This is a genomic window from Flagellimonas sp., from assembly GCF_965222555.1.
Taxonomy (GTDB): domain Bacteria; phylum Bacteroidota; class Bacteroidia; order Flavobacteriales; family Flavobacteriaceae; genus Flagellimonas.
This window is the reverse complement of record NZ_CBDCUG010000003.1, coordinates 1-57,671: the sequence shown is the minus strand read 5'-3', so window position 1 is coordinate 57,671 and position 57,671 is coordinate 1. Positions and strand designations below refer to the sequence as shown.

Below are 57,671 nucleotides of genomic sequence, written 5' to 3'. Positions count from 1 at the left end.
TATGCATACTCCAACACCAATTATATTTTATTGGGTATGATCCTTGAAAAAGTTGATAAAAAATCAATAGCAGATGTTATTTCCGATAGAATTATCAAACCATTAAATTTAAAGAACACCTCGCTAAATCCCTCCAATGACGTCCTTCCAAAAATGTTCAAGGGTTATTATACAGATTGGGATCTAACATCGTTCACGCTTCATTTCAATAAAATGAATCCAGCGGGAGGTTTGCTTACCACTGCGGATGATCTTTTAGTTTTTGGCAGAAATCTGTTCCAGGGCAGATTGTTCAAATCAAAGAGCACCTTGGAAAAAATGTTGGATTTTGACAAAGGGTATGGTCTTGGCGTAATGCAGTTCGACAAATCAAGAAAAACGGGGAGAATTATGGGCCATAGTGGATTTGATCCAGGGTACACAACTTATCTTGCTCATATTGAAGCATTGAATACCACGGTAGTCACAGTAATCAACCAATCTGAACTGCGAGTAAAAATGCCGGCCTTTTTAGTTGTTAAGACAGTGGAATCCATAAAAAAAACCTTATGATTCGTTCAATCTAGCACAAAATCTACCCGTGTTTTAGGTACGCTCAAAACTTTTTGTTTCTTTGCTAAAATTAAATAACCATCCATTTATGGAAATTCTCGGTATTGATATCGGTGGATCGGGCATTAAAGGTGCCTTGGTAAATGCCGAAACCGGAGAGATGTTGACAAAGAGACATCGTATTCCCACTCCAAGTTCTAGAAAGCCTGAAGATATGGCCCAAGTGGTCAAGCAAATTGTTGATCATTTTGATTATGAAGGACCTGTGGGCTGCGGTTTCCCCACCATTGTAAAAAATGGGATCTGCCAGTCTGCTGGAAATCTTCACTCCAGCTGGGTGGGAATAAATATCGATGAGCTTTTTACCCAGGCTACTGGTCATGAATTTACCGTATTGAACGATGCCGACGCTGCTGGCTATGCTTCCATGAACTACGGAGTTGGTAAAGGAAGGTCTGGGTTGGTGATTATGGTCACCATAGGTACCGGATTGGGAAGCGGAGCATTTTACAATGGTATATTGCTGCCCAATTTTGAGCTTGGCCAGATTCCCTATAAAAAATATCAAAAAATTGAGCAATGGGCTGCGGCATCCGCTAAGGAACGAGAGGAACTCTCCTATGAAAAATGGGGTAAGCGCTTTAACAAGTTCCTAAAATATGTTGAGTTAATTATCTCCCCCGATCTAATAATTGTTGGAGGAGGCACCTCAAAAAAGTGGAAGGAGTTCAGCCATTTGATCACCATTGAAACCGAAGTTGTAAAAGCTGAATTGATGAACAACGCAGGGATAATAGGTCCCGCAGTGGCCTGTTTACGCGAACAACATCACGGTCATTTGACCAAATAAAGGCTAGTCTATCTTATTTCTTTTTCTATCTACTTCCTTTAGGTAGATTTTGCGAAGTCGAAGGTGATTTGGGGTCACCTCAACATACTCATCCTTTTGGATGTACTCCAAAGCTTCTTCCAAGGAGAACTTGATGGCAGGTACAATTTTTGCTTTATCATCAGCGCCAGCCGATCTTACATTGGATAGTTTTTTGGTCTTGGTCACGTTGATGGTCATATCATCCCCGCGAGAATTTTCACCAATAACCTGTCCCTCATAAATATCTTCTCCCGGATCGATGAAAAATTTACCCCTTTCCTGCAGTTTGTCAATAGAATATGGAATTGCGGTTCCGTTTTCCATAGAGACCAATGAGCCATTGATACGTTGGGCAATATCTCCCTTTAAAGGTTGATATTCCAAAAATCTATGTGCCATTATGGCCTCACCAGCTGTTGCCGTGAGCAATTGGTTTCGTAACCCTATAATCCCTCTTGATGGAATCACAAATTCGCAAAGCATTCGGGAACCTTTAGCTTCCATACTGGTCATCTCTCCTTTTCTAATGGATACCATTTCCACAGCTTTTCCTGAAACTTCTTCCGGCAAATCAATGGTCAAATGCTCAACGGGCTCGCATTTTACACCGTCAATCTCTTTGATGATAACCTGTGGTTGGCCAATTTGAAGCTCATAACCTTCCCTACGCATGGTCTCAATCAACACGGAAAGGTGCAAAACTCCACGCCCAAATACCATAAACTTATCCGCACTATCGGTTTCCTCAACACGAAGGGCCAAATTCTTCTCCAATTCCTTTTCCAAACGCTCTTTGATGTGTCTTGAGGTCACAAATTTTCCATCCTTGCCAAAAAATGGACTATCGTTAATAGTGAAGAGCATGCTCATTGTAGGCTCATCAATGGCAATGGTTTTTAATTTCTCAGGATTTTCAAAATCGGCAACGGTATCACCAATTTCAAAACCTTCAACCCCAACAATGGCACAAATATCTCCTGCCTTTACCTCTTCTACCTTCTTACGCCCCAATCCTTCAAACGTAAAAAGCTCCTTCACCTTAGTTTTCACAATTGAACCATCCCTTTTTACCAAAGAAATCTGTTGTCCTTCCTTTAAAGTGCCTCGCTGCAGCCTTCCAATGGCAATACGACCCGTAAAAGATGAAAAATCCAAGGAAGTGATAAGCATTTGTGTTGAACCCTCCTCAGGCTTGAATTCTGGAACGTGGTCAATGACCATATCCAACAAAGGTTCAATATTTTCAGTTGGTTTTTGCCAATCTTCGCTCATCCAATTCTGCTTGGCAGAGCCATAAACGGTTGGAAAATCAAGTTGCCATTCCTCTGCACCCAATTCAAACATCAAATCGAACACTTTTTCGTGCACCTCTTCCGGGGTACAGTTCTCCTTATCAACTTTGTTGATGACAACACAAGGTTTCAGTCCTAAATCAATAGCCTTTTGCAATACAAAACGGGTCTGCGGCATGGGTCCTTCAAAGGCATCCACCAACAACAAAACACCATCGGCCATATTAAGAACGCGTTCCACTTCACCACCAAAATCGGCGTGACCAGGAGTGTCAATAATATTTATCTTAGTGTCTTTGTATACAACGGAAACATTTTTGGAAACGATGGTTATTCCTCGCTCCCGCTCTAGGTCATTGTTATCCAAAATAAGGTCACCCTTGTTTTCATTATCGCGGAATAAACGGCAATGGTACATGATCTTATCAACCAAAGTGGTCTTACCGTGGTCAACATGGGCAATGATGGCAATATTCTTGATTTTGGACATAACCTAATTTTTAAGCCCGCAAAGATACTGCTATTTTCTGCTTGTCAATACAATGATCTGCTATTTTTATCTTATTGATTTTGAGAAGGTTCACTCTTACTTACCCACACACCATCGTTTCTCACTAATTATCCATCCCAAACTTAGGTTAACAACAGGGTAAACGCCTCCCTTAAAAGGTCCTACATAATACCCTGCTCCGGCATCAATGGAAAAACTCAGACCCGAATTATAGCTTCGTTGCACTCCATAAACCAGTCCTCCGTAACCATGAATACCATCGACAACAGTATTTTCCACAGTACGCTCCTCTGGAGAAAACATAGCAATTGTTGGAGCAATGTAGTTTCCCGAATTGCCATAGATAGACCTTCCCCTTCGATCTCTTCCATTAAAGTTGTGATAGTATCGGTTTTGAACCGTTATGGCCGGGAAGAAATCATAATTCTCCAAAGGTGCTTCGCTTGCAGGTTCCAGTGCCATTTGCCATGCCACCCTAAAATCGAGCGTACTGTTAACGCCCAATCCCATTTCATATTCGAGCCCCGGGTTAAATAGATTGATTTTAATCTGTCTTACCTCGCAATTTCTTCCAAATTGGGCATTCATGAAGACACTGCAAAACAACAATGCGAAAAAAAAGATTCTGTCCATCGTAGGTTAATTTGGTACTAGTAGAACATATACTTTTTAAAAAAAGTATTTTTGCTCAAAATTTACATCAGATGCAATTAGACGCAATTCCTAGGTTAAAACATACAAATAGTGATAATTTTTTCTTGTTGGCAGGCCCATGCGCCATTGAAGGTGAGGAAATGGCGCTAAAAATTGCTGAAAAAGCTGTTTCCGTTACCAGTAAATTGAAGATTCCCTATGTGTTCAAGGGGAGTTTTAAAAAAGCAAACCGAAGTAGAATCGATTCATTCACTGGAATTGGAGATGAAAAAGCATTGAAAATCTTAAGAAAAGTTTCCGAAACCTTTGATGTTCCCACGGTTACCGATATCCATGAAATTTCAGATGCTGAAAAAGCTGCAGAATATGTGGATGTCTTGCAAATACCCGCTTTTTTGGTTCGCCAAACGGATTTAGTGGTAGCCGCCGCCAAAACAGGAAAGGTCGTGAATCTGAAAAAAGGACAGTTCATGAGTCCTGAAAGTATGCAGCATGCAGTAAAAAAAGTAACAGATTCAGGTAATGAACAAGCATGGATCACCGATCGGGGTACCATGTTCGGTTACCAGGATATGATTGTTGATTTTCGTGGAATACCCACCATGAAACAATATGCCCCGGTTGTTTTGGATGTGACACATTCTTTACAACAACCCAATCAATCCTCTGGAGTTACCGGGGGAAGGCCAGCACTTATAGGAACCATGGCACGCGCAGGAATTGCCGCAGGTGTAGACGGTCTTTTTATGGAAACACACTTTGATCCAAAAAATGCCAAAAGTGATGGTGCAAACATGCTTGATCTAAGTTTATTGGAGAAGTTACTTACGGACCTGACGTCCATCAGAAAGGTTGTTACACAATTATAATCCTCGAAATTCATTGGAATGAAAAAGTATATCTGCCTTTGGCTGATTGTGAGCTCTTTCTATGCAACTGCCCAGGTTGAATTTGGAAGAATAAGACAATCAGATTTTGAATTAAAACCTACGAGAAAGATACCACAGCCAATGCCGTTGTTCTTTTTGAAAAAGGAAACTACTATTTTGATGTAATCCAAAAGAAGATTCAGTTGGTAAAGGAATACCATGTTCGCATCAAAATTCTGAATGAAAAAGGATTGGATGAAGCCAATATTTCCATTCCCTATTATCGAAATGAACAGTCAAAGGAGTATATCCAGAAAATTGACGCCATAAATCATAATGGCCATACCAAAACTGTAGTTCCAAAGGAAAAGATATACGATATAGATATTAACGAACGGTGGTCTGAAAAGCGTTTTACATTTTCAGATGTCAAAGAACATTCCATAATTGAATATAAATACAAACTAATTTCTCCTTTTCTATTTAACCTTGACGGATGGACATTTCAATCAGACATACCAAAAATTTCCAGTGAATTCAAGGCCAAGATTCCTGGGAATTATGTATACAACCGTTCTCTATATGGTTCTTTAAAACTTACATTGGAAGAAGCTGAAGTGGAAAAGAATTGTTTTTATGTGCCAGGTTATTCACAGGCTGCTGCCTGTGAAGTCATTACCTATGTAATGAAAGATATTCCAGCTATAGAAAAAGACGAGCAATTCATGCTTGCAGAATCAAATTATATTTCCCGTATTGAGTTTGAACTCTCGGAAATGCATAGGTTGGATGGCTCTAAAAAAAGGTTTTCAAAAACTTGGAAAGATGTCGACCGTGAATTTAAATCAGATCGTGATATAGGTAGACAACTCAGAAAAAAGGACTTTTTCGAGAAAAATGTTCCTTCAGATATTTTTATGGAAAAGGATCCTCTGCTACGCGCAAAAAAAATCTATGATTTTGTGAAAAACCACTTTACGTGGAACGAAAAATATGGAATTTATAGAGATGTAAGAGTCAAAGAAGCCTTTCAAAACAAATTGGGTAATATAGGTGAAATTAATATTTCATTGATCAATCTACTTAATGCCGGAGGAATAGATACCGATCTTATGCTACTCTCCACACGGGATAATGGACTTCCAAAAAAAATATATCCGGTAATTACTGATTTCAACTACGTGGTTGCCAAAACCAATATCAATGGTAAAGATTATCTTTTGGATGCAACCTCCAAGCTCAATCCTTTTGGAATGCTTCCGTATCGATGCCTAAATCTTTATGGTAGGGTAATGGATTTTGATAAGGAAAGCTACTGGTTCGATATTGAACCGGAAAAGACAAACAGGGTTCGAATTATGGGTACTGCGGCATTTGATCTTGAAGAAGGCGTTATCAAAGGAAAGTTAAGGGAAACGAATCAAGGCTATAATGCCGTTTCAAAATATAATAAGATCAACTCCAACTCAGAAGAAGATTATCTTAATGGGATAGAGGAAAAATCATCACTTGATTTTTATATTGATGACTATACCTTTCAAGCGGATAAGAGCAACGAAAAATTGACAACGGAAATTTTTGAATTCACTACCGAAGGCATTAATAAAAATGATGTTATTTATTTTAATCCCTTTCTTGTGAGATTCTTTGAACGGAACCCTTTTTTAAAAGATGTACGTTACTTTCCGGTTGATTTTGGTTATCCCAGAAAATACGAGTATAATATTACATACACCATACCGGACGACTATGAAGTACAATCACTACCCGAAGAAAAAATCATTGCCTTACCCAATGGTACCGGCTCAATAAAATTTTCTTGTGCTGCTCAAGGTAAATTTGTGACTTCGAGATACCTTTTAAATATTAATCATTCCCATTTTGATTCAGAATCTTATCCCTATTTAAAGAGGTTTTTTGAAATCGCCGTGAATATTGAGGAAAATTCAATTATTAAAATGGAGAAAAAATAAAATATTCTACCAACGAAAACCCATAATAATCCAAAAACGCCAAAAGTGATGGTGCAAACATGCTTGATCTAAGTTTATTGGAAAAATTACTTTCGGATTTAATCGCTATTCGAAAAACAGTAAACGGTTTAGGATAGGTTTATTTTCTGCTAAAAACCCAAGGCCTTTCCATAAATGGCTAAATTAACGGCATCAAATAAAGGCCAATGTATTGGATGCGATTTTTTTTAGCACTCTCCCTTTTATGCTTTTGCTCGTGTAAGCAATCTCTTAAACCTGATAATTCCAGTCATCAAAAACCCAACATTATTCTCATAATGGCCGATGACTTGGGGTATGAGACTTTAGAAGCTTATGGTGGCACCAGCAATAAAACACCCCATCTAAATGAACTTGCCAAAAATGGAATGCTTTTTAAGCATTGCTATTCCACCCCCCTCTGCACTCCTTCTCGCGTACAAATCATGACGGGAAAGTATAATTTCAGAAACTATATTGGATTTGGATTGTTGGATGCTTCAGAGAAGACTTTTGGCCATTACATGAAGGAGGTGGGGTATGCAACCTTTATTGCCGGAAAATGGCAGCTTCTTGGCAACCAGCACCAGCAAGAATTGGCTGGTGGCAAAAAAGGCACTACCCCAGAAAAAGCCGGTTTTGATGATTACTGCCTATGGCAAATTGATGAGAGGGGTTCTCGTTACAAAAATCCTCTTTTAACGGACAAAAATGGTTCTACGGAATACCCAGATCGTTTTGGACCGGACATTTTTGTAGAACGTATTGAATCTTTTATGGATCAAAACAAGGAAACTCCTATGTTTATATACTATCCCATGGTATTAACCCATGATCCTTTTGTTCCCACGCCTTCCAATGCCAATTTCAAGGAATTCGACCCCAAATCAAAAGTGAACGACACCTTATATTTTGGTGAAATGGTAAGTTATATGGACAAGCTTGTAGGCCAGATTGTAAAAAAGACAGAGGCGATTGGAATTCAAAACAATACCCTGATACTCTTTGTAGGTGATAATGGAACCGATCGCGATGTTACTTCACATATAGGTGGTACAACCTTAAAAGGCCATAAGGGCTATACCACCAATGCAGGCACGCATGTCCCTTTAATCGCTTATTGGAACGGGAGAATTCAAAAAGGAAGCGTCAACGAGAGTTTGATTGATTTCACTGATTTTTTGCCAACCATGATTGAGGCAGCCACCCAAAAAAAACTTGACCCCTCTTTGACTGATGGTATCAGTTTTTATCCTCAACTTTTTGGAAACAACGATACAGCACGAGAATGGATTTTTTGCCATTATGACCCAAATTGGGGAAACTTCACCCCAAGAAGATATGTACAAAACCAGAAATGGAAACTGTATGAAAATGGTGAATGTTATGATTTAGAAAACGATGACCTGGAAAAACATCCTTTGGATTTGGCCCAAATTCCAGATTCAATCCAGCCTTATATAGCTGAATTTAAAGAAATCCTCTTGAGATATAAAAAATAGCTTTTTCACTTCCAAAAACCTTTATGATTTACATTTTGGGCATCTAAAAGTATGGCAGTCAACACCTCGGCATCAATATCATCCAAAGTATTATAACGTAAAGATTTCATCACTTTGCGTCCTTCGGTGACCATTTTATCCAGATGCACCGATAAATGGGCAGAACTCCAAAAACCTACATCCACATAGGCTTTCTTTTTGGGAACGTTTAAATAGCAAAAAGGTTTCCCTTCCAAATAATAAAATGGTATTCGGTACTTGTATTTCAATTCAAGATTAGGGATCGTAGATTCAATAAGCACCTGTAACTGAAGTAAAATACTTTTGAAGGGTTCAGGTTGGTCCAAAATATAGCTTTCTGCAGGATTCATATCTTTATAAGATGCATTCCATGTCCAAAATAGCATTTTTCTTTTTTATATTTTTTTCGGCCCTTGCCATGGCCCAGGAATATGACCATGTGGATGAGAATGTTAGGAATTATCCCAATTTTGAGAGCATTGAGGATTTAGCCGTTCAAATACAAAGCGATTTTGATTCAGATATTGAGCGTGTTAGAGCGGCATTTGTTTGGCTGACCCATAACATTACCTACGGAAAAACTTTGGATCAGTTTTTTAAATCCAGAACACGGATTATCTACTACTCAGAAAGGGGCAAGGAACAACAATTGAAAAAAGTACTTGATGAGAGGTTAAAAAACACTTTTAAATCTAAAAGAGGGGTTTGCTACGACTATTCGATCATGTTGAAAAACTTATGTGATGCCTTTAAGGTAGAATCGGAAATTGTACATGGGGTAATCAAAGAAGATGTTAGAGCATTGAATGGTGAAAAAATATATAAAAACCATGTATGGAACGTTGTTAAACTGGATGCTGAATGGAAATTAATAGATCCTACATGGGCATCCGGATACTGGGATTCATCTACCGATAGATTTGTCCGGGAATTTTGTGACCATTACTTTGCAACAAACCCCAAGGAATTTATCAAAAATCATTTCCCTGCGGAAACAAAATGGCAGCTAATAGATAATCCTGTCACCTTAAATTCCTTTTTTACCGCTCCACTTTTTTTTAGCAAATATTTTGAAAATGAAATTAAGCTCTCACCCCAGATAAGCGGATTACTTACCCAATCAGAAAACTTGGAATTAGTGCTGGCTTTTGAAAAAATCCCATTTAGAAGCCAGTTGAAATACAGCATAGATTCAAACAATCAGACAGGAAAATTAAGGGTTATGCCTATTAAAAAAAGGCATAGTAGTTTATTTATTTCAAAATTGAAACTCAAAAAACTATTGAGACCTGATGATCTACTTACCATATACATTGATAAAAGACCGGTTTTGAAATTCGCGGTAAATCAGTAAGCATCGAACATCATAAAAATTGCTAAAAATATTTGTTGGTTTAGAAAATATGTTAACTTTGAATTTCAAAGTACTTTAAAATGGAATCAAAAAAATATTTGGAAGATATTTCCCAAATCAAAGATTTGATGAGCCGTTCATCACGTTTTATCTCCCTCAGCGGACTTTCAGGCATTCTTGCCGGTATTTATGCTATTACGGGAGCTGTCATTGCCTATATCTTTTTGCTACCAGACACCTATAGCGAAGTCGTATTGCACAGTTGGAATTTTAGAATGATTGTTGGAATATTGATTGCAGTAGCAGTTCTAAGCTTTGTTACGGCATATTTATTGACCTCAAGAAAAGCCAAAAAGAACAACGAAAAAGTATGGGACGATACCACCAAAAGGCTACTTATCAATTTTTTGATTCCCTTGGTTACCGGAGGTATTTATATTCTCATCAAACTAAATAGCCAGCATTATGGACTCACTGGATCATTAATGCTCATTTTTTATGGTCTTGCCCTGGTGAACGCATCAAAATACACCATTGGCAATATCAAATATTTAGGCTATGCTGAGATTGTCATTGGGTTGATCTGTGCAGCTTTCCCTGGCTATGGATTTTGGTTTTGGGTCATAGGTTTTGGTCTATTGCACATAATCTATGGTAGTTTGATGTACTTTACGGAACAAAAAGGGTAGGATGGGGCTTATTGACAACATCAACAAATTATTTGACCATCGCATTCGGCTGGGCATCATGTCCATTCTTATGGTAAACGAGGAGGTTGACTTCAACAGATTGAAGGAATTACTTGATGTTACCGATGGTAATTTGGCAAGCCATACCAAAACCCTTGAAAAAGCAGAATATATCAAGATTGAAAAATCATTCATTGGTAAAAAGCCCAACACCCGTTATTCAGCTACCAAATTGGGAAAATTATCTTTCAAAAAACATATTGAGGCATTGGAACATATCATTAAAAATCAAACATAATTTTTTTTATCAATTCACTTTGAATTACAAAGTACTTTAAACAATATATTATGACATCACAAAAACAAAAAATTGGAAACTGGTTCAGAAATTCAATCTCGGCCAAAATGCTCAGTGTAGGGTTCTTGATTCTAATTCTTCTTATTCCCCTTGGTTTTGTAAAAGACCTGATCAGGGAAAGAGGATTCAGGCAAACCGAGGTCATTCAGGAAATAAACACCAAATGGGGTAACCAAGTAGTGCTCAATGGACCAATTCTTAAAGTTCCCTATACCATTTACATTGAGGAAAAGGTGTTTGACGAAAAAACAAAGACCTTTTTAACCTCCCAAAAACCAGAAAGACATTATGCCTATTTCTTTCCGCGGAAACTTGACATCAACTCCCAAGTGCAGACCAAACCTTTGGAACGCGGTATTTATGAATCCGTGGTATTTTCTTCCGAAAACCAAATCAAAGGGGAATTTGCCCAGCTTGACTTCTCCATAAAGGAAATTGAAGATGAAAACATACTTTGGGACAAGGCCACCCTTTTGTTCAAGACCAGTAACCTAAAAGGAATCCGAAATACGGTCAAGGTAACATTAGGGGAAAAAGACTATGATCTTAAGCCCAAATTCGACAATACCTACATGAACACATTGGAATCTGGCTATCTCTCTGATTTACAAGATATACAGGAGCACCCCATGTCATTTGAATCCAAAATAGCCATAAATGGAAGCAGTACTTTGCAATTTATTCCTATTGGTAAGGAGACCAATGTTGCCATGAAATCCAACTGGCACTCACCAAGTTTCAATGGTAACTTCCTACCTGACACAGAAGGCAAAAAGATTTCCAACAAAGGTTTTGAGGCCCAATGGAAGGTTTTGGAAACCAATAGAAGATTTGGGCAGTACTTTTTTGACAACCTCCCCGATTTATCCGACTTTTCCTTTGGAACCGAATTCATGGTTCCCATTGACGATTACCAAAAAACTGAGCGCACGAGCAAATATGGGTTAATGATCATTGGACTCACCCTTTTGGTCTTCCTTTTGATTCAAATCAGTAGTAAAATTGCCATCCATCCTTTCCAACATCTCATGATCGGATTGGCCTTGGTGATGTTCTACACACTTTTGATCTCCATTTCTGAGCACCAAAACTTTCTGATTGCCTATTTAATATCAGGAATCTCGGTGGTAGGGTTGATTACCGTTTATTCCCGTTCCATTTTAAAAAATTCGAAATTCACTCTTTTGATTCTGGGATCCATGTTTAGTTTGTATGCCTTCATTTTTGTTATTATTCAGCTGGAAGACTATGCTTTGTTGGTAGGTAGTATAGGGTTATTCATAATCCTGGGCATTATTATGTTCACCTCCCGAAGAATAGATTGGTCTGGTGGACAGGAATAACACCACAAACAGAAAAGCCATCCCGAAACTCTGGGATGGTTTTTTGGATTTTTAACATTTCATTGTTTTAATATTAAAACAATGTTTTCGTTAACAATCAAGCGGTTTGTTTCCTATTTTTGATAAAACCGTAGTCATGAAAATTCCAACCATCCTCTTAGCTCTTCTTTTTTCCGTAGCTTTTTATGCACAGGAGCATTCGCATCATAGTACAAAAGCCCTATCGTTTCCAGATGTACCGGGTTATAAAACCTTGAAAACCGACTTTCACCAACATACTGTTTTCTCGGATGGGAGTGTTTGGCCCAATATTAGGATTATGGAAGCCTTGCGTGACAATTTGGATGCTGTTTCGCTAACCGAGCATTTGGAATATCAACCACACTCTAAAGATATTCCACATCCAGACCGAAACCGAGCTTATGAAATTGCCATGAACGAGGCAAAAAATCATGATCTTTTGGTCATTGCAGGTTCAGAAATCACAAGAGATGCACCTGCTGGGCATAGTAATGCCATTTTTATTACCGATGCCAATCCATTATTGCAAGATAAAGCCGAAGATGCCTTTGCTGCTGCAAAAAAACAGAAAGCCTTTGTTTTTTGGAACCATCCTGCATGGCATCCACAAAATCCTACGGGAAATCCAAATTTGAGTGATTTTCAGAAAGCACGTATAAAAAATGGAGAACTGCACGGAATTGAAGTCATTAATGATGGGGATTATGCGGAGGAATCACTTGCCCTGGCCTTGGAACAAAACCTGACCATTATGGGAACCAGTGATATTCATGGGCTCATTGATTGGCATTTTAAAGAAAAAGGACATTCCAGACCTATTACCTTGGTTTTTGCCAAAGAACGAACAAAAGAAAGTTTAAAAGAAGCCTTGTTTGCAGGAAGAACCGTTGCCGTTTTTGATGATCTAATGGTCGGGAAGCAAGAGAACCTGCTGCCCTTACTCAATGCCTGTATCCAAGTTAAAGGAGCAAAGTACATTGGTAAAACTTCCGTTTTGAGAGTAACTCTTGAGAATGTATCAAGTACCGATCTATTGTTTGAAAATTTGATGCCTTATACGTTTTATTCAAATCCGGCGGTTTTTACCGTTCCGGCTAAAGGTACCAAAACGCTTCAAATCAAAACCTTGGAACGCATGGATAGCATTGAATTGAAATTAAGCGCTATTAGAACTTATATAGCACCAAGGGAGCATGCTGTATTGAGCAGAAACATTACTGTTGAGGAATAACAAACCCGTTGTTTATTTGGAAAGTAAAAATTGATAGTCCGTCAATTCGAGTTTTTTTCAAGGGAAAAAGTATCGAGAATGCGGGGCTAGCCCAATAGAATTCTTGTTTTCGATACTATTTTTTGACTTCGACTCCGCTCAGCCAACAAAAAATCACTCAAACTGACGAATTTCTTTCAAAATGTGGGATAGGTAAGAATAAATGTTTCCTGAAATTTATTTGGATTCCCGCCACTGCGAGAATGATATTTTACCATTATGCAACAGAAAAGAGGTGCGAGCCATTAATTTCCCTGTCAAAATCGACCTTGATCTTTTCAATAATGTCATAAGGTGTTTTTTCTGAAATCCAGATCCACTGATTTTTGATATCTACATCAAAATAAAAGTTGGAAAAATTGATGGGATGGTCACCATCAAACTGTGATAGCAGGAATTTGGTGATTCTAGGCCTTAACCGATATTCTAAATCGATACGGGCCTTCTTTAATGAAGGATTGTCATCACCGGAAATTATCCAATTGAATGTCACGCTTTTACTATAAGGACAAACAATATAGCAAAAAATAATGCTCTACCGACAAACCTGCGCCCTACTCCTAGACCAAGAGCGGTTATTCCCGTCCATCCACATAATCCTGAAGGTAGCTGTACCGTTCGGTGAGTTTTCCGTTTTGGGTCATTCGGGCGCGCTCCAAAATGCCATCTTCGTCATTATTGAAAAAGGCCGGTATCACATATTTTGAAAACGCTCCGCCAAAACCATTACTGGCGTCCCTTGGCAGTTCGCATGGGAGATTGTCCACTGCCATTACAGCAACTGCGTTTGGGTCTTTAAAATCCACTTCTTTTTCAGATTCTGGATCATAACCATAAATAGGGTCTGCAATGGTGCTTGGCTTAATGGTTGTGGCCACAGGGCCATCAATATCGCAGCTTACATCGGCCACCACCTTGATCTTAAAATCAGGATGTTTGGCATCTTCACGAGTGTACAAATAGGGTGCGCCATCTCCGTAGAAATGACCTGCAATGTAGAAATCCGTTACTTTGGCAAAACGGAAGAAATTGGATCTGTACTCTTCTGGATTTGCAAAGAAATCAGCCTTGTTTCCACGAACTCCATCTTTACGCTTGTTGTATTCCGAAGCATCTATTTGGCAATACACCGGCTCGTTGAACGATTCATTCAGGAATTCGGCCACAGTTACTTTTTTGAGCTCCATAGCATCCAACATTTCCCGGGAACCGTTACCTACCCTTCCCCTACCCGTAAGCAAGATCTTGATGTTGGGTAGTTTTACTTTTCGCAGTTCCGAAATCAATGCATCTTGATCTCTGAGTGTTTCCGCTTTGGGTAAATTGAACATATCGAATTTTAATCCGTACGCCCGGACTCCATTGTAAGCTCCAACAATTCCTGCATAGCGTCCGAAGGCTACCAAACGTTGTCCTTTAGTGTTGGTAATCACTTCGTGATCATACAGCTCAATGTTTTTGTCCAAAATAGCTTGAAGCAGTTTACGATTATAGGGCTGTTTTTTTATGGTATGGGAAAAGAAGAAATATTTTTTGTTCGGAATTAAAGCTTCAATAGGTACTTCTTTTACGCCCAGCATAACATCGCAGTCTTCTACATTTTGTGCCACGGAAATTCCCATATCCTTATATTCTTGGTCCTTGAACACACGAATAGGTGAAGATTCTACACTTATTTGTGCCTCTGGAAAGTTGGAAAGGACATTTTGACACTCTGTTGGGGACAGTACCACCCTGCGGTCTGGTGGGTTCTTTCGTTCTCTTATGATTCCGAATTTCATTAATTATATAACTTTTTGGTTAGTTATTGTTACAAACATAACTTTTAAGGTTTGGTCCTCAAAACTTTTTTTTTGGAATAGTTTTTGGAATACCTTTGCAAGCTTGCCTACCGAAACAATTGTAGGTAGGCCGCGTTAGGGATAGAGGCAAATACCCCGCCTTGGCACTGCTTTAGCAGGGCAAGCTTGTATAGCCGATAGCCCGGTGCTCCGAAACCCAAGGTCTTTGAAACCATTTGGTGAAAAAGACTGGTGAAGGAGCAAACGCCCACAAAAATAACATTGTTCTTTGATAAAAAAATGAGAAAGATTCCCGCCTTCGCGGGAATGACAGTTCTCATTATGGGGCCGACTGGTTTTGACAGCGAGACCAATTGGATTGTAAGCATGCCGAGCGCTGGGATATAGCTCGTTAATATCATTTTCCAAACTTTTAATTGGCGATAATAATTACGCTCTTGCCGCTTAATCTGAATTATAGTAAGATTAGCCTCGTCCTTACTAGGTAGGGAAGCGAGATGTTCCTGGATAGCCCTTGTTGACGGCGATCTGTTTAGGAGCACCAAAAAAGTCAACATAAGGGTGCCATGGCTTTGATGGTATCACCAAAATCTTAAGAAGCTAAGTGTACAATAGGCGGTCTTTGGTCGGTTGTGCATCGAAAATTGAACAGGGACTAAGCATGTAGAAAGCAGTGCGATTGCTTGTTTGGACGAGGGTTCGAATCCCTCCGGCTCCACTTTTAGAATACTAAATTAGAACAAAATCCTGTAAATCAATGATTTACAGGATTTTTTAATTTTATTCAATTTCATTTATACCTAAATAATATCAAATTTTAGGTGAGTTATTCGGTGAGTAATCAAAGTGAATTAATTACTCACCGATTTCCTTGTAATTTACTGATTTAATGCTAATTATGAAAATTATATTTTTATTTTTCGTATCTTCAATCCTGTTAAAAAAGGACTGAAAAATGAAAGATTCATTCTCACAGTTATTTTACCTAAAGGGCAAACACTTTGAAAAACACGTGAAAGTCCCAATATACTTGCGATTAACTGTAACTGGCAAGCGTTGCGAACTAAGTATTTCTCGCAAAGTTGATCCCGAAAAGTGGAATGCCAAGACTGGAAGAATGCGAGGTTCCGGGATGGAGGCTGTTCAACTAAACCAGTACCTGGACATGGTTCGGGCCAAAGTAAATAAAATTCATTTCCAGTTGGTTGAGGAAGGAAATCCATTCTCGGCATTGGATATCAAGAATATTTACAAAGGTAAGGATAGAGAGGTTAAAATGCTTTTGACAGTGTTTGACGAACATAACCGCCAAATGAAAAAACTGGTTGATAAAGAATTTGCCAGGGGTACCTGGAAACGCTATTTCACCACCAGAAATCATATTGCAGAATTCATTCGCCATGAATACAAACGGGAAGATTTGCCTGTCAAGGATGTTGATTTAAAGTTTATCACCCGATTTGAGTATTTCATGAAGTCGGTCAAAGACTGTAACCACAATAGTGCTTTGAAATATATCAACAATTTCAAAAAGATAATCCGCATGGCTGTGGCCAATGGGTGGCTAACAAAAGACCCGTTTTACAACTATAAGGTAAAATTCAAATGGGTTAATCGAGAATTCCTCTCTTCTGAAGAGTTACAAAACTTGGTTGATTTAGAAATCAAGTGGCCTCGAATCGATATTGTAAGAGACATGTTTGTATTCTGCTGTTATACGGGACTAGCCTATGTTGATGTTCAGAAATTGAATCAAGATAATCTTGTAAAAAACATAGATGGCAACTTATGGATTGAAGCCAAACGCACTAAAACAGATGCAAAGTTCAGTATACCCCTTCTTCCTACTGCTCTTGCCATCATTGAAAAATATCAAAACCACCCCAAAGTGGTCAATGGAGAATGCATCCTTCCTGTTTTAAGCAATCAAAAGTCAAATGCCTATTTAAAAGAGATAGCAGATCTCTGTGGAATTAAAAAGAATCTCACCACCCATTTAGCCAGACACACTTTTGCAACTACTGTAACACTTTCCAACGGTGTACCTATTGAAACAGTTGGAAAGATGTTGGGACATAAAAATCTAAGGGCTACTCAGCACTATGCAAAAATTGTCAATAAGAAGGTGGGTGATGATATGGCAATTTTGAAAGAGAAGTTGGTAGGTATGGAAAATAACAAGCAGACTAGAGAAGTTTAAAATAAATATATGTCAAAAGGCAAATCTTGGTTAAGAACCCTTATAGATCTCGTTGAAGTCTTTTTTAATAGCGCTCAGCGCGGTAAACGAGGCCGAACCTGGCACCAACATGTAGTACCCTACAAGGAAGGTTGGGCAGTACGTCGCGAAGGGAACCAACGTATTACCAGTAAACATCGAAAACAGAGCACGGCACTGCGTAAAGCCAAAAGTTTAGCTCGTAAATACAAAGCGGATGTCATTATTCACCGCGAAAGTGGCGGTATTCGAGACCGGATTAGTTATAGGGAGTAAACACAAAAGCGCCCGACATAAACAATTTAGAATAGTAATTGAATTTAGATTTTTCTTTACAAACTCTAATTTATATTTAGCCTAGCAACCATAGGCCCGATTGTTACTTTGAGTAATCAGATACAACAAACTCTTTACGAAAGGTGCAATTTGGAAAGAGTTAACTTTCATGAATATCAAATTCTAATTATACATAAGAAAAATTATAGTACAAATGTATTATTTAGTTAATAAGAGTGGTTTATCCATTTGATAGCTATAATGTAGTATTATATAAAATATCCCAGAAGCATTCGTTTTCATAAGAGTAATTGGAACTTGGGTCACTAAACTAATTAAGCAGTTTGCTTCGTAGAGTTTAAAAACATTTGTATCTATAATTAGCCGTTATGTAGAATAGCCACTCGGCCAACAACACATTGCTTTCATAAAAAATAAATGCTCTTGCATTTATTTTTATACGCAATTCTCAGCCGCTTGGCCAGCGCCATTAAAAGCTCAGCTTTTCGTTCTTATTGAATCGTTTAGTTTACTTGAAAATTTGGAGAAGAAAAATTTCAGGGGCTTTTCGTCAACTTGCCGCAAAAGCTTAAAATTTCTCTGCGAGTAAATTTCTAAGCACTTGCTCACATCCTCCTCCGAACCAGCCTCTTTTAAGAGCAATCTTAACATTATGTCAAATAGAATTGAAACTCTTTGTTGTTCTCTCCTTTCTTTTTTCTTGATAAAAAAGAAATAAAAAATCAAGAAGAAAATATGCTTCCGCCTGCCCTTTGTGTCTTAATCACTTCGCTATTTGGGCGTTTTACGCTCTAACACAAAGCCGTGGGCAATCGTTCTTTGTGTTAGCCACAAATTCACTCCCCTACCGGCCCGCATTTTCTTCCTTCCTATTATTTATTTCAAATATTTGAAGTTGTTTTTGCTTTAATTACTTCAAAGTACATTGTAACATAAAAGCTTTTCGATTTCATTTTCAATTTTTTAAATCTTTAATTTGATTTGTATAATATGTTTATGAATAATTTAAGTTTTGAGGATTTAAAACTATTGGTGATTGGGGATTTAATTTTAGATGAATACTTCTCAGGAAGTTCTTTGGATACAACCATCGAACTAACATCCCCAATAATCAAGGTAAAAGAAGTTAAGCAGATTATGGGTGGTGCTGCTAACGTTGCAAATAATATTAAAAGCATGGGGGGCGATGTTGTTTTGATAGGAGCCCTAGGCAATGATAAACACGGTGATTCCCTTAGAGAATTATTGATTGAAAAAAATATCGAAAATATTATTTTCAATTCTACTAGTTGCACAACATTTAAAGCCAGAGTACATGATTCCCACACTCAAATCGTAAGATTTGATATTGAAGAAAAATGCAAAATAGAAAAAGATATTTCTCAAGTCCAATCGATTATTGAAGGAGTAATCTCTGAGGTAGATGGAATAATTATTTCAGATTACAATAAGGGTTTCATGACTGAGCAACTAATTCACTATATCATGAGAATTTCTAAAACCAAAAACAAAAGAGTCTTTATTGATACGAAAAAAATTGATTTTGAACCATATAGAGGGGCGTATTTTATAACTCCTAATTTAAATGAGTTATCAAAAGTTTGTAAGACGTCCATACAGGATATTAAAAAGGAATTGATTTTTTATTCTGAATTAGTTTTAAAAAAATATGGAATTGAAAACATTTTAGTAACTCAAGGTTCTCATGGAATAACATATGTGACCAAGGGTGCTCATCAACAACATAGAGGAATATATGTCAAAGCTAAAAATACAATTGGAGCTGGCGACACTGTAATTGCGATTTTAGCAATGTGCTTGCTTAAGGGGTTTGAAATGTCTTTGTCCGTTAGGCTTTCTAATTTAGCTGCAAGTATTGTAATAAGTAGTATGTATGATTCTACAATTTCAATAAAGACATTGTTGTCAAAGGTTCAGAGTTCTTAGTTTATTGTTATTTTCAGTCTTTTGTTTAAATATACAAGTCGCAGCTTTTTTAAATAGTTGGTGGAGACTGAGACATCTCATAATTTACGAATGTTTAAAGATTAATTTCAGTTTAAAATTTATGAAATCAATAAATGATATTATCGTCAAATCAGCAAAAGAGCACCAGGAAGTTTTAGAAGTATTTTTAAAAGATAACATCAGTAAAATCGAACAATTATGTGAATTAATAGTTAATAATATTAGTATTGGGGGTAAAATTCTATTAATTGGAAATGGAGGCAGTGCAGCAGACGCAGAACACATAGCGGCTGAATTTGTTGGTAGATTTAAAAAAAAGAGAAAGGGATTTACTGCTTATGCCTTAACCAGCAGTGGTGCACTATTAACAGCACTAGGAAATGATTTTAATTTTGATAATATATTTAAAAGACAAATAAATGCTCTCGCTAGAAATAATGATCTTTTATTGGCTTTTACTTCAAGTGGTAAAAGTACAAACATTATTAAAGGTTTGGAAAGTGGCAAACAAATAGGATGTATTACTATTGGATTTTGTGGACAAAACTCTAGCTCGGTAGAAGAGTTTTGTGATGTCTTAATTAAAATTCCGTCATCGAATACTCAAAGAATACAAGAGACGTATATGTTTATATGCCATGTTATTATTGATTTGGTTGAATCAGTTTTTTTAAGTTCAGATAATGAAGATTAAATTAGATTATCTGTTTACCAACAAGACTGGAGATTAGCTGTTCCAATGCCTTAGTTTCTTTTCTCTTATCAATAATTTCAACTACTTTTTTTATTTTTTTATCCTTCCATTTGTATGAATAATATTCCTCAACAAAAAACTCTTTAATAGAACTTCTTTCATCTCGCTTAATGGTCTTTTTCAGTCTAGAAACTAAACTGTCATACACGTAATAAGCAACAACTTGAAAATCCCTATCTATTAAAAGATTTATTTCCTCTACGTGTCTAATTCCTGAAATCACAATTCTATCGTTTTTAATCTCTTCTATATTTTGGATTAAATGTGCCATTAAAAAAGATTTTCCAAGTAACTTATGTTTATTACTTACGTAATTCCTCAACCTTAAATTACTACAACCATCTTGGTTTCTTAACTCCTTAGCTATAAAACTCATTTCGTAATGAGTGAAATCATATTTCATTGCTAACTGTCGAGCTAGGTATGATTTTCCTGAGCATCTTCTCCCGCTTATTAGGACAAAAGTTTTCAAACCAAAAAGACTGCTATTGACTTAGTTAATAAATCAGAATTCCAACATCTTCGCTGAAAATACTCATAGCAAAATATTAAAAAAACTATTAGAAGTATTATAGATGTTGACCAAAGAGAAAATAAGCTGGGATAGAATTTTTCGCCATAAACCGGGAATATTTTAACCCAAATTGAAAGGAGAAATAGAATTAAGAAATTCATAGAATTTATTCTGGAAACTTTTTCTCTAGCGTATCTTTTCATTAAATCAGTTCCTACATCTTTGTTTTTGCTTAAAATGAAATATAGTAGCGTCCATTTATTATTTTTCTTTGAGTTTGGCACCAGACTTGAAGTGTCAATTTTAGCCACTATTTTATCGTACTTTCCTTTAAAATCAGGATGTTTAATAATTTTTTTGTTTATCCACTTAAGAGGTTTGCCAATTACTTTTTCTGACAATGCACTAACAGTTTGCCCATAAATATGAGATATCATCAAAAAAATAAATATTACTAGAACAGATATTCCTGTTGTTAGTTTCGTTTTATCCATTAGAAAAAATAATTCACCATCAGTGGAATCATATTGAGATAAACCTATCATAAGAAGAACGGAAAACAACATTGAAGATGCTACAAATGTTATATATTCATAAAAAGAGGTTTGTTGAAATGTACTTAATTGATCCATTATTCTAATATTTTTTCAATCACAGTCATAGAAGGTGAGCTCGTGTCTATTTCACACAATGCTCCAATAGGAAATATTGGATTTTCCCTATTCCCATGACCAAAAGATTCAGTTTGTATTATTGGAATGTTATATTTTTTCAGAATATCTGAAATAATTTCAAATGGACTTCTGTAATTCCATTTCTCATCAACACAAAACTCCATTGTTCCAACGACCATTCCACTTAACTTGCTTAGGAAACCACAATTATCTAACAAAGTCAGGTATTGATCTAGAATTTGCGGGGAAGCACTTCCAGATTCCCAAAAGAATATCATATTCTCAATATTGGGCATGTATTTGGTACCCACTAGCCCTAATGTAAATGTGCTTAGATTACCTCCTACTAATCTTCCCTTAGCTTTTCCATGTGAGATAATTTTGTCAATATTGTTTTTATTTAAAATTTTGACCATATACATGCCTCTTTGTAGATGCTTTAAGTCCGACCATTTCGATTCATCTAATTTTCCAACTACATTAGGGCCGACAAAGGAGATTAATCCTGTTTGTGAAAAGATTGCATTTAATATCAAGGTGCCGTCACTAAAAGCAGTAATGGGTTTTCTTTTCTTTCTGATTAGATTATAATCTATATGTTTTATTAATTGCGAAGAACTTTTCCCGCCCCATGATGCCATAAGTATATGAACATTATCATCATTTAGTAGGCTAGAAATATCTTTAACTCTTTGATCTACCGTGCCAGACATATAAAAATATGTGCTCTTGTAATTTTTGCTGGTTTTTACTTGAAACCCGCAAGATTTTAGGTAATTAATATTACGAATTAGCCTTTCTTCTCTTTTAGGGGTTATGGGTTCTGATGGTGTAAAAACACCTATAGTAGAGTTTTTGTTGATTTTATAAGGAAGAGTTATTTTCATCTATATAAAGGATTTTTGTTTTCTAAATAGATTCTACTTTTTTTATCTACCAAAAGTGTTTTAGGATGTGAGTACCATAATTCAGAAGAATTGAAATAAAAACTGGCAAAATCGCCCCACATTTCCTTTGCCTTTTCTTTAACTAGATTATTGATTTTGTTTTTTGAATAATCGAATTTTTCCGTAAAACACTTCACCAAAGGTTCGATAACATATTTACCTAACTTAAAATCGTAACTGAAGCTATGTCTCTTAAAATACAAGGGGTCTTTTTTCGATATGCATTTGTATTTTTTAGAATCAAAATTATTCTTCAAGCCTATATTCTGTCTAACGGTTAAGTCTTTTTCGACCCCCATTAAATCCCTAAAAACTATTCTATGAATATTAAAATCATTATCAATCTCCAAAAGCAGATTTTGAGCATTTATTTCTGGAATTAATCCATTGTATTTAACTAAGTTAATATAGTTCTCTATTATTGGATAGATTATCTTTTCAAGGAAAACTTCTTTTGGATTAGAATTAAAATTTAGAAGCTGGATTAGTATTTTGGAAGCATCAAGGTCATTAATGTCTTGAGAAAAAAGTGCGAAAAAGGGGATGAGATATTTTTTCAGGTCCAAGTGTGGATATGGTTCATACTCGCGTATGATAGCACTAAATTGTTCAGCTTCCTCTTCGGTGCAGTATGTATTGCAAAAAGGGCTTTTTAAAAAAGCAAAATTCCTAACATTATTCTTATCAATGTAGAATTCAAAATGTTTTGAAATTTCAACTTCAGCTATAGCTTTCCTGTATGGGAGTTTTCTTTTAACCCTGCACAAAACTCCATCATAATGAAGTTTGGAATAAAACTTGTTTTCATTTTTTACGGACAATAATGTTCTTGGGCTTGCGGTTGGGTAATTATAAAAAGAAGACAATTCGTAGTTCGGAAAACTATTCTTTATTTTTTTATAAAAGTCAGGGTGAACCGGGATACCATCAATTAGCTCTTTTAGATTTATCATGGTAGTGCCATAGGAATATTTTTTTACGCTATTTGGAAATATGATTGGTATTTTGAATTTTTCCTTACCAAAACGTGGAGAATAATCCTTAGAAGTGCTATATTTAAACGTAAAGCCACTTGGTGAACCGTCATTAACATACCTTTCCATATAAATCAGTGATTTTGATGGTGGGAGGTCTAAAATCAGTTCTAAATTCATATTAAAAGGATTACTTAGATTAATTAAATCCGCTTATTAAACTTACTTCTTATTTTTTACTTTAAAGAATTGATTCTATCATTAATATTTTTTCAAACCTCAAAATGATAGAAACCGATGCCATTCCACACACATTTTGCTCCACTGTTCTACCCTATTGGCAAAAAGAGTGTTGCATTACCTTTTTTGAAAGAGCTTTATAGTAGAAATTTTTCAGGAAGTACTGTGCCTACTTTCGCTTTTAACCAAAGTTCAAGTTACATAAAGCGGCACATTATAGTACAAATGCCTTTGTCGGGTTTTTAGCGGTTGGCTGTTGCTGATAATTTAAAAAAGCACAGTGAATAATTTAAAATGTGTAAGTGACAATTTAAAAAGTACAATCTGACATTTTAAAAAAATGTACAATTAACATCATTTTCAAACAAGTATGAAGCTTTTGGATTAACTATATGAAGTAAAATTCCATTCTCATATAGAATTTGTTTTTTTATGCCAATTTTGATTTCGAACTTACACTAGGCTCAATAAAGTTACTTTTTACACTAAATTATTCATTACCAATAACATAAAAAGAAGCTTTACTTATTAAACTTAAGTATGATTCAGTTGCCGCAAAAAGACGGCTTATTTCATTTTTTTTCTGTTCAGTTTGTGCCAGATATATAGTTTTTGAAAAACCTGGTTGAACGCATGAGACGTTAATATTGGATGTATAGTAAGTGTTTATTTTTTTTGCAGCTATTTCCAAATCTTTGATAGTTCCCTTACGCATTCTGGTTGGACTCCCTTGATTTATGCAGCGTCTTTCACGAGACATAAGAGTTTTAAAGAAGCTATCCCGATTATCAAGCCATCTAATATTTTTTTGTGCTTGACCACAAACCACAAGAAGATCTTCAAGTCTACACCCAGGGTTCTTTTCTTTTGAAGCTTTCAAATGAAATAAATCGATGGTAATATGCTCTTTTTCATCATCAATTTTGATAGCAACAATATCTGCAGTCTCACCACTGGCATCGTCATTAATCACTATATCATAATCTTTCTCTAATAGTTCATTTATATAATAATATTGAATAGACTCTTTGTGAGTTCGGCCTAAACCTTCAGACTCTTTTTTTATGTTAACTCCAACAAATTTGTCAGTGCTTATTTTATCAATTTCATATTGAATTTCATGCTCAAAAGCCTGAGCGTAATCTACTCCATCAAGCTGTGACCCGTCTATAAAAAACATTAAAGGTGGATGAGAATTAAGATAATCTACAAAACTCTGATAATCAGACTTAATTCTTATCGATACATCTTTGCCACTTGTCTGACTAATTTCAAATTTCCCTTTTTTAAGTATTTTGAAGGAATACGTATTAATGAATGTAGGAAGGTGTAGACTGAAAGTTAGTTCGGACTTATTTTGACTTTTAAACCTTAATTCAGAATCTAATAAATCAAAAGAGGTATTGTCATTTTCATGTAGAGTTACCTTTTCTGCGGAATAAAAATCTTCTGGCCATGCTATGGAAAAACATCGTGTATTGGGTATCTCGTTGGCCTCAATAGCTATAACCACACCTTTTAGCACATGTTCTGTATTTAATGAATCATCTAAAACATCGGTTGCGACCTCAATTGCCCATTCAATCATTTCTGGTATGAAAGTTCTCTTTCTTGCCCAAATACGTCCCTTAGATGAAACACCTATGTAAGACTTAATTCCATCAGAATAGGCTGTCCCTTGTATCTTTTTCTTAGTTTTTTTTATCAAATCAACCTTAGTAACTGCTTTGCCCGGGTTTTTGCCCATGTGGCTTACATAGGTCCTATCATTTCCTGCCAGTTCGGAAAGTCCAATGTCTTTTAAAATTATATTTTCATATCTGTTGAAAACTCTAAAGACCTTTTCTCCTCTGATTAGCTTAGGTTCTTCGCCTAAAACGGCTTTTGCTAGGGCCTTATAGTAATTGTTCCCAGTTTTGGAACTATGTATTATCAGCAGTTTTTTATCCTTTATCCATTTTAAAACATAAATATGACTTTCTGTGTCTTGGTAAGATTCTGAAATAATCCAATCAAGATTTTTCTTGTTACTTGTTACAATAACCAACGTATCCTTTTCTTGGTTTAAGTATTCTTCCATATGCTCTGGTTCCGGTCTAAAACCATCGATATAAAACTCAGGATACCATTCAGAATCAGTGCTCTGATACATAATAATGCTAAAAGATGATCTTACATTTTGAAAAGGAAAAGGGCTTTCCTTATCGAAAGATTGCGTGAACTCATATAAACTCTTTTGAGCATTAATTTTGCTTTCACTTATGTTAGGTATTAAGCTATTCCAGTTTCTATCTCCACTTAGCAATTGTTGTACCTCCTGATTATTGGATGTCTTTGCCGCGTTATAAACAAATGATGCCGGACCCAACTTGCTAGCTGTACGAGTATATCGTCCAATCAATTGAAGGGCAGTAGTTATATTGTTTCTGAAGTCATGGAAAGCCCCAATTTTAAGTTGCGGAAGATCAAACCCTTCCCCTAACATATCTACGCAAACTATAATTCTGTTCTTACCTGCAAGTATATTTTTAAGTGCTTCTTCTCTCTTTGTTTTTGACAACTTAGAGGTAATTAATATTGGATTTAAGTCAGCAAAATGTTTTTCATAAATCTCAAATACGTACTCGGCACGTGGGATTGTAAGCGTTCTTGCCATCAAAATATGTGGATGTTTTTGCAAGTCCGTTTTAAGTATTTCTACCGCCTTGGTCGCTATTGAAATATCATGGTTATTGTCATCCCACTCATATATGGGTACACTTTCTATTGTAGCAAAGTAACCTTCTTCTTGTGCCTTGGAAAGTGGATAATTATAGATTATTGGACTATGTATAAGTTTATGGTCATTACGATACGGAGTCGCCGTGAATAGGACAGCAGGTTTTTCCTGGAAGGCTACTTGAACTTTTTTCCATGTTTTCTGTGCCTCTGTATGATGTGCTTCATCAAAAAAAACATGTGAACAATAATCCACAATCTTATGTATAAATTCCTCGGGGATGTTCCTGAATTTAGCAGCAGTAGAAATAATTACATTACTGTTTTTAAATACTTTGTCGACATCCGAGCTCTTTTCCAGTTTAGTACTTCTATGTAAATATGAAAGTATTGGGTTCTGAGCTTTATTCGTAACTAATGATGGCGTGAGCTTTCTCAGAACCCCTAAGGTTTCAAATCTTTCACCTATCTGGTACCTTAGAGCATCTGTTGGCACAATAATTAATAATCTTTGTATCAGTCCGCCTACGAGTAGACTAATCATCGTATCAGTTTTACCTGTACCCGTCGGCATTACTACGAGAGCATGTTCATTTGACTCTGACCAATGGGATAATACCCGGTGATAAGCCCCCCACTGAGGAGTTCTCAACCCCTCAGTTTTTATTTTTCCTTTATTGTCAATTTCTTCCTTTCGAGGATAAAAATTTTGACGCCAGCTAGAAATAATATCAGTTCTATTCATGAAATATCCTTAATGATCAATTTTAACAAAGCAGGTCGATATTGAACTGCGATAATTTTGGGAGAAAAACAAAAGAAGTAGGTGGATAAATCGGAGTACTGAAATATATAAATAGATTGCCAGAAACTGTTGTATAAAAACCTTATAAATTCTACGGATTTTCTACAATTCCATGAATGATTTAAGGCTATTCTCAAATCTTTTACTCTCAACCCTAGTGTAATGTGCAGTATGCTTAGGGTCTCGATGACCTAAATAATCTTGAATTAATCTTAAATCATACCCCTATTAGCTAAATAAAATCCACAGGAGTGTCTAAGCTTATGGGGATGTACATTTTGAAGATTAGCTTTCTCCCCTACTCTATTGATTATGTAGTTAACCGCCTGCCTAGTCAAGGGAAGCCCTCTTTCATTGACAAACAACCAGGGTAGATTATCATCCCTTGAACTCAGATGCCTTTTGATTGCCCGCAGTTCGTCGCCTGCAATTGGCTGCTCTACCGAAAGGCCGCTTTTAAGTCGGTTTACACAAAGCCTGGACTATTTTAGATTAATGTCGGATTTCTTCAGGGAAACGGCCTCACTTACCCTTAATCCATGCCTGTACATCATGAATAAAAGAAGATAGTTTCTTTTTGGATATCGGGTCTTTTTGGAAGCCTCCAGAAGAGATTTAATCTCATCTGGCTCAAGTAGTCCTTACCCCTTTCATGGGCGTTTGTGGTCCTTTTTTTATCACTCTTTACATTTTGATTTCTTCTTAGTTTATGAGGTCTTTGAAAGGTACTCCAAAAAATCAACACTCTTTACAAAATCCGCTTTATGTAAAGAGTCTAATTAGAATATGGAGTCATTTTCATAAATGGTCCAAAGGTCCCATCAAACAGCCAATCTTTTTTTTGCAGAAAGAGTAGTCCCCAAATCTTACCCTTAAACTTTGCGCATGGACCCTGTTTCGATTTTATAGTGTGCAGATAGCTAAGCGTTAATTAAAATCGAAATAGGGCGCACTTGCCATGGAGTCAATTAATATTTCCTTTTCAAAACCCTCTTCCACCATCTTCTTCAAATAGAAACAAACAATATCAAACTAAATCCGCGAAAAAAGGTGGGTCAAAAAGAAACTAATTGCAACAAATAATATTTTTTACAGCAAAATTTTTCAGTGTTTATAAGGCCTACCAAGGTTTTTGCTGTAAAAAATTTTTGAGTTAAAATTTCAAAATCGCATAATCAATTGATTTTCAATTAATTAAAAAACGTAACATCGCGTTAGCGTGTTACCCTCTTGCTTTACATTCTTCGTCCTGCAAGCAGGACAAAAAACGTAAACACTACGTGCTTTAAGCACCTATTATATGAACACAGAATCCATCAAATTTTATGGAAACTTAGAGTTGAATGTTTCCGCCCATTCCTTAGTTATAAATGGATTCAATTGAATAGAAAATCTAATGTCAATAGCTTTTCTAGTAGGTTTTTTTGAATTCTCAGATTTTGGTGAGTTATTCGGTGAGCTGTAAAAATGATACCTTGAGAAACCAATGGTAAAGGTAATTCCAAAATTAGGTTCGGGAGTTTATACGAATGGGTTTTTAGCTCTAGTTGACAATCTTGGTTAGAAATAATTTAATCACTTTCTATTTTAGAATTATATAAGGTTATCAAGTTGCGAATAGAATAATGTAAGATAAGAACAGTAGGTTCAGAAAAATGAATCTCTCGTAACCCCTTCCTTCAATTTCATGGTCAATAAACCCATGAATGAGAATTAGCCCGAAGAAAGTGAAAAAAGTGAAAATAAAAAGATTCGGAAGTGTGTCTTCACTTTCGCCCCAATTATCTAAGAAAGTTCTAAATGTTATTGGTTCATATCTATTAATCTGTAAGTCTAATAACCGGTAGGTATGATATATTCCTAAACCAAAGAAATGTGGGATTATTAGTATTGGCAAAGCTAAAAGGATTTTAATGATCATTACGAAGGTGTTGCCCTTTATAAGAAAATTATCAAAATGTCGATACTTTGTATTATTTATAAGGTAATTGACAAAATCACTAATTTTTTCATCAACTGTCGAAAAAATTTTAGGGAATTTTATTTTAGTAAGCTTCTCTATCACGGAAGGCTTTGTGTTAACGATTAGATAAATCAATGTTCCCACAAAAAAAAATATGATTATGGCTTTGTTGATTCCTTTTAATTCTATCGACAAAGCATAAACATCTAATAAGAAGAAAGAAATCGAGATTATGGTCACCATTAAAAGGAGCCATCGAAACAAATTTTCGATTGTCAAAGAAAAATTCTCAATTACAAAACCACAGGTCAGTCCAAAACTGACAATTGGTATCCCCATCCCCAAAACGAATTGAACTAGTGAACTAATCATAAGATTATCGATTTTCGAATCGATTTTAACTTTGCATAGGAATTAATTCCAAGTACAAGGACTATAAGCCCTGGAAATACGGAACCAATTGTCGACAAAATAAATCTATAAAAAATAAGCGTGGTAGTAGCAGCTGGAAGCAGTACAATACTAATAAAGCAGAACATGGAAGCAATACCAGAGTGCATTAGTCCAATCCATAATATACTCTGATTTGGCTGTGGAGGATTTACTGCTACATACCGGTACAACTCCTTGAGATACAAATTGAGGTATAAAAGTGTAACAATTATTATTAAACTACCGAATATCCCAATGTGTTCACCTTCTATTTGAACACCCAGCAAATTGATGGGTGATGATTTTGGGGTTTTCTGTTTTATATCAGCTCCCATTCTCGATTTGGCTACCTGTATCAAATCTTTGATACTATACATCCATAACTCATTTTTGAACTTCATCAATTCATCGTAATTGCTATTAAAATATTCATAAGAAAAAGAGATAATCTCCCGTTTTGTAGTAAAAGGTACGTTAAATTCATATTCAACAATACTTGAGCCTTCTGGTGTTTTCACAAATACTTCTGAGGTAAATTTCACATTCACAAAGTCTTCATTTAACCATGTCGCTTTGGCCTTTTTGAGTGGAATACTACTTGAATCTGTTGTTGGCCAATCAACTTGTTGGTCTGATACCGGTTTATCAAGAAGGAGTACTTCGATTTGAAAATCTTCTAATCTGGTATATACATCTTCAATCGGTAAAATCTCATAGTTTACTATTTGTTTTGCATCAACAAAACAATATATGTCTTGAAGGATAAAATCTCTAACTACCATACTATCCCTATATCCATTGTTCGCATTTAATTGTTCCGATACGTAATTATGATAGGAAAGATTTGCGGGTTCATTAATCAACCTTAGACTAGGTTGCTCCTTATCGTTCATTGGACGATTATTCAGTTGTGATAGGTAGTAATCCAGGTGATTTAGCTGAGCAACCAGAATGGAATATTGTGTCCCTGCGATTGAACCTAAATAGAAAAGGGTTCCGCAAATAATTACAAGAAAATAATGTATAGTTCTGATATGTTTTAACAAATCCAACATTACAACACTCTGAGTAAAGGATGTTATTTATATCAATTAAGGCACTGCGTTCAACAGAAAATTACGAAAATAAATTATGGACAACACAAAACGATTAGTTATCCTTTATTGATTGTTTCTTCGCGTTTTCCTAATCCTCCCCTTCCAAAAATCAGTGTTAGGGCTTCCCTTATTACCTAGATCGTGTATAAAAATTCAGTAAGGGAATGTCAACAGCCACAAAGGCCTTAACCGAAAATGATAAATTGGAATCCACGTCAGTGGATACATCGGTAATACCGCGCAACTGCGGTCCCAGTTGCCCTCCCAATCCAATGGACACCGGCCATTTTGCAAGTCCCCACACATGATATACTCCTGGAGCAAAAATGTTCTCAAGTTTAATTTCTGGAAGTTTCTCGGTCTCACTGTCGCCAAACCTAAAACTTGTCACGGCTCCTAAATCGATTAGTGTAAAATACCATGTTGTTGAACCTTTCTCCGCATAGGTATTGGTACTTGCTTCGTAATCAAACCTTCCCTTACTGAATGCGACACCAATAGGAGCATTTACCCCAAGACTAAATCCATATGCATCCGTTTCACCATAATATTCTAGTCCGGGAGAAAGTCCAACATAGGCGTTTAGCGCGATATTTTGTTCTGTTCTTTTCTTTATGGTGGCACTGCCAGCTGGTAAGGCCACGGCTTCAATGGCCGCTTGTACCTGATCCGAATTTTCCGCTTCGGCCACGGTTGCCATAAAAGACCCGTACTTCAGGAATTCCTTTAAAAATGCACCATTGGTAACACCGACATCTTCCAGGAACACTCTTAGATCTGCTACTGCCGCCGAATAATTCCGCGAGGACAGATTATGGTACGTGTTTCCTGCACTGCTCGCTAAGCGCATAAACTCATCTATTTCTTTCTGATGCGAAATAGTAATTCCTAAAAGATTCAATTTTGAAGCATTTGAGAGGAACGAAACGATACTGGAATAAAAGGTGAAATAATCTGAATTATCCGGCTTGCCACCCGATATTTTGAGCGCTCTAATATTGGATACAGCTGAATTTACCTTATCTAATTCAAAGGCCATGCTTTTCAGGTAACTCTCAATAGGAAGAAGGTTGCTTGCTAAACCCCCAAGTAGTTGCCGCAGGGATTGCGGAACGCCCGCTGCTGTTTGAAATACAATTTTAGAAGATTCGTCCGACTGATAAAGGAGGCCCAGATATATTTTGAGGGTAGTTGGGTCACTAATGAGATTTCGAATTTCATTTCCCGAAATCCAAATTTTGTTTTCATCAGTGCTTAGCAGGTTATTTGAGATGAATGCCGTCAAATCTAGGACACTTTTGACTTCCCTAAAATTTGGGTTGCCTATTTTGTTTAAATCGGAACTTTGAGAGAGCATGGTTATTATTTCCGCCGGATTGGTCCCCCTTTTCAGTTCTTCCACCAGTGATAGGGCAGTTTTCAGCAGATAGCCGTTATCACTTGTAAAAAAGCTGGAATAAAACCCTATCCTGGCCCTGCAATTGGCATCTGCAGCTAAACAATTTACATTCTTCAGACCCTCGAGATTGGGAATATTGATGTGCAAATTGTCTAAATCCTTTAAAAAAGCCTGTCGTATTGTATTTAGATACGCAGAGAAGTTAAAACTATCGATAACACCAAAAGTTCTGATTGTATTTGGAAATACTATTTGAAGTTCTGGGAACTTTACAAATACTTCTTTGAACCGATCAAAAAATGCCACCGTTAATTCTTCTTTGGTTCTTTTTACCAAAAATTTGGCTAACCCATCAGCCACGGTGGTAATGCTGAGACCATCGGCTCCAACAGATGATACCCCTAAACCCTCTTGTATTACGCTTTTATCCAACACACTGGAACTGCCGCCAGCGTTGAAATACGTTTTTAAGAATGGGTTGTTTAATATATCAGTAGGTAAACTTGCTTTGCTAGGGAAATAAAACTTTAAAATCCTCCATGTTTCGTTATCCAAGGGCACCCCAGTTGCGCTATTATTTTCATACAACTTTGAAATTGTAAGCGCATCATAATATGCAGTTCTTACTTCATTTTGCGCAATGGCCTGGGTGGAAAAAAGGGATATTGCCAATAAAAAGGTTTTCAGAATTACCAGTAAGTGACGTTTCATAATTGCTAGAATATTGATTCAAAAATCGCTTTTGGTTGTATTAGTTTATATTGATTATTCGTCTTTAACGGAGCTGCAGTGCTCTTCAACAGATTTTTAATGCTATCACATGATATTGGTTGGTTTTTCTTTTTCAATGCTGAAATAATCAGTGCGCATATCCCGGATACTATTGCGGTGGCCTGACTTGTCCCACTAAGAGGAATTGGGTAATTTTCTTCTGTATACGATTTTATATTTGTCCCATAACAAAAAACATCGACAGCCGATGGAAAACAGGTATAGTTGGATAAACTATTATCGCTTTCACAAGACCCAACGGAAATTGGCACTTCATAGAATCCAGGATATTTTTTTGTGTTTAAATTTTCTTTAAAACCATCATTTCCAATTGCTGTGACTACTACTCTGTTCTTTGCTATATGTTTCTTAATTAGCTCTTCCATTGTGTTATCAGATAAGCCAAGGCTTTGACTTATTGATATCAAATCAATTTTATTATCATACTCTGCCTTTAAAAACTCTGTAAGCGCAGCGTTTATGGAAGCGGCATCTTTTAACCAACCGTGTTCATTAATTTTCCCGACAATCAGTTTTGACTGAGGTGCAATCCCGACCTCAAAATCGATAGGACGAGAAGCTATGAGACCTGCGCAATGGGTCCCGTGTCTTAGCTTATCGATGCTCTTGGTTGTTTTTGAACTTGCAACGAAATTCAAAGGGGCTTGATTCAAAGCATCTTTAAAAACATTAAGGTTGTCGTTAATGCCCGTATCCAGTATTAAAACATTACATCTATCCCCTTGTTCTTCGTACATACTCCAAATATGGCCTATGTCTAGCTTTTCAAACCAAAAATCAGATGAACTGGGTTCAGTTGGAATTGCATCTTTAGCATCTATACCACCACTCCAATAAAAATTTCCGGCTGTATCCTTATACCAGGTAGTAACGCCGTCGTAGAGATCTCCTTCATACTGGTTGCCGTCAATTTCCAAGATAGTCCCCGGGGCCAGGTACTGATAGTTAGGCGCATTGACACTTGGCTTGCCTACCCGGACATTTAAGTATTTTGTAACCGTTACCTTCACTACCCTACACGATTATTAATGGACACACTTCCTCTTTTTTGTGTTGCTTCTTGTGCCGATGCACTTTTTGGCGTTTTCTGTAAAGAACCTCGCATTCGAATTATCTTGTTGAGCACGTCGAACCAAAAAGGAGCGCCCAGAGAAATAGCTAGGGCAGTGATCAGATACCCCCAAAAACTATAAAAGAAGTAACCCAAGCCTTTAAATTCCGCATAATACAGGGTATCATTACTTTGATCACCACAACCTTCTTGTATAATTTCATAATAGCTCCCCGTATTTTCAGCCAGATAAGCACTCGGGAACGCTACTACGAACCGGTTATCATATAAGACCTGTTTTGAGGTTAATTTCTGCTTTACAACGACCACCTCCGCATCGGCAAGTTCTCGTTCAAAGTCCTTTTGTATCGGTAAGCTATCAATTGGCCGAAAGCCCAATATTTTAGTTACATCTTCAATATCGGATTCCAGTTTCCCTTTTATGGCCAAAAGACTGTCTAATTTGGCATCAAAAGCTGATTTGATGGAATCCTGCTGCACCTCCAACTTTTGGGCAACGGCTTTGTTGTCAGATGCCGTAGTGTCCTGAACTTGTGAGGGACGGTCCAATTCATTTATACGGTCAATCGCCGATAAATCCTTGGATTTGTTCATTTTATTTTTTCGATACGCGTCTATCAACTCCTTATTTTCTTCCACATAGGAGGAAGCCAGTGCTACGATATTTTCCCTAGCTTCTTTATCATTCGACAACAATTTGGCTATTGCGATAGAGTTGACGTTAAAGGTGGCGGCTATAACAAAACCTATTATAATCAGGATGATTTGCACTGTTCTTTTGTACCATCCTGTTACACGTTCCATAGTATTGTTAAACCAATCCTCCAGATTGACCTTAAATCTTACAAGGTCGTTTTGGGCATCATCCAAAAGCGATTGCAAGAATTCTCTGGTTTCTTTATCGATAAAGCCATTTTCCTGCAACAAGGTTTGTTGTATTCGTTCAAGATTGGACAAGTTGCCCCCCCCTTTCTCTTTGAGAATATCCAATAAAGCCTTGGAAAAATCAGATTCGCTGATATAGGAAGGTTTGGAGAAATATTGTCCGGAAGCCAGATACTTAATTACAGGCTGCTGATAGAATTCCTTAAGTAAGCCCTCTTTATCTTTTAAAAAATTACGTTTTAACCTTTGCAAGGAATCGGATCCCGCACGGTGAAATATGGTTACCGTTTTCTTTTTTACATCGCCCTCTCCCTCAGTACCGTTCTTTGGTTTCGGTTCATCTTGAAGCATTCTACTAATACCATGTCGTAAATTACGCGCCCGTAACCCCAAAAGGTTTGCTACAATTTCCTGGATAATTGAAGCTAATAAGCTGTAGAGCATATATATGAATGCCAACCCTATTACAACATCCAATGCAACACTTCCTGTCATCTTATTTATATTAAAATTACGTTTCTCCTTCCTGTCCTATATTATACCCCTAGTAGGCTATTAGTGGTACTTTCGTATTTCATAAATTGTTTCCAACCTTGTACCGACCAAGATTTCTTGCGTGTGTAGGAACATTCATATTAGACGGTTTCATGATTAGCTTGATATCATGAACTTAACCTAAAAACCTGTTAAAACGAACTGGGGTAAGATACTAAACCATAGCTCTATGAAGTTACCAAAAAACAACGTCATCCAAATTGTAATCGACTAAAAACCAATAATATGGATAAACGACAGGCGCAAAACAAGAACCATCCATCTATTATGCTTTTTGTTTAGTCTTTACTATGAAAAACCTCAAAAAAACTGTGGTTTTTAATCCTCATATTTGAACAAAAGTCTTAAGAATTAACAAGGTAATTTTCATTTTAAAAAATTGTTGGCTTTTGTTGATTTCTTTACCTATTTTCATGGTATTAGTTTGACTATAAGGATTGTACAAATACTAAACAATTTAGTTCCTAGCACAAAAAAAGACATGCAGCTAACAAAAAACTTTTACAAAACGGAATTCGAAAGCAATGATGGCGCGACAATGCCCGATGGTGTATTTGAGAACATCAAAGAACTCGCAAACAACCTTCAAATCATTAGGGATTACATTGAAGAACCCTTGACAGTAACAAGCGGGTATCGAAGTCCAGAACACAATTTAAAGGTAGGTGGTGTTCCAAACTCGCAGCACCTGTTAGGAAAGGCAGCCGACCTAATTGCCAAAGATCTCACCTCCAAACAACTTTCTCGAATTATTGAAAAACTAACCGTGCAAGGGCAAATCGCAGAAGGTGGAATTGGTTTGTACAATGGCTTTGTTCATTATGACATTCGGGGAGCTCGTAAGCGTTGGAATTATTCTACTAGGTATCGCGACTTTTACAAATAACTTAAAAACTTTCCGCAATTTTATGTGAGAATTAGAACATAAAAGCTGTTTTAATCATTCTATGGACTGCTCCAATCATTCTATGGACTGCTCCAATCATCGAGATAATTATGAAAATATCGAAACGTAACTAACCAAATAGGGATTTTGTTTTGTAAAGCATTAAAGAAACTACTGATTATTTGAGTAACTAGAAATTTAACCTACCTATTACATCCTTCGGAGCCCCATAAGGGAAATTCTTGACTGTATATTCTTGTATGGATTTGATTTTGGAAGAATCGTTAAAATATTCCTTATTATCTTTAAGGTATCTAGAGATTTCATAGGCCTGATGATAGGTAGGATAGATAGAATCTACTTTTCTAAAGGCCCGCTCAGCCTGCTTTAGGTCTCCCTGAACCAAATATCCAAATGCCTCACGCTCTTTTTCCTTCGCCCTTTTAGTACGTTCGATTACTTGTGAAACTTGTTGGTCTGATTTCAGTTTTTCTTTTAAAGAATCTTTTTGAGTCGAGACCTTTTCCAGAGCATCGACCACCTCGCTTACTTCGTTTGGCGTTCCTGTCAATATCTTTGACCTCATATGTTCCTCTATCAAAAAACCCAACTCATTTGCCAGTTTGTCATTATCAAGTACCTCGTATAAAATTCTTTTCATAACAACAGCTCTTTGATAAATGGTATCTTGATAAATATTGCTGATGATATTCTGGGTTACCTTCAATTGCTCTATCCTATTTTCTGGTTGCTTTAAAATTCCTTGAAAATAGAACCCTATTGCTCCAATAATCAACGGAAAAAACAGAAATTGAAGCCATGTATTTCTTGTTCCTTTCTTTTCAATTTTTTTTAAACTTGTCTTAATTTCTTCAATTTCTTTTTGCATCTCATAAGTTTTTTGATTGTATCAACTATTTGATTTGTTGCCTTTTGCTATAAAAGATGTTAAATCCAATACCAAAAAAAACTAAAATATAGAACAGCAATATGGTAAGGGTCATTAGCATAAACGGAATTACGATTCCCCACTTCAGCCTGACTGACAAAAAGAGCATTTTAAAACTAAAAGAGTCCTGATTTTCCAAAACATTTAACATTGAAAGATTTTCAACCACATCGAAAATTCCAGGTAACAGGCAAAGCAGATAATATGTACGTTTCAAATCAGTTTGCAGCGATAAAATAACTACTTTTAGTGACATCCAAAACAGTATGGTATAGGCTAGAATGAATACAAAATCAACTAGGGTATTGTGACGAACATTTGATTCTTGCCCTTTTACCAGATTTAGAAAAGATTCTGTAGAGTCACTGAACTCTATCTCCAAAATATTGCAGACCCTCAAATCTTTATTGACCACCATCAATAAGATAACGGTGATGACGCCAAGTAGTGAAACCAACCATAGTCTGCTGTATTTGCCCAGCACTTCTTTCATTTTTGTTTCAAAATAAAACTGTCTGTTTTTTCTCTCTCTTGCCGATATTCTTGCCAATCAAATTTTTCGAACTGTTCAATAGCGGCTTCTACCCCTTTTAAGAAAAGTTCTTTTTTGGTGTCTTCATCCATCCAGAAATCAAGCCAGTTGTAATCTTGGGTATCGACTGTCACAACCCTTTTTGCTATTTCATCACTACCGAAAACAAATTCGTAATCGTAAAAATTTCTGAAGGTTTTGAAATATGACTTGATGTAATCAATGAATTTAAGGTCGGGAAGTTTTCTTGCATCTATCGATCGTATACGCTCTGTCTTGTTTCGTCCTTGTTTTAATCCGATATCGCTCAGTAAAACACCAAATGTGGGAAATCGGGGAGGGTGACCGTCCAATCGATGAAACTCACGAATAGGAAAGTTTGATAGCATTCCACCATCAACAAATCTGGCCTTCTTGATAACGAAATCACTACCATTTCTTTGATAGTAATGTTTTACATCAGGAATAAATGTTCTAAAAATAAAAGGAAGCGACATGGTAGCCCTTAAATAAGCCGCAGGTTTTACCTTATGGGCATTATTCCAATAGTCGGATGCTCGTTCTGGAAATTTGACAATTCTATTGTGCGTGAGATTTGATGATACCATCACCAATCGGGCCTTGTCATCTGGCTGCTGATCTGAAAGCTTATTCGCATTTATTCGATTGAACAGGTTTTGTGTATGTTGAATGCCCAATATTTCAAATAGGCAATCAGACCATTCATAAAACCTGTTACCTGAATTAATTCCAAAATCTTTTCTGAACAGTTTGACCAGCAGAATATATATCAAAATGAGTAGAGCAACAAAGCTGCAGGTACCTATGATAAAATCGAAAAACCTTATCTCGGCACCTTTCAATCCATTGCGAATGCTGAAGATTCCAGCAAACGTACCAAAACAAGTAAGCAAAAACGCCAAAGCAAAGAGAACAAATCCTCTTAAAAGCCATTTCGATTTATACTTTTTAAACAAAAACTGCTGTAACCGACCAATTATTCCAGCGGCATCCATGAAGCTGCTAAAATCTGTATTGGTAATTATGTGTGCCAGCAATTCAGATTTAGTGGCATTTGTATTTTTATCCTCGACAAAAATAGATTTGGTTGTGTAGATACTGAGTGGGATGCTTGCCAAAAAAGATGCATTAATTCCTCCGGCGCTTGTCCCGCCATGACTGTGAAATCGTATTCCCACCTTTTCCATTATGTAGGTATAGCCCACCAGCGCAATACCATACATGCCACCACCCTGTTGCACCAAATCAATAACAGGCTTTAGAGATGCAGTTCCGTCATCGATGTAGCCCGAAGAAATGTACTCCGGTTTGATGAACCCATTTTCGAACTTCTGAGACAGTTTTTTGTTCTCGACAATGGCTTTTTTTAGCATTTTGTCTGCGGCTGATAAGAATGATTTCGTTGTATTCATCTTATCTGCAGTCAATGCATCTTCGGCAATAACCTTTGTGCCGATGGCGGCCTCAAAAAAAGAATTGATATCCAATGTTCCTGATATTAAATTGACGAGTATCCGAAAACAGGAATTCCCGTTTTTGATTTGATTACCAAAAAGTTCTTTGGGGGAGATGTCTAAATTTAAGTCAAAGATGTTAAAGTCAATTGTACGAAAACCTTAAAAAAACTGGGGTTTTTCTGCAATTTCACTTAGAATTTGCAAAGAAGTCACCTATTCGGTGAGTGAAATTTCTGATGTGGTCGGAATATCATCATAACATGAGTTTTCAAGCAATAGGATTAGACGCTCTAACATGCTTAAAACTACGTCAACTTTGTGGTTTTTTGTTTTCGAGAAATTCAATAGAAGTTATATGGGCAACTTAGCGTGCCTACCCCCTATTATACTGTCTTTGCCCTGCTATACTGAAGGAAAATAAAACCCATGAAGGACTTAAAAATTCAAATTAACTTAAATTATAAATATTTTGAGGTCAATAGAATTAGGAAAAAGAAACAGTAACTTAACTACAAACAAATATAATTCAAAGAAAATTGACTTTGAAAATTGCGAAACAATTACAGAAAGAGGCGTTGATAATGAAATGCTGTCATATGAGGCTAATTTAGAGTATTCGTTTATTTTACTAATTAAATCCTTGCGATGTTGTGATTTAGAAAAACAAGAACAAAAACAAGAAAAATTGTAGCTTGAATCATTACTAATATCCTTCCAATATCATTAGAAACTGCCAAATCTCCATAACCAATAGTGGAAACTGTAACAAAACTGAAGTAAATGTATTCAAGTGCATTTGGAACTCTTTCTTGGAATTCAGATTGAGTGAACTTTAAAGCATCAAAATACATGTAGAGATAGGAAAAAGAAAAAACAAATTCAAAATAGTTTAAAAAGCCATTAATTGTAGCTCTCAAGTATGACATGGAGTTATTTAATTGATTTTCAGAGACCTTTAGGGCCACATCTAGAAATGATTCTATTATAGTGTAAACTACCCAAACCACGAATACTTTTGTCCAATCATAATAACCTATACTAATTGATAGAAGTAGCGCTAGGCCAGTTTTTGTCAACACATATCTGTCAACATAGAGATTTTGATAGTATTTTGATTCATCTTTTTTGTCTTTTTCATCTTTTGTTGCTCCCATGTTTTTTACGTAAAGACCAAAAGATAAACTTTGTCCTTTTTTCAAAGTGGATATAAGCGGACCATAAAAACCATTTGACTTTTTCAATAGACTTCTTTATTAAGTTTAACCATATTGTTATAGAAGCAAAGACCTAAACTTTCAGTTTAAGCTGTTTTAACTTGCTCTTGAGATGTTCGCACCTTTTATTAAGAGCGTTTTTCCCAAGTTCCTTGCACCTTTGCGCAGCAATATCAATATCTCTTAGTGCACTTGACAGTTTGACTGTAAAACTGTCATTATCCATACCTATGGTTTTTTCCAGTTTCAACAACTCGTAGTACTCCAGATAAACCTCGGTGTGTAGATAGGAGGGATAATCATTCCAAGAACTAGTTCTTTTTGTTTCGGATTCGTCACTATTCCAAGAGACATAAACGGATTTCATTGTGTTGATCAAGTCTCTGGCTTCTGTTAAAATCTCCATGGGATTATCATCCGCTCTCTTTTTCTCGAGGTTAAGTTTGTACTTGATGATGTTCGTAAAAGCAGTTAAATTTAGGAGAGATATATAATTGTCTACCAAATAATTAAGTTCTTTATTTTTAGTGACTCCTATTTCCTCGTACTTCTCTTTAGCCTTTCTACAATGCCCCAATACCGATTTTTCTCCATCGCTTTCGAAGTAATTCTCATAAGACCACTCGTATTGGTTTGTGGTGTCATACTCATACTTCCAGCAAAAGCCTATAAGGGCCATTGAATGGTTAAATCTTGGATCATCCGAAAATTTGTTGAGTGCTTTATCACTTAGATCATAAGCGTATTTATAATGTCTTGACCTTCTTGCCGCCCAACAACCAATAGCATAAAGATCTTTTACAAGCTCATAATCTTTCTCAAACCTGAAACTCTGAGGAGATTTCTCCATATTTTCTTCATAGTCTTTTATGAGCTTCTTGATGTTCTCATAGACGATAAAATTGTTCTTATAGTTTCGGGTCTCGTAGCGATATTTTATCATTAACAACAGATAAATGACGAAAACGTAAAAGCGGTGCAATACCTCTTCCGGTCTAATGATGGCTAAGATTTCATCGGAACTGATTTTGGTTTTCTCCACCTTTTTTAACAAAGCGAAGAGACTTTGTTTATAAAAAGGATAGGTAAACAAGGGAGGGAACGAATTGAAAACCCCCTCTATAGGATCTTCGCCCCGATCGAATTCGAGCTCCGAGCCCTTCAGTTTTTCAATAAAACCTCTGATGATTTCCATTTCAAACTCTGTGAGCTCCAGATACCTCTTAATCATCTCATATTCTGACAACATATCAATAGGGCCAAATTCAACTTTCAGCAGCCCATTAGCCTTTTGGATTAGACCTTTGAGTTTATTCCGTAACTCATTACCATACACTCCATACTTAGAAAGAAAGTATTTGAATTTTTCGTAATCCAACGCATCGACTTTCCCCTGACTAAGAGCTCCTTCATTTTTTTTATGGTAAATCACCAGGTTTTCTATAAGCTCAATATTTAAATCTCCCCTTTGTTTTAATCTTTTGAATAGGTCCTTATATTCTTTATTTGAATCCCATTTCTTTATCAGCTGTCGTATCCGTTTACTGAAATCTGTAAAATCTATGGGATTTTCATCTTTATCTTTAGGGTGAAGTGTGCTGTATATGAGTAATGCAAAAATTTGGCTTTTACTTCGTATTAAAGTGGCCTTATTGTTCTTGAGTACCCCAAAGCAAAACTTATCATCACTGAGTTCATTTTTTAAAATAGAATTTTTTAATGTCTGGATATCCTTAGTAGAAGAAGAGACAAAGTAAAAAATTCTATTTTTTATTTCCTCCTGCTCAGTTCTTTCAGGTTCTTGAGTAGCTTCTTCCCAATAAGATCTCGTAAGGTGATACGTTTTGAGTATGGCGTTGACATCATCTGCCTTGGACCTCTCTTTGCGTTCAAAACTATCAAAAATTGCTTTGTTAAAGGCATAGTCCATCTCATAGGAACCCAGGTACTTGCTTAGTTGTGGGTCTTTAATCCACCCCTCCACACGGATTTCTCCTCCCATTATGTGATTGAGGTCAGAAAGTTCTACTTTATAAGTGTCGGTTGAGATGAGCAATAAAAAGGAATAGGCCTTAAGAACATCTTTTAAATAAGCATCATCATCCTCTTTTTTCTCATATTTATGCAAGCCTTGTAGAAAATCAACAAGTGTCTGTTTATATTTTTCAATGGATTCCCTGTCTTTTTCCCTCTTTAGAGTACTGAGTATAAAACCTCGAAGTCGGGTAATTTCATCAAAGTAGTCTTCCAGAATGATTGCCTTATTCTCTTTATTTCTGAACAGATATTCCATTACGAATTTTTCATCCGCCACTACCCCTAAGTCCTTATTAGGTTTTTTGGTAAAGGGGTGACAATAATCGTGGATTTCATCCGCATCAATAACATAATGGAACGTATAGCCTTGACATTCTCTCAAATAATCAAAATATAACTCCTGAATGTGGAAATCTTCCAATTCATTGAGTATGGATTTACTTATATCTATATTTTTCAGTTCCCAGTTCCTCATGACGGTTGTAAATCAAAGGTTGCTGCAAACTCTTCTCTTTTGATTTCCTTGTCTTCTTCCTCTCCCTCTTCCGGGGTGGCCTCTCCTCGAATATCTTTTATCAAACCATCCACAGATTTCAAATAAGGGCTATCTTTCAGCGTAAGCTTCAACGAAATAATATCACTTTTCTCAAAGTCCGCAAAAAAATCAGACTCTCCATATAAACCAAACTCGACTCCTTCTTTAATGAATTTTAAAAAGTTCTTTTTATGAGGAGAAAGTAGCTTATGTGTATCCAAAAGAGCCAAGAGCAATGCCATACGTTCTTCTTTCGGAAAATGCTTGAGGTAATGGCGGTTCATATAGTAATTGTCGTTATTTTTCACCATAAAACGAACCAATAAATAATCTTTGTCATACGAGCGTACCTCATCAAAATTATGCGTATCGAAGAGCGCTTTCAAAAGTTCTGAAGTGGTACCGTAAATTAGCTTTTCGCCTATCTTTAACATAAACATGGGTTCACGGGGAGTAGTGCCCTCGGACTTATGAGGGTTTATAATTTTCTCGATATCATACTGCACTTCATCAACATAATCGGCTTCAAGGGGAATAAATTCAGGAATCGTTTTATTGTCATTTCTGTGGAAGTTTAACCAGCATTTGGCATCCTTCTTCCCATCCTTATCGCCGTAAATCGGTTTTATAAAATTCAGCTGTTTGTGGTCTTCGGGATAAGGGTTGATATATCCCTTGAGCACTGATTCCTTTATTTTTCCAGTATTTTCCAATGTGAATTTTCTAGTTTATTTTTTCTTGTAATGTTTCTGTATGAACTCAATAGCCAATTTCATACCCAGAAATATGATTTCATGAATATCATCATCCGTGTGAACATCATAGTCCTTTACCGCCTTTTCACCAAGACCAAAGGATTTCATAGTAAATTCTTTCCCGTTATTGGGTACATAGCAGAATATTGGTTTTATTTCTCCAAGTTCTATAGCAGAACTGCTATGGCCTTCAATCAGTTTAATTCTTCTATCCAGCCCTTTGAAATTTAAGGTATTACGCACAAAATGTTGACTTGACTTAACTTGAAATAGTCTTTTAATTACATTTACATTTTCATTATAGGACTTACCCTTTAAGTTTTCAATTGTAAAGGAACCGCTGAGGTAACTCTCGGTGGTATCAAAAAACAGTTTTAAATGTTGCTTTAAATACTCAAGATTCTTTTTGTTTGGATTGCCTGAGAGAATAAATTCATCTTTAAAGGTTTCTTCATCTATATACTCACTTCGAAATTCCTCAGATATCGAATCTTTTATTAAAATGTTAAGGGCTCCCGAATCCGTGGGAGACCAGCGTAATTTTTCAAAAAACGTATCCTCAGCCTCAAAAAGAACAATAGAGGGTGAAAACATATTATCTCTCCAATAGGCAGGAACTCCATAATAAAAGAAAAGCAGAGGAGTATCGAAAACCGGGGCATTGGTTTTTGGAAGCGGCATTGTACTTGAACCTATAAGATACTCCAGTTCTTTATAACGTAGATTATGGCATACCGGAAGAGTATAAAGCTTGCTAATATCTAAGTCAAAACTTCCGTTTTCAAAATTTTTCCAATAACTAAATGTAGACATTAAAATTTCTTTAATTCTAGGTTTATAGATGCAATTTGCCAATGGCTTTTGTACAATATCAATGTTATAATATTGCTTCCGTCTTATTCTTGATTTGGAAGCTATTTTTATTAATTTTTTAATCTTATCTGCCTTAGAATATCAATTAGCAACACAATACATCTGTACTTATGAGGACAAAACCATAGTAACAAATTCGCACTTTAACAATAAAATAGGGGAGATAATCGCATGCATTTTACAAATTATTTGTCAGATTTGATTACACAAAAACCTTAGAAAAACTGGGGTTTTTCTGCAATTTTGATATAAAATTGATCAAAAGCGACCTATTCGGTGAGTATCATTTATCAAATGACTGAAAACACCCTATTAATTGGGGTTTTGAAAGAAAGGTTCTGGTTCCTCCGGTTTTCTCTAAATTTTAAACCATCTAGTAACCATAACGTCAAAACACCTTGTTTATCGACCAAAAAACTAGCTGAAAAACTGCATTTTTCGACAAAAACAACCTCACTTGCCATTTATCTGAACCTTCTTTGTCTTTATCGAGTGATTTATGGGAAAACTCTCCGTTTTTAAAACTTTGTCCCAAACAAATTCCCCATGAAAACAATAGTTTACAATCTTAAAAAAGAGTTTTCCATACCTGCTAATGTAACAGCTGCCATTTGTTGTTTGATCCTTTCCATATCCATTTTCTTCATTATGGGGGTCATCAACAGAGAGGTTCTTTTATAATTGCCCTACTCCATATTTAAAGCCATTATTGCTGGTTTTTTCAACCCTTAAATGTTTCTGGAATAACATTAAATTATCCTTATCAATCCGTTAGGATATTTGTCATTTTTCGATGATAATGACATTTTTTATACATTTATCGTATGAAAATTTCATTTAATCAAGCATTAGATTGAAATGTCAGTTACAGAACCAAAAACTAACAAGCTACTCTTAACGGAATTCAAAAAGGGCAATAAAAAAGCTTTTCGAAAGCTATTTGAGCTTTTTTGGGAACCCATGTTCATTAATGCCAAATCCATAGTTCTTGATGAGGATATTGCCAAGGATATTGTACAGGATATTTGGTTGAACCTATGGCAAAAAAGAGAAAATTGGGACATTAAAAACTTTGAAGCCTATATTTTCAGATCTGTTAGCTATGGCTGTTTTAAATATTTGCGTGACAATAAACTTAAAACCACACATCTTCAAGTTATAGATTCGCTGGAGTTGCTATCAGAATCCAATGTTGAAAACCAACACAATCTAGATCAGACACGATTTATCATAGAAAAATCCTTGACCGAATTACCTCCAAGATGTCAACAGATTTTTAGATTGAGCCGTATGGAAGCGGCCAGTAATGAAGAAATTGCCCAACGTTTGGGTATTTCCAAGCGGTCCGTAGAAAATCAGATGTCCATCGCCCTAAAGTCCATTCGGCAAAATTTAAGGGTTGCACAAAGTTCACTGACCTCCCTTTTTATTCTTATTCTCCTCCTTTGATTTCCCTCCTACCGATCAATCCTGCGTCCTATCTTGTTCCATTCAAAAGTGTTAATGAAATGTTAATTTTATAAAAAACGTGTGAGTTCCCACCCATCTCCGGTTCATAGTTATATAGCGCAAGAAATATGCAAGAGCAAGAATTTAAAAAACTACTGGACAAATACCTCAACGGATCCATTTCTGATCACGAGCTGCAGATTTTAGAAAAGTTCAAAGAAGAACTTAAGTCGTCCAACAAAGAACCTTACTTTAGTGATGAGGCCCATAAAAATGCCCTCAAAGAATCCTTATGGGCATCTATCAATAATCAAACCCTAACTTCCAAAAGGAAAAAATCCCTTGTTTGGAAAATATCAACAGCGGCTGCAATATTCATTGGTCTGTTGGCCACTGGATACCTTTATCTGCAGAACACCAGAGCGAACACCGATTTCATGATTCCAAAAAATGCCATTACTCTTCAACTTGAAAGTGGGGAGGTAAAAATCATCAATGAAGATGGCCAAGTAGAAATTTTTGACAACAAAGGCAATGTAGTTGGACAGCAGGAAGGAAAAAGCTTGAAATACGCCAACACAGTTTCCAAAAACGAACTAGCGTTCAACACCCTTAACGTCCCTAACGGAAAAACCTTTCAACTTCAGCTCTCCGATGGTACAATTGCCCATCTGAATGCAGGATCTTCCATTAAATATCCTGTTCAATTTATTGAAGGTGTTAATCGACAAATATTTGTGACTGGAGAGGCCTATTTGGATGTGGCCAAAGATCCTGAGCATCCTTTTATTGTGAATACCAATGGGTTGAACGTTAGGGTTCTGGGTACACAGTTCAACGTTTCTGCCTACCCAGAGGATGAAACCACCGAAGTTGTGCTTGTTGAAGGTTCCGTAAGTCTATACACAGAGACCGAAGAATATGGAACGGACAACAATGTATACCTGAAACCCGGATTTAAAGGAAGTTTTGATAGGACAAAAAACAATATCGACACCTCAGAAGTAATAACCAGCCTATACACCTCTTGGATCAATGGTAAACTAGTATTTAGGAATATGACCTTCAAAAATATTATGAAGAAACTGGAACGTCACTATGATGTGACCATCATTAACAATAACACGGATCTGACCCATGAAGAATTCAATGCAAATTTTGGAAAAGAGCCCATAGAAAATGTTCTTAAAGAACTAAAAGCCAATTACGGAATTGAATATGAAATCCAAAGCGATAGCATAATTATTGAATAACAACCAAACAGCTAAACTTAAAAAAACACCGCCTATGACATAAACCCATTAAAGATGTAACCAATTACCAAAATGATTACTTCTTATTAGGGTCAAAATTGGCCATAAAAAAATCGGAAAATGCTGCGAACATCTTCCGATTGGTCGAAGTGATCAAACTAAAAAAGATTAACCACAATTAACACTATAAAAGTATGAAAAAACTTCTTAAGCCTAAAAGAAGCCCATTTCCAGTATTTAAATATGATTTAAAAATGAAACTCAGTACGTTGTTCATCTTGGCCGCTCTCTTTTCCATGCAGGCCAATGACGCCTACGGACAACGTGCAAAGGTCACACTGGATTTGAACAACGTCACTGTCGGACAACTGATCGACGAAATTGAAAGCAAAACCGAATTTGAATTCGTTTATAAGATCAAGGATGTAGACCTAAACCGAACCGTTTCCATAAAAGTAAATAGAGAACGGATAGCCAAGGTGCTGAACCAGGTTTTTCAAAACACCCAAACCACATTCAACCTCAACGACCGTCGAGTCTATTTGGTAAAACGAACCGAACCTGATACCCAGGACCCGCCGGAGGAATCCAAACAGGAAAACGATATGCAATTTTCCGTCAGCGGTGCGGTCACCGATGAAAATGGACAGCCATTGCCCGGTGCCAGTATCATTGAAAAAGGCACCACAAATGGAGTCAGTTCCGATTTTGATGGGAATTACACTATACAAGTCTCCAGTTCCGATGCTTTACTGGAAGTTTCTTATTTAGGGTATTCAACCCAGGAAATTTCGATAAGTGGACAAAGTACCATCAATGTACAATTACAGCCCGATGCCGGTAAACTGGAAGAGGTAGTGATTATTGGTTACGGTTCCACGACTAAAGAAAAGTTCAACGGAGCCGTCTCCAAAGTGGACAGTGAAGAGTTGAACAACTATTCTTCGGCCAACTTTGAACAGGCACTTTCCGGTAATGTTTCCGGAATCCAGATTCTTGGAAATGGGAAAAACCCAGGTGAGAACTCCGTAATTCAGATTCGTGGACTCAACACGCTTACTGCGGGGACAAATCCTTTGATTGTTATTGATGGAAATCCACTATCGGAAGGTTCTTCCTTTAGTTCCATAAATACTCAAGATATCGAATCCGTCAATATTTTAAAAGATGCAGCATCGGCAGCAATTTATGGATCTAGAGCTTCCAATGGGGTAATCTTGATCACTACCAAAAAAGGAAGACAAGGAAGTTTAAAGGTTACTTATGATACCTATTATGGTTTTCAAAGCCGAATCGACAATTTTCAATTGGTAGATGCCTATGACGCCGCCTTATTTGATTCGGATTCCAGAAACTTTGGATATGTTTCAGGAGGTCCGGGAAGAAGTATTTCCGATGACAATGCCACACGTGATGCCAACGGTGGAGGGAAACGAAGTAGGGTTCCAGGATATTTGCAAGGGTATTTGGATGGACAGGCAGGTCTGACCAATACGAACTGGACAGATGCTGTATTCAGAACAGCTTCTCAGCAGAACCATTATCTAAACCTCAGCGGAGGAACAGAAAAAACCGATTATTCGGTTTCCTTCGGGTATTTAGATCAAGAAAACATCATCATGGATTCTGATTACAAGCGCTACACGGCCAATATGCAGTTGAATTCACAAGTAAGCGATCGTATCCGTTTTGGCATTACTTCAAATGTTTCTTTGGTCAATTCCAACCCAACTGGAGAAGCTGGTTGGTCTAATTATGGTTTGGGTGATAAAGCCCAGCCGGACCCAAGTTTTTCCATTATTTTGATGCAACCTTATTATCCAATCCGTAATTCGGATGGAACTTTCGCCATTGCCAATCAAATAGATGACAATAACGATAATTGGGATGGCCCTATCTCAGAAAATACGGTTGCTCAAACTGAGTTAACCGACTTTTTTGAACGTCGCCTCCGTGTTTTTGGAAATGCATATGTGGAAGTAGAACCTTGGAATGGTTTAAAATTCAAAACTTCCCTTGGAGGCGATTTCAATTCTATCTTCACCGAGTTCTTTGCTCCATCCAACATAGGAAACTATAGAACCCCGGTGGCAAACAATCGCACCCAAGCTTTTGAAAACAACGTAAGAAGGGAAAACTTTATCACTGAAAACCTTTTAACCTATACCAAAACTTTGGATAAGCATACTTTTGATGCTCTGCTCGGTTTTAGTTATCAGGAAGAGAGTCGTTTCAGAACAAAACTGGAGAGCAACAACTTTGCAGATGACAACCTGCGAAATATTGCCGGTGCTACTGGTCCTTCATCCATAGTAGAAAGAAGTAAATGGGCGCTTGAATCCTATTTCACTCGTCTGCAATATGACTATGATGGAAGATATTCGCTTTCTGGTTCTTTTAGAAGGGACGGTTCATCACGTTTTGGGGCCAATACCAAATATGGAAACTTTGCATCCGTTTCGGCAGGATGGACATTGAGCAACGAAGCCTTTTTCCCTGAAGATGGATTGGTAAGCTTTGCCAAATTAAGGGCAAGTTGGGGACAAACGGGAAATAACCAAATAGGTGACTTCGGTTCCATTGCCCTAATTGAACCTGACAATTATGTTGTTGACGGGCAATTGGTCCCAGGTGCGTATACCAATACTTCCCCAAATCCAGATCTGTCCTGGGAAACCAACACTGCACTGAACTTTGGTGTAGATTTGGGTATTTTGGACAATAAGCTATTGTTTACTGCAGAGTACTACAAATCCAATACTACAGATCTTTTATTGGAAGTCCCTGTACCTCAACAATCAGGTTTCTCAGAATCACTACAGAATATTGGTGAATTGGAAAACAAAGGTTTTGAGTTTGAAGTTCGCGGAAATAATTTTGAGATTGGCGATGTAAGATTAGGTTTCAACGCCAATATCACTAGCAGTCAAAATGAAGTGCTAGCCTTAGGGGAAGGTCAAGAGCAGATTATTCAAAGTAATGGAGGTATGGGCTTCCTTACCAAAGTAGGTGGAAGTATTGCAGAGTTCTACGCCTATGACATTCAAGGGGTGTTCAGAACCCAAGCCGAAATAGACGCTGCAACGGTTACTCCTTTGGCCGGTACAGAAGTTGGGGACTACATAGTTAGGGATGCTGATGGAGATGGTCAGATAACTCCAGATGACAGGGTTACGCTTGGCGATTACAATCCAGATTTTACGTACGGTTTTGGCTTTAACCTAAACTACAAAGGTTTTGACCTAAGTGCACAATTTACAGGTATAGAAGGTAGAAAAGTCTCTGATCGTATGGTCTATTTTGCGGAAAGTGGTGAAGGATTCTTTGTTCCAACACAGCACTATTTTGATAATTACTACTCAGATCGTAACGCTGATGGCTTTTTCAGAAGACCTGATTTTTCCAGCTTTTCATCTGCAGGTAGACTCACTAGGTCATCCAGCCTTTCTGTCTATGACGCAGATTATTTCCGTTTAAGAAGCTTACAACTGGGGTATAACTTTCATGACAGTGTAACTGATTATTTGGGCATTGATTTCCTTAGAATTTACCTCACTGGAAATAACATTTTCAACAGCACCAGCTTCAGAGGGTATAATCCCGATGCGCTTGATACAAGAACCAACAACAACCAACAGACCCTGACAAGAGGTTGGATTCAATCGGCCAGCCCATTGACCCGCTTTGTTGCGCTTGGATTAAACGTTAAATTTTAAACCAAAAATTGAAGAAAATGAACTTTAATAAATATATATTCTTAATAGTTGTTGCCTTTCTTGGATTGTTTTCCTGCGAAGATGAATTGGATATTGTACCCATCACGGAAAAGGCATCCAATAGCTTTTACTCTAACGAACAAGAACTGGAAAGTGCCATAGCCGGGGTTTATGCCCAATTGCAGAACGGAGGCCTTTACGAGTTGGATTTAATTGGCGTAGGTGAAATTTCGGGTGAGGACTCTTTTGAAGAAATTGCAGCAAATGATGGTGGTCGATTTGGTCAATTAGACGATTTTTCCACAAATGCTGGAAATGATTTGGTAGGCGATATCTGGCGGGAATCCTATAGAGGTATTCAGCGAGCCAATACCGTTTTAAATCGGATAACGGATATTGAGTATGCAAACGCTTCGGTAAAAACCAACCGAATAGGTGAAATGAAATTTATTCGGGCCCTGTTGTATTTTAATCTGGTACGCTTATACGGTGATGTACCTTTGGTTATCATAGAAACGGAGAGCCCTTTTGATTTCTTTGGTCAAGGAAGAACGCCTGCGGCTGAAGTTTATACTCAAATTGAAACTGACCTCAATGATGCCATTTCTGACCTTCCTGTGGACAAAACAGCCGGAAAACCTGCTCGTGGAGCCGCTCAGGCCCTTTTGGGAGATGTGTTATTGACCCAGGGTAATTTCGGTGGGGCACTCACAAACTTTGAGGCCGTTATCAATTCAAACGAATATTCACTGGCCGCTTCCACCTCAGAAATTTTTGGTGAGGCCAATGAAGGAAATTCCGAAATTTTATTTGAGGTACAGTTTGCCAGTGGTTTCTTGGTTGATGGAGAAAATGAAGGCAGTCGTGCAGGCTCACAATTTCGTCCATCCGGAACAACGGCAAGTGCCAAAGGACATAATCTGCCCACACAGGCATTTATAGATTCCTTCGAGGCTGGTGATACCCGACTCAATGATTATGTAGCCGTGGACCCAGTGGCCAACCCCTTCTACTTTTCCACAAAGTATGAAATTTCTCCTACTGGAGCAGATGATGGTGGAAGTGATCACCTCATTATCCGATATGCTGATGTAATCTTGAAATATGCCGAGGTACTTAATGAGAACAACCAAACAGCGGATGCCATCACACAACTGAATGCAGTACGGGCAAGAGCAGGTTTGGTGGCCACTGCTGCAACAACCCAAACCGAAGTTCGGGATGCTATCCGTCAGGAGCGTCGTTTCGAATTTATTGGCGAAGGTCATCGTTGGTTCGATTTAAAGAGGTACGGCAATGCAGTAGCGGTTATGAATGCATTCTTTAACAGCACTGGAAGCAACGTGACCATAGATGAGACCAAATTGGTACTTCCAATACCTCAAAGTCAGTTGGATACCGATTCATCCATAGCCCAGAATCCGGGATATTAAACGAAAAACCAAAAATCGGGCAAGCGTACAATGCTTGTCCATAGCATAACAATAGTTAGTTTGAGTTGGTTTATTTTAATTCAATTGGGGGGATACGTCCCCCCTTTTATTTCTTTTAAAAATCATAATATGAAACGCTTTTTCTTTCTTGCAATCCTACTGATATGGGGAAGTTGTAAAGAACAAAAAACAACAGAAAAAACAGTTACTGCCGCTGCAGAAACCCAAATGTCCTCCATTGAGGACAAAATTGCCAATCTCAAAAACCCAAAGAATAAAGAAGTTATAGTGGTTGCACACAGAGGAGACTGGCGCAATGCACCCGAAAACTCATTACAGGCCATACAAAACTGTATTGATATGGGGGTTGATATGGTAGAAATAGATATTCGAGAAACCAAAGATGGGCATTTGGTGCTTATGCACGATGAAACCATTGACCGAACCACCAACGGAAAGGGGTTTGTTAAAGACTGGACCTTGGATTCGTTAAGAACATTGAAACTAAAAGACGGATTGGGAGTTCCCACTCCGCACAAAATCCCTACCCTTGAAGAAGCACTTTTGACTACCAAAGACAAGATATTGGTGAATTTGGACAAAAGCTATAACATTTTTGACAAGTGTTTTCAAATTGTGAGACAGACAGGTACTTTGAATCAGGTCATCATTAAAGGAACAAAAACAAGGGAACAAGTAGAGCGAGAATTCGGAACGTATTTGGACAAAGTTTACTTTATGCCCATCGTTAGACTTGGTCCTGACAGTAAACCAATTGTGGATGATTACATTAACAATCGTAAGCCGGTCGCATTCGAGTTCATAGTACCCAATGACACCACTGGATTAAACACATATTTCAATGAAATCAGAACCAAAGGATCCGGTGTATGGGTAAACTCGTTGTGGCCCCGCCTCAGTGGCGGTCATGATGATGAAAAAGCCGCAATTGACATCAACACCTATCAATGGTATGTGGACAATAATGTAGATATCATTCAAACCGATCGCCCTGAACTGTTATTGGAATTTCTACGAAGCAAAAACCTACACAATTGAAAATACCATGATTTCAGATTCTGAATTAATTTTAAATCCAGATGGAAGTGTTTTCCATCTTCATCTTAAACCTGGTCAAATTGCCGATACCATAATCCTAGTGGGAGACCCCAACCGCGTAGATGTCATTAGATCAATGCTTACCGATATTGAATACCAAATTGCCAACAGGGAATACGTAAGCACTACCGGTAAATTCAATGGTAAAAGAATCACCGTAGTTTCTACAGGTGTGGGCATTGGCAACATCGATATTGTAATGAATGAATTGGACGCCCTGGTCAACATCAATTTTGAAACGAGGGAAATAAAAAAAGAAAAGAAAAAGTTGGAGTTTATAAGAATTGGCACCTCGGGAAGTCTTCAAAAAGATATTCCCGTTAATTCCTATGTTATTTCTGAAAAATCCGCCGGGTTTGATAATCTTCTGTATTTCTACGAAGATGAAGAAAAGGTGGTCAATGAGGAGTTCCGTAGATTGCTCCGGATTTTGGTAGGGGGACATTCCATATCCCTTAACCCCTATGTGGTTGATGCTTCTGAAAAGTTGTTGGACCAGTTGATGAGCAAAGAAACCTTCTCAGGGATTACCATTACCTCTCCTGGTTTTTATGTTCCCCAAGGCCGGGAACTACGCCTTTCAAAAAAACTAAAAGATATCAACCAAAAACTCTCCGACTTTGAGTATCACGGTTATAAAATCACCAACTATGAAATGGAAAGTTCTGCGCTTTATGGTCTGGCAAAAATGCTGGGACATGAAGCGATTGCCATCTGTTTGGTCATAGCGAACAGATTGAATAACCAAGCCAACGAAAATTATCGTGACAATGTGAAAGAACTCATCGCATATGTCTTACATAAAATCACAAACCATGACCAGTAAAATCAACCTAATTCTTGCAATTACAATCCTTTTATTTCAGGTAGGTTGTAATTCCAAACTGGAAAACACCAATACCGAACAACAAAAGTCAGAATTGACCCAATCTCAAAACAAACTGAAGGATTGGCAGGAAGGCTATTTGGACATTCACCATATCAATACCGGTAGCGGTGATGCGACTTTCTTTGTTCTACCCGATGGCACCACTATGCTTTTTGATGCTGGGAGCATGGACAAAGAAGGTTTTGAAGAAAAATATGCCCCTTTAAAAGCAACTTCTCCCGTTCCGGATGATAGCAAATCAACTGCTGAATGGATATCGGCCTATATCAAAAATGTTACCCCTAAAAAACATCAAGATACAATCGACTATGCTTTGATCTCCCATTTTCACTCGGATCATTACGGGAGTTTGATGGATTTGGGGAAAAATATTCCATTGGGTAAGATCATAGATCGGAATTCTCCAAAACTGGATTTTCCGTTCGACCTTAAAACATATTTAAAGGATGATAAGATTTTTCAGGAATACCTCTCATTTATCTCAGAGGAGAAAGTACCAGCTGAAGCTTTGGAAGTAGGCAGTGCCACACAAATACAGCTGGTGAACAATCAAAATGAATATCCCAATTTTTCCATTCGGAACATTAAATCCAACGCAACCCTGTGGACAGGTATCGATAACAATACGGAAGAGTATTTTTCCGCAGAAGACATGACTGTCTTTTACAAAGGAGGCTATAATGAAAATCCTTTAAGCCTTGCCTTAAAGCTATCCTATGGAGATTTTGACTATTTCACCGGTGGTGATAATACCGGATTGCAAGGTTTTGGCCTGCCTAAATGGTTTGATGTGGAAACTCCAATGGCTAAAGTTGTTGGACAAGTAGAAGTGACAACCTTAAACCATCATGGAAACCGTGATGCCACCAACGAATTCTTTGTCCAAGCCCTAAACCCCAATGTGGTTATTCAGCAACTATGGTGCTCCGACCATCCTGGACAAGAAGTATATCAACGCCTTATCCATCAAGATGAGGAGACCATGGAACGGGATATCTTTTCAACCAATATGCATCCAGAGACCTTGGTTACCTACGGACCCTGGTTCAGGGACAACTATAAAAGCCTACAAGGTCATATTGTGGTCAGGATTGCCCCAAAAGGGGACAATTATAAGGTCTATATTTTGGATGAAGCCACTATGAATGTAAAAGAAGAACATGGTCCCTATAGAAGCAAATAAGATGAAGGTTAGCGTATTTATTGCAATTGCATGTTTTATCCAATTGACTTTTGGACAAATCAACGATAAACCAAAATTGATTGTGGGCATAGTGGTGGACCAGATGCGGGCAGAGTATTTGTACCGCTTTCAGGACAACTATACCGAAAATGGTTTTAAAAGGTTAATGCGAGAAGGGTTTAATGTAAAGAATATGCATTACAACTATATGCCAACTGCGACAGGTCCGGGCCATGCTTCCATCTATACGGGTACCACCCCTGCTAATCATGGAATAGTGGCCAATGACTGGTATAGCAAAACCAAAGAAGCTAAAATGTACTGCGCGGTGGATGAAACTGTGTTTTTGACTGATGGCAGTAAAGCATCACCAAAAGAAATTGATAAATACTCCCGTTCGCCCAAAAACCTGCTGGGTTCCACTATTACGGATGAGCTAAAGCTTTTCACCAATGACCGTTCCAAGATTGTTGGGATATCGCTAAAAGATAGAGGTGCTATTTTCCCTACCGGACATTTGGCCAATTATGCCTTTTGGTACCATGACCAGACCGGAAATTTCATTACCAGTTCATATTACTCTGAAAATCTCCCAGATTGGTTATTGAAATTCAACAACAGAAAACTTGCCGATTCTTTGCTCAATCTCACTTGGGATACCTTAAAACCGATGGAAACATACAAAAACAGTGGCCCGGATCATGCCCCAATGGAAAAAATATTTAACGGACGGACGGATGCCACATTTCCATACGATTTGAAAAAACTCAGGAAAGCGAATGAAAATTTTGCCATGATTCCCAATGTTCCCTTTGGGAATACCATTTTGACCCAATTGGCCAAAGCGACAATTCAAGGGGAAGGTTTGGGACAAAAAGACGAAACCGATTTCTTGACCATTAGCTATTCCAGCACAGATTACATTGGTCATGGTTTTGGTATAAGATCAAAAGAATTGGAGGATACCTATGTCCGTATGGATCGTGAAATTGCCGAGCTTTTATCCTTTCTTGATTCAGAGATTGGCAAGGATAATTATCTGCTGTTCATGACCGCAGATCACGCCGCAAGTGACCATCCTGATTTTCTTAAAAACTCCAAGTTGCCGGGGAAATATTTTGAGGAAGCATCCATAAAACAACTATTGAATTCAAAGCTTTCCGAACTTTATGGAAACGAAGACTATGTTGCGTACATTGACAAGACGCAGGTTTATCTCAATCCAGTAAAAACTTCAAGGGAAGAAGTGCTCAAAGCTACCGTATCAATTTTAAAAACCGTGGATGGAATACAAGAAGTATATGTGCCCAGTCTACATTCAAACAGGAATCTAGCTATTGATGCTTTTTTCAGAAAAAGTCATAATCCAGATAACTCCGGAGATATCCTATTACACTTTAAACCTGGTTGGATGCCCAAAAGAATGGAAGGAACAACCCATGGTGCCCTTTACAACAATGATACCCATGTTCCCATGCTGTGGTTTGGGTGGCAAATAAAACAAGGAGAGACAGTAAAGAAAAAAACAATTGACCAGATAGCCCCTACCCTTTCATTTTTATTGAACATTCCCTTGCCCAACCTTTCCAGTATCCAACCCATTACCGAAATCTTTATGGAAGAATAGTCTGCGTTTTTTAGTATTGATTCAAAGGCCACCGTTTGGTGGCTTTTTACATTATCCATAAATTCAATCTAAATTTGTTTTACTGGATTTGTACACCATTATAGACATAGAGACCACTGGCAATGGGATCAAGGGCAACAAAATTACCGAGATCTCCATTTTTAAGTATGACGGACATCAAATTGTGGACGAGTTCACCTCTTTGGTGAACCCCAAATGTCCTATTCCTTATTTTATCACTGGCCTTACCGGTATTGATGACCAAATGGTGCAAAACGCCCCAACCTTCTCCGAAATTTCAGAGACCATACTAGAGATTACCAAGGACTGTATTTTTAT

General features: G+C 37.1%; 47 protein-coding genes, 1 other RNA gene and 2 pseudogenes (1 of these 50 running past the window's edge). 28 read left to right on the top strand and 22 right to left on the bottom strand.

Annotated features, from left to right (window positions below):
- Together ACOQO1_RS03745 and ppgK are read left to right on the top strand one after the other, a co-directional pair.
- Positions 1-552, top strand: partial view of a serine hydrolase domain-containing protein gene (locus ACOQO1_RS03745; protein ID WP_420601522.1) — the 3' portion only. 579 nt of this gene lie to the left of the window's left edge; only the last 552 of its 1,131 coding nucleotides appear in the window; the start codon falls outside the window, past its left edge; its stop codon occupies positions 550-552.
- Positions 553-640: 88 nt separating this feature from the next.
- The gene (gene ppgK / locus ACOQO1_RS03740) at positions 641-1,402 is read left to right on the top strand and encodes a polyphosphate--glucose phosphotransferase (protein ID WP_420601657.1); all 762 of its coding nucleotides are present in this window, start codon (positions 641-643) and stop codon (positions 1,400-1,402) included.
- 3 nt (positions 1,403-1,405) lie between these two features.
- Here ppgK and typA read toward each other — a convergent pair whose 3' ends face one another.
- Positions 1,406-3,205, bottom strand: coding sequence for a translational GTPase TypA (gene typA, locus ACOQO1_RS03735; protein ID WP_420601521.1), 1,800 nt, complete (start codon positions 3,203-3,205; stop codon positions 1,406-1,408).
- Positions 3,206-3,301: 96 nt separating this feature from the next.
- Positions 3,302-3,859, bottom strand: a complete 558-nt coding sequence (locus ACOQO1_RS03730) for a hypothetical protein (protein WP_420601520.1) — start codon at positions 3,857-3,859, stop codon at positions 3,302-3,304.
- 71 nt (positions 3,860-3,930) lie between these two features.
- Here ACOQO1_RS03730 and kdsA point away from each other — a divergent pair, with 71 nt between their 5' ends.
- The 5 genes and pseudogenes from kdsA (at position 3,931) to ACOQO1_RS03705 (ending at position 8,242) form a co-directional block, all read left to right on the top strand.
- Positions 3,931-4,749 (top strand): 3-deoxy-8-phosphooctulonate synthase, encoded by an 819-nt coding sequence (gene kdsA, locus ACOQO1_RS03725; protein WP_420601519.1) that lies wholly within the window; start codon positions 3,931-3,933, stop codon positions 4,747-4,749.
- An 18-nt stretch (positions 4,750-4,767) separates the two neighbouring features.
- Positions 4,768-4,935: a hypothetical protein gene (locus ACOQO1_RS03720; protein WP_420601518.1), complete on the top strand. Its 168-nt coding sequence runs from the start codon at positions 4,768-4,770 to the stop codon at positions 4,933-4,935.
- A gap of 17 nt (positions 4,936-4,952) precedes the next feature.
- Positions 4,953-6,722 (top strand): hypothetical protein, encoded by a 1,770-nt coding sequence (locus tag ACOQO1_RS03715; RefSeq protein WP_420601517.1) that lies wholly within the window; start codon positions 4,953-4,955, stop codon positions 6,720-6,722.
- 35 nt (positions 6,723-6,757) lie between these two features.
- Positions 6,758-6,859: pseudogene (locus ACOQO1_RS03710) on the top strand (3-deoxy-8-phosphooctulonate synthase); the annotation flags it as partial.
- 180 nt (positions 6,860-7,039) lie between these two features.
- Complete coding sequence (locus ACOQO1_RS03705) at positions 7,040-8,242, top strand: sulfatase-like hydrolase/transferase (protein ID WP_420601516.1); 1,203 nt, start codon at positions 7,040-7,042, stop codon at positions 8,240-8,242.
- A 5-nt stretch (positions 8,243-8,247) separates the two neighbouring features.
- Here ACOQO1_RS03705 and ACOQO1_RS03700 read toward each other — a convergent pair whose 3' ends face one another.
- A complete protein-coding gene (locus ACOQO1_RS03700) occupies positions 8,248-8,649 on the bottom strand; it encodes a DUF1801 domain-containing protein (protein ID WP_420601515.1) in 402 nt (133 codons plus the stop codon).
- Here ACOQO1_RS03700 and ACOQO1_RS03695 point away from each other — a divergent pair.
- The 5 genes from ACOQO1_RS03695 (at position 8,634) to ACOQO1_RS03675 (ending at position 13,259) form a co-directional block, all read left to right on the top strand.
- Positions 8,634-9,617 carry a transglutaminase domain-containing protein gene (locus tag ACOQO1_RS03695; protein WP_420601514.1) on the top strand — a complete coding sequence of 328 codons (984 nt, stop codon included), beginning with the start codon at positions 8,634-8,636 and terminating at the stop codon, positions 9,615-9,617. The genes ACOQO1_RS03700 and ACOQO1_RS03695 overlap by 16 nt on opposite strands.
- An 80-nt stretch (positions 9,618-9,697) precedes the next feature.
- Positions 9,698-10,306, top strand: coding sequence for a hypothetical protein (locus tag ACOQO1_RS03690; RefSeq protein WP_420601513.1), 609 nt, complete (start codon positions 9,698-9,700; stop codon positions 10,304-10,306).
- Position 10,307: 1 nt separating this feature from the next.
- Positions 10,308-10,604 (top strand): winged helix-turn-helix domain-containing protein, encoded by a 297-nt coding sequence (locus tag ACOQO1_RS03685; RefSeq protein WP_420320095.1) that lies wholly within the window; start codon positions 10,308-10,310, stop codon positions 10,602-10,604.
- A gap of 50 nt (positions 10,605-10,654) precedes the next feature.
- Entirely contained in the window at positions 10,655-12,007 is a 1,353-nt protein-coding gene (creD, locus tag ACOQO1_RS03680; RefSeq protein WP_420601512.1) for a cell envelope integrity protein CreD, read from the top strand.
- A gap of 136 nt (positions 12,008-12,143) precedes the next feature.
- Positions 12,144-13,259 (top strand): Sb-PDE family phosphodiesterase, encoded by a 1,116-nt coding sequence (locus ACOQO1_RS03675; RefSeq protein ID WP_420601511.1) that lies wholly within the window; start codon positions 12,144-12,146, stop codon positions 13,257-13,259.
- Between the two features lie 256 nt (positions 13,260-13,515).
- Here the strand turns inward: ACOQO1_RS03675 and ACOQO1_RS03670 are convergent, their stop codons facing one another.
- Both ACOQO1_RS03670 and ACOQO1_RS03665 read right to left on the bottom strand, forming a co-directional pair.
- Positions 13,516-13,791: a hypothetical protein gene (locus tag ACOQO1_RS03670; RefSeq protein WP_420601510.1), complete on the bottom strand. Its 276-nt coding sequence runs from the start codon at positions 13,789-13,791 to the stop codon at positions 13,516-13,518.
- Between the two features lie 82 nt (positions 13,792-13,873).
- Complete coding sequence (locus ACOQO1_RS03665) at positions 13,874-15,079, bottom strand: NAD(P)-dependent oxidoreductase (RefSeq protein ID WP_420601509.1); 1,206 nt, start codon at positions 15,077-15,079, stop codon at positions 13,874-13,876.
- Positions 15,080-15,423: 344 nt separating this feature from the next.
- On the opposite strand from ACOQO1_RS03665, the gene ssrA reads away from it, so the two are divergent.
- The 5 genes from ssrA to ACOQO1_RS03640 all read left to right on the top strand — a co-directional run bounded on the left by ssrA (position 15,424) and on the right by ACOQO1_RS03640 (position 20,277).
- Positions 15,424-15,821, top strand: a transfer-messenger RNA (tmRNA) gene (ssrA, locus tag ACOQO1_RS03660).
- 234 nt (positions 15,822-16,055) lie between these two features.
- Positions 16,056-17,300, top strand: a complete 1,245-nt coding sequence (locus ACOQO1_RS03655) for a site-specific integrase (protein ID WP_420601508.1) — start codon at positions 16,056-16,058, stop codon at positions 17,298-17,300.
- A gap of 9 nt (positions 17,301-17,309) precedes the next feature.
- Complete coding sequence (locus ACOQO1_RS03650) at positions 17,310-17,594, top strand: DUF2188 domain-containing protein (protein WP_420601507.1); 285 nt, start codon at positions 17,310-17,312, stop codon at positions 17,592-17,594.
- Between the two features lie 1,017 nt (positions 17,595-18,611).
- Positions 18,612-19,562, top strand: coding sequence for a bifunctional heptose 7-phosphate kinase/heptose 1-phosphate adenyltransferase (locus tag ACOQO1_RS03645; protein ID WP_420601506.1), 951 nt, complete (start codon positions 18,612-18,614; stop codon positions 19,560-19,562).
- A 121-nt stretch (positions 19,563-19,683) separates the two neighbouring features.
- Positions 19,684-20,277, top strand: a complete 594-nt coding sequence (locus tag ACOQO1_RS03640; RefSeq protein ID WP_420601505.1) for a D-sedoheptulose-7-phosphate isomerase — start codon at positions 19,684-19,686, stop codon at positions 20,275-20,277.
- 1 nt (position 20,278) lies between these two features.
- On the opposite strand, the gene ACOQO1_RS03635 is transcribed toward ACOQO1_RS03640, so the two are convergent.
- The 10 genes and pseudogenes from ACOQO1_RS03635 to ACOQO1_RS03590 all read right to left on the bottom strand — a co-directional run bounded on the left by ACOQO1_RS03635 (position 20,279) and on the right by ACOQO1_RS03590 (position 35,344).
- Positions 20,279-20,713: a hypothetical protein gene (locus ACOQO1_RS03635; RefSeq protein ID WP_420601504.1), complete on the bottom strand. Its 435-nt coding sequence runs from the start codon at positions 20,711-20,713 to the stop codon at positions 20,279-20,281.
- Positions 20,714-20,805: 92 nt separating this feature from the next.
- Complete coding sequence (locus ACOQO1_RS03630) at positions 20,806-21,483, bottom strand: hypothetical protein (RefSeq protein WP_420601503.1); 678 nt, start codon at positions 21,481-21,483, stop codon at positions 20,806-20,808.
- The gene (locus ACOQO1_RS03625) at positions 21,483-22,412 is read right to left on the bottom strand and encodes a S66 peptidase family protein (protein ID WP_420601502.1); all 930 of its coding nucleotides are present in this window, start codon (positions 22,410-22,412) and stop codon (positions 21,483-21,485) included. Before ACOQO1_RS03625 ends, ACOQO1_RS03630 begins: the two co-directional genes overlap by 1 nt.
- A complete protein-coding gene (locus ACOQO1_RS03620) occupies positions 22,409-23,626 on the bottom strand; it encodes a hypothetical protein (protein ID WP_420601501.1) in 1,218 nt (405 codons plus the stop codon). The genes ACOQO1_RS03625 and ACOQO1_RS03620 overlap by 4 nt, the downstream gene beginning before the upstream one ends.
- Before the next feature lie 550 nt (positions 23,627-24,176).
- The gene (locus tag ACOQO1_RS03615) at positions 24,177-27,149 is read right to left on the bottom strand and encodes a DEAD/DEAH box helicase (RefSeq protein WP_420601500.1); all 2,973 of its coding nucleotides are present in this window, start codon (positions 27,147-27,149) and stop codon (positions 24,177-24,179) included.
- 272 nt (positions 27,150-27,421) lie between these two features.
- Positions 27,422-27,832: pseudogene (locus ACOQO1_RS03610) on the bottom strand (tyrosine-type recombinase/integrase); the annotation flags it as partial.
- Between the two features lie 1,708 nt (positions 27,833-29,540).
- A complete protein-coding gene (locus ACOQO1_RS03605) occupies positions 29,541-30,497 on the bottom strand; it encodes a hypothetical protein (protein ID WP_420601499.1) in 957 nt (318 codons plus the stop codon).
- Positions 30,498-30,831: 334 nt separating this feature from the next.
- Complete coding sequence (locus tag ACOQO1_RS03600; protein ID WP_420601498.1) at positions 30,832-32,811, bottom strand: hypothetical protein; 1,980 nt, start codon at positions 32,809-32,811, stop codon at positions 30,832-30,834.
- Positions 32,812-32,816: 5 nt separating this feature from the next.
- On the bottom strand, positions 32,817-33,809 hold the full coding sequence (locus tag ACOQO1_RS03595; RefSeq protein WP_420601497.1) for a S8 family peptidase: 993 nt from the start codon (positions 33,807-33,809) through the stop codon (positions 32,817-32,819).
- 92 nt (positions 33,810-33,901) lie between these two features.
- Entirely contained in the window at positions 33,902-35,344 is a 1,443-nt protein-coding gene (locus tag ACOQO1_RS03590; RefSeq protein ID WP_420601496.1) for a hypothetical protein, read from the bottom strand.
- A gap of 541 nt (positions 35,345-35,885) precedes the next feature.
- Here ACOQO1_RS03590 and ACOQO1_RS03585 point away from each other — a divergent pair.
- The gene (locus ACOQO1_RS03585; RefSeq protein ID WP_420601495.1) at positions 35,886-36,290 is read left to right on the top strand and encodes a YcbK family protein; all 405 of its coding nucleotides are present in this window, start codon (positions 35,886-35,888) and stop codon (positions 36,288-36,290) included.
- 190 nt (positions 36,291-36,480) lie between these two features.
- On the opposite strand, the gene ACOQO1_RS03580 is transcribed toward ACOQO1_RS03585, so the two are convergent.
- The 7 genes from ACOQO1_RS03580 to ACOQO1_RS03550 all read right to left on the bottom strand — a co-directional run bounded on the left by ACOQO1_RS03580 (position 36,481) and on the right by ACOQO1_RS03550 (position 44,603).
- Complete coding sequence (locus ACOQO1_RS03580) at positions 36,481-37,179, bottom strand: hypothetical protein (protein WP_420601494.1); 699 nt, start codon at positions 37,177-37,179, stop codon at positions 36,481-36,483.
- 25 nt (positions 37,180-37,204) lie between these two features.
- Positions 37,205-37,732 (bottom strand): hypothetical protein, encoded by a 528-nt coding sequence (locus ACOQO1_RS03575; RefSeq protein WP_420601493.1) that lies wholly within the window; start codon positions 37,730-37,732, stop codon positions 37,205-37,207.
- The gene (locus tag ACOQO1_RS03570) at positions 37,729-39,279 is read right to left on the bottom strand and encodes a patatin-like phospholipase family protein (RefSeq protein WP_420601492.1); all 1,551 of its coding nucleotides are present in this window, start codon (positions 39,277-39,279) and stop codon (positions 37,729-37,731) included. The genes ACOQO1_RS03575 and ACOQO1_RS03570 overlap by 4 nt, the downstream gene beginning before the upstream one ends.
- Before the next feature lie 602 nt (positions 39,280-39,881).
- Entirely contained in the window at positions 39,882-40,490 is a 609-nt protein-coding gene (locus ACOQO1_RS03565) for a potassium channel family protein (RefSeq protein WP_420601491.1), read from the bottom strand.
- A 46-nt stretch (positions 40,491-40,536) separates the two neighbouring features.
- A complete protein-coding gene (locus tag ACOQO1_RS03560; protein ID WP_420601490.1) occupies positions 40,537-42,975 on the bottom strand; it encodes a hypothetical protein in 2,439 nt (812 codons plus the stop codon).
- Complete coding sequence (locus tag ACOQO1_RS03555; RefSeq protein ID WP_420601489.1) at positions 42,972-43,748, bottom strand: hypothetical protein; 777 nt, start codon at positions 43,746-43,748, stop codon at positions 42,972-42,974. Before ACOQO1_RS03555 ends, ACOQO1_RS03560 begins: the two co-directional genes overlap by 4 nt.
- Before the next feature lie 15 nt (positions 43,749-43,763).
- Positions 43,764-44,603 (bottom strand): hypothetical protein, encoded by an 840-nt coding sequence (locus tag ACOQO1_RS03550; protein WP_420601488.1) that lies wholly within the window; start codon positions 44,601-44,603, stop codon positions 43,764-43,766.
- A 606-nt stretch (positions 44,604-45,209) separates the two neighbouring features.
- Here ACOQO1_RS03550 and ACOQO1_RS03545 point away from each other — a divergent pair.
- The 10 genes from ACOQO1_RS03545 to ACOQO1_RS03500 all read left to right on the top strand — a co-directional run.
- The gene (locus ACOQO1_RS03545) at positions 45,210-45,344 is read left to right on the top strand and encodes a hypothetical protein (RefSeq protein WP_299174669.1); all 135 of its coding nucleotides are present in this window, start codon (positions 45,210-45,212) and stop codon (positions 45,342-45,344) included.
- A 177-nt stretch (positions 45,345-45,521) separates the two neighbouring features.
- A complete protein-coding gene (locus ACOQO1_RS03540; RefSeq protein ID WP_420601487.1) occupies positions 45,522-46,112 on the top strand; it encodes an RNA polymerase sigma-70 factor in 591 nt (196 codons plus the stop codon).
- A gap of 128 nt (positions 46,113-46,240) precedes the next feature.
- Positions 46,241-47,365, top strand: a complete 1,125-nt coding sequence (locus tag ACOQO1_RS03535) for a FecR family protein (protein ID WP_420601486.1) — start codon at positions 46,241-46,243, stop codon at positions 47,363-47,365.
- Between the two features lie 194 nt (positions 47,366-47,559).
- The gene (locus ACOQO1_RS03530) at positions 47,560-51,081 is read left to right on the top strand and encodes a TonB-dependent receptor (protein ID WP_420601485.1); all 3,522 of its coding nucleotides are present in this window, start codon (positions 47,560-47,562) and stop codon (positions 51,079-51,081) included.
- A gap of 17 nt (positions 51,082-51,098) precedes the next feature.
- The gene (locus ACOQO1_RS03525; protein ID WP_420601484.1) at positions 51,099-52,514 is read left to right on the top strand and encodes a RagB/SusD family nutrient uptake outer membrane protein; all 1,416 of its coding nucleotides are present in this window, start codon (positions 51,099-51,101) and stop codon (positions 52,512-52,514) included.
- Positions 52,515-52,643: 129 nt separating this feature from the next.
- Entirely contained in the window at positions 52,644-53,573 is a 930-nt protein-coding gene (locus ACOQO1_RS03520) for a glycerophosphodiester phosphodiesterase family protein (RefSeq protein ID WP_420601483.1), read from the top strand.
- 7 nt (positions 53,574-53,580) lie between these two features.
- Positions 53,581-54,459 (top strand): nucleoside phosphorylase, encoded by an 879-nt coding sequence (locus ACOQO1_RS03515; RefSeq protein ID WP_420601482.1) that lies wholly within the window; start codon positions 53,581-53,583, stop codon positions 54,457-54,459.
- The gene (locus ACOQO1_RS03510; protein WP_420601481.1) at positions 54,449-55,705 is read left to right on the top strand and encodes a ComEC/Rec2 family competence protein; all 1,257 of its coding nucleotides are present in this window, start codon (positions 54,449-54,451) and stop codon (positions 55,703-55,705) included. Before ACOQO1_RS03515 ends, ACOQO1_RS03510 begins: the two co-directional genes overlap by 11 nt.
- Position 55,706: 1 nt before the next feature.
- Positions 55,707-57,332 (top strand): alkaline phosphatase PafA, encoded by a 1,626-nt coding sequence (gene pafA, locus ACOQO1_RS03505; RefSeq protein WP_420601480.1) that lies wholly within the window; start codon positions 55,707-55,709, stop codon positions 57,330-57,332.
- Between the two features lie 88 nt (positions 57,333-57,420).
- Positions 57,421-57,671 (top strand): PolC-type DNA polymerase III (locus ACOQO1_RS03500; protein WP_420601479.1); only part of this gene is annotated, 251 nt, incomplete at its 3' end.

Coding starts and splice junctions, on each gene's coding strand:
- ppgK (WP_420601657.1), top strand. CDS start 641: ATGGAAATTCTCGGTATTGATATCGGTGGATCGGGCATTAAAGGTGCC.
- typA (WP_420601521.1), bottom strand. CDS start 3,205: ATGTCCAAAATCAAGAATATTGCCATCATTGCCCATGTTGACCACGGT.
- ACOQO1_RS03730 (WP_420601520.1), bottom strand. CDS start 3,859: ATGGACAGAATCTTTTTTTTCGCATTGTTGTTTTGCAGTGTCTTCATG.
- kdsA (WP_420601519.1), top strand. CDS start 3,931: ATGCAATTAGACGCAATTCCTAGGTTAAAACATACAAATAGTGATAAT.
- ACOQO1_RS03720 (WP_420601518.1), top strand. CDS start 4,768: ATGAAAAAGTATATCTGCCTTTGGCTGATTGTGAGCTCTTTCTATGCA.
- ACOQO1_RS03705 (WP_420601516.1), top strand. CDS start 7,040: ATGGCCGATGACTTGGGGTATGAGACTTTAGAAGCTTATGGTGGCACC.
- ACOQO1_RS03695 (WP_420601514.1), top strand. CDS start 8,634: ATGTCCAAAATAGCATTTTTCTTTTTTATATTTTTTTCGGCCCTTGCC.
- ACOQO1_RS03700 (WP_420601515.1), bottom strand. CDS start 8,649: ATGCTATTTTGGACATGGAATGCATCTTATAAAGATATGAATCCTGCA.
- ACOQO1_RS03690 (WP_420601513.1), top strand. CDS start 9,698: ATGGAATCAAAAAAATATTTGGAAGATATTTCCCAAATCAAAGATTTG.
- ACOQO1_RS03685 (WP_420320095.1), top strand. CDS start 10,308: ATGGGGCTTATTGACAACATCAACAAATTATTTGACCATCGCATTCGG.
- creD (WP_420601512.1), top strand. CDS start 10,655: ATGACATCACAAAAACAAAAAATTGGAAACTGGTTCAGAAATTCAATC.
- ACOQO1_RS03675 (WP_420601511.1), top strand. CDS start 12,144: ATGAAAATTCCAACCATCCTCTTAGCTCTTCTTTTTTCCGTAGCTTTT.
- ACOQO1_RS03665 (WP_420601509.1), bottom strand. CDS start 15,079: ATGAAATTCGGAATCATAAGAGAACGAAAGAACCCACCAGACCGCAGG.
- ACOQO1_RS03655 (WP_420601508.1), top strand. CDS start 16,056: ATGAAAGATTCATTCTCACAGTTATTTTACCTAAAGGGCAAACACTTT.
- ACOQO1_RS03650 (WP_420601507.1), top strand. CDS start 17,310: ATGTCAAAAGGCAAATCTTGGTTAAGAACCCTTATAGATCTCGTTGAA.
- ACOQO1_RS03645 (WP_420601506.1), top strand. CDS start 18,612: ATGAATAATTTAAGTTTTGAGGATTTAAAACTATTGGTGATTGGGGAT.
- ACOQO1_RS03640 (WP_420601505.1), top strand. CDS start 19,684: ATGAAATCAATAAATGATATTATCGTCAAATCAGCAAAAGAGCACCAG.
- ACOQO1_RS03635 (WP_420601504.1), bottom strand. CDS start 20,713: ATGAGTTTTATAGCTAAGGAGTTAAGAAACCAAGATGGTTGTAGTAAT.
- ACOQO1_RS03630 (WP_420601503.1), bottom strand. CDS start 21,483: ATGGATCAATTAAGTACATTTCAACAAACCTCTTTTTATGAATATATA.
- ACOQO1_RS03625 (WP_420601502.1), bottom strand. CDS start 22,412: ATGAAAATAACTCTTCCTTATAAAATCAACAAAAACTCTACTATAGGT.
- ACOQO1_RS03620 (WP_420601501.1), bottom strand. CDS start 23,626: ATGAATTTAGAACTGATTTTAGACCTCCCACCATCAAAATCACTGATT.
- ACOQO1_RS03615 (WP_420601500.1), bottom strand. CDS start 27,149: ATGAATAGAACTGATATTATTTCTAGCTGGCGTCAAAATTTTTATCCT.
- ACOQO1_RS03605 (WP_420601499.1), bottom strand. CDS start 30,497: ATGAACGATAAGGAGCAACCTAGTCTAAGGTTGATTAATGAACCCGCA.
- ACOQO1_RS03600 (WP_420601498.1), bottom strand. CDS start 32,811: ATGAAACGTCACTTACTGGTAATTCTGAAAACCTTTTTATTGGCAATA.
- ACOQO1_RS03590 (WP_420601496.1), bottom strand. CDS start 35,344: ATGACAGGAAGTGTTGCATTGGATGTTGTAATAGGGTTGGCATTCATA.
- ACOQO1_RS03585 (WP_420601495.1), top strand. CDS start 35,886: ATGCAGCTAACAAAAAACTTTTACAAAACGGAATTCGAAAGCAATGAT.
- ACOQO1_RS03580 (WP_420601494.1), bottom strand. CDS start 37,179: ATGCAAAAAGAAATTGAAGAAATTAAGACAAGTTTAAAAAAAATTGAA.
- ACOQO1_RS03575 (WP_420601493.1), bottom strand. CDS start 37,732: ATGAAAGAAGTGCTGGGCAAATACAGCAGACTATGGTTGGTTTCACTA.
- ACOQO1_RS03560 (WP_420601490.1), bottom strand. CDS start 42,975: ATGAGGAACTGGGAACTGAAAAATATAGATATAAGTAAATCCATACTC.
- ACOQO1_RS03550 (WP_420601488.1), bottom strand. CDS start 44,603: ATGTCTACATTTAGTTATTGGAAAAATTTTGAAAACGGAAGTTTTGAC.
- ACOQO1_RS03545 (WP_299174669.1), top strand. CDS start 45,210: ATGAAAACAATAGTTTACAATCTTAAAAAAGAGTTTTCCATACCTGCT.
- ACOQO1_RS03540 (WP_420601487.1), top strand. CDS start 45,522: ATGTCAGTTACAGAACCAAAAACTAACAAGCTACTCTTAACGGAATTC.
- ACOQO1_RS03535 (WP_420601486.1), top strand. CDS start 46,241: ATGCAAGAGCAAGAATTTAAAAAACTACTGGACAAATACCTCAACGGA.
- ACOQO1_RS03530 (WP_420601485.1), top strand. CDS start 47,560: ATGAAAAAACTTCTTAAGCCTAAAAGAAGCCCATTTCCAGTATTTAAA.
- ACOQO1_RS03525 (WP_420601484.1), top strand. CDS start 51,099: ATGAACTTTAATAAATATATATTCTTAATAGTTGTTGCCTTTCTTGGA.
- ACOQO1_RS03520 (WP_420601483.1), top strand. CDS start 52,644: ATGAAACGCTTTTTCTTTCTTGCAATCCTACTGATATGGGGAAGTTGT.
- ACOQO1_RS03515 (WP_420601482.1), top strand. CDS start 53,581: ATGATTTCAGATTCTGAATTAATTTTAAATCCAGATGGAAGTGTTTTC.
- ACOQO1_RS03510 (WP_420601481.1), top strand. CDS start 54,449: ATGACCAGTAAAATCAACCTAATTCTTGCAATTACAATCCTTTTATTT.
- pafA (WP_420601480.1), top strand. CDS start 55,707: ATGAAGGTTAGCGTATTTATTGCAATTGCATGTTTTATCCAATTGACT.